Source organism: Aquabacterium sp., assembly GCF_029946005.1.
GTDB lineage: Bacteria > Pseudomonadota > Gammaproteobacteria > Burkholderiales > Burkholderiaceae_C > Aquabacterium.
The window spans coordinates 56,137-111,102 of record NZ_JAQSDR010000030.1; the positions used below are offsets into that span (position 1 = coordinate 56,137).

The following is a 54,966-nucleotide window of genomic DNA, read 5'->3' on the forward strand; positions in this document are numbered from 1 at the left end:
CGAGCAAGGCGCCCGCAAAAGCCACCACGCCAGGCCAGCCGCCTTCGACCCAAAACCAGCCGCCCGCCGACCCCATCACGCTCGAGCCCAGGTAGTACGCCAGCAGGTACAGCGAGGCCGCGTGGCCCTTGTGGCCCTGCGCCAGGCGACCCACCCAGCCACTGGCGACGGCATGCGCGATGAAGAAGCCGATCGTCAGTGCCACGATGCCCCCCATCACACCCCAAAGCGAGTGAGACAGGGTCAGGGCCAGGCCCAGGGCTGCGATCGCGATGCCAGCGGTCATGACTGGACGGCGCCCCAGGCTGTCGGCCAGCGCGCCCGCGGTGGACGAGGCCACGATGCCAAACAGGTAAGCCATGAAGACCAGGCTGATGGCCGTTTGGCTCAAGCCAAAAGGCGCCGCCATCAGGCGAAAACCCACGTAGTTGTAGACCGTGACGAAGGCGCCCATCATCAGGAAACCCACGCAGAAGAGCAGCAGCAGACTGGGGCGGCTGAGGTGCTGGGCCCAGGCCCTGAGGTGGTAGCCCGCGTCAAAACCCGGGCGGCGCACGAAATGCCGAGACGGTGGCAGCAGCCCGATGAACCCCACTGCGGCCAGCAGACCGACCACGCCCATGGTGGCCAGCGCCACCCGCCAGGAGGTCCATTCGGTGAGCACGCCCATGCCCACGCGGCCGATCATGCCGCCAAAGGCGGTGCCACTGACGTACACGCCCATGGCCAGGCCCAGGCCCTTGGGGTGCATTTCTTCGGCCAGGTAGGCCATGGCCACGGCCGGTACCCCGCCCAGCAACAGCCCTTCTAAAGCGCGGGCCAACAGCAAGGCGTGCCAATCGGGCACCAGCGCAGCCACAATGTTCAGGCAGGCTGCGGCGCACATGGACCCGAACATCAGGCCCCGGCGCCCCAGCACCTCGGACACCGCGCTCGCACACAGGATGGCCACGGCCAGAAAGCCGGTGGACAGGGACAAGGCCAAGGAGCTTTGCGCCGGGCTCACCCGGAAGTCCTGCGCAAAGGTCGGCAGCAAAGGCTGCACGCAGTAGAGCAGCGAAAAGGTCGCGAAACCGGCCAAGAAGAGCGCCAGGCTGATCTTGCGGTAGGCCAGCGAGCCGCGCTGGGCGCGCGTGTCCGCCTCGGCGGGGATGGGTTCAGGGCGGTTTGACACCCTCGGCATCATGCCTTGTTCAAACCCGCCCTTGGGCAGGCAGGGCCAGGCGAGCCTGCAAACCACCCCCGGGTCGGTTGTGCAAACTCAAGGTGGCCCCCAGGGCGCCGCTCAAACGGTGCGCGATGGCCAGGCCCAGGCCGCTGCCCCCGGTTTCGCGGTTGCGGGAGCCCTCCACACGGTAAAAAGGCTGCAGGACGGCCAACAACTGGTCCTCGGGCATGCCGGGCCCCCGGTCCAGGACTTCAATGACCACGGCCGCCTCGACCTGACTCACCACCACCTGTGCTTCACCTGCGAATTTCAAGGCGTTGTCCACCAGGTTCATGACGATGCGCTTCAGGGCTTGAGGACGCGTAGTCACGGTGAGGTGGCTGGGGCCGAGCAGGTCGACCTGGCGGGCCCCATCGCGGTAGTCGCACACCAGGCCATCCAGCAAGGCATGCAGGTCAAGGGCTTGCATCTTCTCCAGGCTGGCATGGGCGGTGCGGGCATAGGCCAGGCCATCCTCGACCAGGTGCTGCATGTCGATCAGATCGGCCTGCAACTTGTCCCGCAGGGCCTCGTCGGCCAGCAGGTCCGTGCGCACCCGCATGCGGGTGATGGGGGTCTGCAAATCGTGAGCGATGGCCGCGAGGATCTGCAGGCGCTCGGCCAGGTGCGCCGCGATGCGCCGCTGCATGGTGTTGAAAGCGGCGATGGCGCGGCGCACTTCAGCAGGGCCACGCTCGGGCAACTCGGCCGCCTGGGGATCCTCGCCCAGGCGGGTGGCGGCGCTGGCCAGATCGCGCAAGGGCCGCGTGGCCACGCGCACGCCCCACCAGATGCACGTACCCACCACGGCCAGTTGGAGCGCGAGCATCAGCGCCGTGGTCATGCTCACCATCTTGCGGGGCGTCATCAGGTGCAAGGTCAAAGGCGTGCCATCGGCCAGGCGCAGGCTGAACACCGTGCGCGAGGAGTCTTCTACCCCCACGCCCAACAGGCGGCCGGGGCCCAGTTCAGCGTTCAGGCTGGCGGCCAGCCTGCGCGCCACGCCGACAGCATCGGTCTGTGGGGGCAGGGGCTGGCCATCAAGCGTGAAACGGTAATTGGGCCGCTGGAGTTTGCCCAGCCAGGTGGCGCGCTCCGATGCCGGCAGGCGGTCGAGCATGGCCACCGACGAGGCTACATCGCGGCCCACATAGGCCAGCATCATCGACTCGGCCAGGTCAGCGCGCTCGCGCATCACAGACCAGTACGACAAGGCATAGGCCGCCGTCAAACCGGCCAGCAGGATGGCCGCCACCCGGCCGAACAAGGAGCTAGGCCACAGGCTCATGGCGCGCCTCCCGCGTGATCGCGCACTTCGGCGCAGAACACATAGCCTTCATTGCGCACGGTCTTGATGTAGCGGGGCTCGCGTGAGCCATCGCGCAGCCGCTGGCGCAAGCGGCTGATGAGCAGGTCGATGGAACGGTCAAATGGGTCGGCATCGCGGCCCTGGGTGAGATTCAGGAGTTGGTCACGGTTGAGCACGCGTTGGGCATGCTCCATCAGCACGCGCAGCAGGCGGTATTCGCCGCCGGTGAGCAGGACCAGGGTGCCTTGGTCGTCGACCAGGTGGCGGGCGGTGGTGTCGAGCAGCCAGTCACCAAAGGCCAGCCACCGGGCCTGCTGCACGGGCCGCAAATTGGGCGGCAACAGGCGGGTGCGGCGCAACACCGAGCGGATGCGCGCCAGCAACTCGCGCGTGGCGAAAGGCTTGGTCAGGTAGTCGTCCGCGCCCATCTCCAGGCCCAACACGCGGTCGGCCTCGTCGCTGCGCGCGGTCAGCATCAACACGGGGATCTGCAAGGCATCACGAGACCGCAGGTCGCGGCACAAGGACAATCCATCTTCGCCGGGCAGCATCACGTCCAGCACGATCAGGTCGATGCGGGCTCCGGCCAGGACTTGGCGCATCTCGCGCGCATTGCAGGCCGTGCTGACGCGGTATCCGCTGCCTTGCAGGTAGTCGCTCAGCAGCATGAGCAACTGGCGGTCGTCATCCACCAGCAGCAAGTGATCTTGTTGGTCCATGGGCCACACCATAAGGTCATTTCAGGCGGCCTGGCCCGCCTCGCCGTCAAGAGTTTTGTATCGCAGTTTGTCTGCCGGGGCGCTGGACAAGTCGGCTTGCGAAACAGGCGGGCCCAGACATGCACCCACAACCGGGCCAATCTGTAATGAGGGTGCCATTCACACCACTGGAGTCCCTTCATGCCTTCATTCTCTTTTCAGAACCCACCCTGCCTGCGGGGCCTGCGCCTGATCGCCGCCGCCACGCTGTGCCTGAGCACCTGGGCCGCCCACGCCGCCACGCCCGACCCGCGTGGCCGCTGGATCACGGCCAGCGGCAACCTGGAGGTGGCCGTGGCGCCCTGCGGCCAAGCCTTGTGCGGCACCGCCACCCGCGTGCTGGCCAACCGGTCGATGAGTCCCGGTGTGGAGACGATGGAACCCGTGGACACGCGGCCCGCGCTGGGCATGACGATCCTGATCGACTTCCGACCCGATGAGGACGACGCCTCGCGATGGCAGGGCCAGATCTACAACCGCGAGAACGGCAAGACCTACCGTTGCCAGATGTCGGTGGGACCACAAGGTGAGCTGGTGCTGCGCCCTTACATCGGCCTGCCGCTCTTCGGCAAGACGCAGATCTGGCAACGGGTGCAACCATGATGGACGTTTCGTCATGGCCCTTGGCCTTCGCGGGGCTGGCCGGGGTGGCCACCGTCGCCAGCCCGTGTGTGCTGCCGGTGTTGCCCTTGCTGCTGGGGGTATCCGCCGAGCATTCGGGGCGCGCCCGCCCTGTGTTCATCATCATCGGCTTCGTGCTGAGCTTTGTCGCGGTGGCCTTGCTGTTTGGTGCTTCCACCCGCGTGTTGGGCCTCACGCCCGAGTCGGTTCGCCTGGCCGCCGCCTGCGGCATGCTGCTGGCCGGTGTGCTGATGGTCTGGCCATCGCTCGGCGAGCGCGTCATGGCCCCGCTGGGTCGCCTCTCCAACCTGGCGCAGGGCTGGGGTGGACAGGCCACCATGAAGCACACCCCCGTGGGCGGACTGCTGCTGGGCGCCACGCTGGGGGCCTTGTGGACACCCTGCGCAGGCCCGGTGCTGGCGTCTGTCCTGGCCCTGGTGGCCAGCCAGGCCGACACCCAGCAGACCGCCCCCTTGCTGCTGTCCTACGCTGCGGGGGCCGGGCTGCCGATGCTGGCCATCGCCTATGGAGGCCAGGCAATGACGGGCAAGGTGCGCGGCTTCAGCAAACACGCGGCCCGCTTCAGACAAGGCTGCGGCGTGCTGGTGGTCTTTTCGGCCATGGCCATGGCCAACCAACTGGACGCCCAAGCCAGCGCCTGGGTGAGCAGGGCGTGGTCATCAAAGGCGAGCCACCCACCGAGCAGCACCGCCCTCAGCGCCAACGCCCAGCGCAGCCAGCCGCTGGCCCCCGAATTCACCGGCATCGAACAATGGCTCAACAGCCCACCAATCACCATGAAGGCGCTGCGCGGTCGGGTGGTGCTGGTGGACTTCTGGACCCATGCCTGCGTGAACTGCGTGCGCACCCTGCCCCACATTCAGCGCTGGCATGAGCGCTATGCCGAGCAAGGCTTGGTGGTGGTGGGCGTTCACACGCCGGAGTTCGCGTTCGAGCGGTCCACTGAAAGCGTGCGCCAGGCCATCCGCCGCCATGGCCTGAGCTACCCCGTGGCGCAAGACAACCGCTACCAGACCTGGAGCGCCTATGCCAACCAGTACTGGCCCGCCGTCTACCTGGTGGATCGGCAAGGCCGCATCGTGTTCACCCACTTTGGCGAAGGCGATGAGGCCGACATTGAACAGCGCATCCAGCAACTGCTGGCTGCCCCATGAGGCAGCATCAAGGCCTCAATGCTTGCTGGTGGTGGATGCCCACGGTGTCGTTGGCAATGACCTGCTCTTCGTCGGTGGGCAGAACCAGCACGGTGACCCGACTGCCTGGCGCACTGATCACGGCATCGTGACGGGCGTTGGCTTGCGGATCCAGCTGCAAACCCAGCCAGGCCAGGCGCTCACTCACCGCCCCCCGCACCTCGGGCTGGTGCTCGCCAATGCCGGCCGTGAACACCAGGGCGTCCAAGCCACCCAACGAGGTCGCCAAACGGGCCACCTCACCGGCGATGCGCAAGGCGAACAAGTCCAGCGCCTCGCGCGCTTCGGGCCGGTCGCTGGCCTGCAGCGCGCGGGCGTCGGCACTGAGGCCCGACACGCCCAGCAAGCCCGACTGGTGGTAAAGCAGATCCTCCACCTCGTCCAGGCTCAGGCCGCCTGGGCCCATCAGGTGCAGCACCACGCCGGGGTCGAGCGCCCCGCAACGCGTCGCCATGGGGATGCCATCCAGCGTGGAGAACCCCATGCTGGTGTCCTGGCTGATGCCACCGTGCAGCGCGCACAGGCTGGCACCGCTGCCCAGGTGGGCCACCACCACCTTGCCGTTCTTCAAGGCCGGAAAGCGGCGGGCCAGCTCGCCCGCCACGTACTGGTACGACAAGCCATGGAAGCCATAGCGTTTGACGCCTTGCTCAAAGTACCGGCGCGGGATCGCGAAGCGGCGCACGAGGTCGGATTGAGAACGGTGAAACGCGGTGTCGAACGATGCCGTCTGCAACAGGCGCGGCCGCAAGGCCCGGATGGCCTGGATCAGGCGCACGCCCTGCGGTTGGTGCAAAGGCGCCAGCGGCACCAGCTCGGTGATGGCGGCGAGCGTGTCGTCGTCAATGGCCACGGGCCCGTCGAAACGATCCCCACCATGCACCACGCGGTGGCCCACCGACATCAGGTCATCCAGCTTGAAATGCGAGGCGAACCAGCCCAGGGTTTCATCCAGCACCTCGTGCAGGTCCTCGGTGAGCTTGGCGTTCAGGGTGATGTCTTGCGACGTGCCGGAGCCGGAGACCTGAAGCCGCAGGGGGTGAGCGCGCAGGTCGATCGCGCCCTTGCCCACCTGGGTGGTTTGCCCATTCACGACACTGAACAGGCCCATCTTGATGGACGACGACCCGGCGTTGAAGGTGAGGACCAAAGGGGTGCCGCTCATGCTCACACCACCTTGGCTTTTTTGCGCTCGGACACCAGCTTGGCCAGCGCGGCCGAGGCCAGCCGCACGCGCAGGCTGTCGGAGCGGCTGGTCAGGATGATGGGCAGGCGCGCGCCCAGCACCAGCCCTGCGGCATCGGCACCCGCGAAGTACATCAACTGCTTGGCCAGCATGTTGCCCGCTTCCAGGTCAGGCACCAGCAGGATGTCGGCCTGGCCCGCCACCGGCGAGCTGATGCCCTTGGTGCGGGCGGCCGCCAGGCTGATGGCGTTGTCGAAGGCCAGCGGGCCATCCACCAAAGCGCCCGTGATCTGCCCGCGCGAGGCCATGACGGTCAGGGCGGCGGCGTCCAGGGTGGTGGGCATCTTGGGGTTGACGGTTTCCACCGCCGCCAGCACGGCCACGCGGGGTTGCTCAATGCCCAGCAGGTGCAGCAGGTCGATGGCGTTCTGACAGATGTCGCGCTTTTGCTCCAGCGTCGGCGCGATGTTGATGGCCGCATCGGTCAGGATCAAAGGCTTGTCGTAGGCGGGCACATCCATGGCGTAGACGTGGCTGATGCGCCGGTCGGTGCGCAGGTTCGAGTTGACCCCGACCACGGCACTCAGCAGTTCATCGGTGTGCAGGCTGCCTTTCATCAAGGCCGCGACCTTGCCGGCCGCACCCCATTCCACCGCCAACGCCGCAGCGGCATGGCTGTGCTCGACCGACTGGATCTCAATGCCCTCCAGGCTGACCTGGGCCGCCTCGGCCACCGCACGGATCTTGGCCTCGGGGCCGAACAGCACCGGGTCCAGCAAACCTTCGTCGCGCGCCTCGATCGCCGCCTTGATGGCGTCTGGCGAACAGGGGTGCACGATGGCCGTGCGCAGGGCTGGCAAGGCCTGCGCCTGCTTGATGAACGCCTCGTAACGGTCATGGCGACGCACCGAGACCTCGGGCGGCGTCGTGGCGGGCCAGACGATGGGAGCGGCCGGTGCGATCACGGTCGCGGTGCCCATCAACACTTCGTCGCCGTGCTGGTTGACGCAACGGGTGTCCAACACCACCACACGCTTGGCCTCGTGCTTCTCCTTGACGGTGACGGAGGCGGTGATGGTGTCGCCCGGCACCACCGGGTGGCGAAACTGCAGGTCCTGGCCCAGGTAGATGGTGCCCGGCCCCGGCAAGCGGGTGCCCAGCAAGGCGGAGATCAAGGACCCCGTCCACATGCCATGGATGACCACGTGCCCGAACGGGTCGCTGGAGGCAAACGCCGCGTCCATGTGCGCCGGGTTCACATCACCCGACATCGCCGCGAACAAGTCGATGTCGCTTTGACCCGCGATGCGCACCAGCGAGGCGGTCTCGCCGATGCTCAGTTCTTCGAAGGTCCGGTTGCGCAAAACAACGCCATCATTCATGGATCCGCCTTATGCTTGAAACAGGGACCAGTGTAAGCACAGGCACACCACCCGGCCCGGCATGGCCTTTGCACGCAGTCTCGCCTGTGACCCGATCTGGGGCGCAATCATTGAGAGAGGCAACCATGATCAGTAAACAGGTGATGACCAGCGAAGACGCGTTCAAAGCCCTGCACGCCGCGCAGCAGGAGGCCCTGGCCCACCAATGGGCCGTGTCGATCGCCGTGTGTGACGACGGCGGGCACCTGCTGGGTTTTGTGCGCATGCCAGGGGCCAACATCGCCTCGGCCACCATTTCGCAATCCAAGGCGGCCACCGCTGCCCAAATGAAGCGCGAGACCAAAGGCATCGAAGAGATGATCAATGGCGGTCGCTTCGCGTTCCTGTCCGCACCCAAGCTGGAGGGCTTGCTGGAAGGCGGCGTGCCAGTGCTGGTGAATGGGCAGTGCGTGGGCGCCGTGGGGGTCAGCGGGGTCAAGCCGGGTGAGGACGCCCAGATTGCCAAGGCGGCGGCAGACGCGGTGACGGGCGGCATGACCTAGCGGCCCAAGGTCGCGGGCACGCCGATTGCCCTGTGTGATGATTCCGCACCCGGATTCACAGGAGCCTCGCATGACCGCACGATTTCAAAAAAAACCATGGATTGCTGCACTTTCAGTGTGGGCGCTGCTATTTTCCACCGCCCACGCCTGTGAAGGGCCGCGCGCCGCTTTACCGGCCGAAAAGACCAGCATGGGTGTCAGCTACGTGAGCGGGGGGGTCGGCCTGGACGAGTCCACCGCCTTGAAGGGGGCCAGAAAAGATTACTCGCTCGACATTGAAACTTTTCAATTGGCCAACGGCAAGAACGAGTACATCGCCGCGGTGCCACTGACCATCACGCGCCCCAATGGTGAAGTGGTGTTCCAGGCGCCCAGCGATGGGCCGTTCACGCTGCTGCGGTTGCCGCCCGGCACCTATGTCGTCCAGGCCAGCCACCAAGGGCAGACCCTGCAGCGCCAGGTGCTGGTGGGCACGGGGCTGGGGGCCAAGGCTTCCTTTGTCTTCAAGCCAAGCTGAGCAGTCTTTTCAGGGCCTGAGCAATTTGCTGGTCATCGGCCCCAGGTTGCCGGGGTAGCGCTCCCCGTCGTAATGCAAAGTGGTCACGGTCTTCTTGCGGGACGGCCGCTGGCCATTGTCTTGCTGGCCCGGCCCCCGCGATTGAATGCGGGCGGTCACGTTCAGGTCGCGCCAGCCATGGCTGCTGCTCGGCCCCAATGTCAGGATCAGATCGGCCTCGGTGACCGTGTCGATGGAGCACGCATCGATGTTGTCCGTCAGGTTCCACTTGGCCACAGTCCACACACGCAGAGGCTGACGTTTCAACACGGGCCGCAAACCCAGGCCATCCGGCACCAACAACGTGAGGTACCGGCTGGTGCCACCGTCCGCGCACTTGGGGCTGTGGCCAATGTCCATGCGCACCCCGAAAGCGCGCACGTCCGGGGCCAGGTCATAGCGCGCGGTGTCGATGGACAGGCTGGTGTCGGTGATGCGGATGCCGGGGTTCAACTCCACAGTTTCCTGGTAAAGCTGCTTGATGATCGCCCGGCGGGTGTCCACCACCGCCACCGCCAAACCTTTCTGGTCGCCCACCTCGGTGCCGTCTTCCATCTTCAGGTAGTGGAACAAGGCCACGATGGCCCATTGCTTGTTCTCGGGGTGGATCTTGCACACCACACCCGGACTTGCAACCGCGATGGCCAGGCGCTTTTCAAGCACCCGAGCCACAGTCGGCACGTCACAGCCAGGCGCCTCTCGGGCCCAGCTGGGAGAGGACATCAGCAGCCCTCCGATGCACATGAGGGCGAACAAGGCGCGTGTGATGCTCATGGCGCATCGTAGCGCCAACCCACACCCGGCACTAGATCGTGGCTTGGTTCACCCGCCGGCTCAAGGCCTCTGCCGATTCGCGCCGCTCGCTGTAGCGATCGACCAGGTGGCCGGCCACATCCCGCGTCAGCAAGGTGAACTTGACCAGCTCTTCCATCACATCGACCACCCGCTCGTAGTAGGCGGAGGGCTTCATGCGCCCCGCCTCGTCGAACTCCAGGAAGGCCTTGGCCACCGACGACTGATTCGGGATGGTGATCATGCGCATCCAGCGCCCCAGGATGCGCATCTGGTTGACGGCGTTGAACGACTGCGAGCCACCCGACACCTCCATGACCGCCAGAGTCTTGCCCTGCGTTGGCCGGACCGCGCCCATGCTCAAAGGGATCCAGTCGATCTGGGCTTTCATGATGCCAGTCATGGCGCCATGCCGCTCGGGCGAACACCACACCATGCCCTCGGCCCACTGCGCCAGTTCGCGCAACTCCTGCACCTTGGGATGAGTGTCCGGCACCGAGTCCGGCAAGGGCAAATCGGTGGGGTCAAACACCCGAACCTCGCCGCCCATGGCCTCCAGCAAACGTGCTGCTTCCAGCGTCAGCAGCTTGCTGTAGGAGCGCTCGCGCAATGAGCCATACAGCAAGAGGAAGCGCGGCGAATGCATGGACCGGGCCGCGCCCTGCAAGGCCTCGTTGCTCGGCGCCTTGAACAGCAAGGTGTCAACGTTGGGCAGATCAGGATGCACGGTGGACACGGCGACCCTCCGCGTCAATCACGACCTCGCCATCCTCTTTGGTGAATGGCCCTTGCTGAGACGCCGGCAGGATGTCCAGCACGACCTCGGACGGGCGGCAAAGCTTGGCCCCCAATGGCGTCACCACGACCGGGCGGTTCATCAGGATGGGATGCGCCACCACGAAGTCGAGCAGTTGCTCATCGGTCCAATGGGGTGCGTCCAGCCCCAGCTCGTCATACGGTGTGCCCTTGCGGCGCAGCAACTCGCGAACGGGGATGGCCAAAGCGGCCAACAGCCCTTGCAAGTCTTCGCGACTTGGCGGTGTCTTCAGGTATTCGATCACCTGGGGCTCGACCCCGGTGTGGCGGATCAGGGCCAGGGTGTTGCGGGACGTGCCGCAAGCCGGGTTGTGGTAAATCTTGATCGTGCTCATGTGCTGTGTGCTCGTGTTGTTCCAGACTTCGGCTGCTTGACGCAAGGCTGCCCCTGACAACAGTTGTCGCTCAGGTAGGACAGCAAACCGTTCATGCGGTCGAAGGCTGCGCGGTAAATCAAATGGCGGCCATCGCGCTCCTGGGTGACCAGTTCAGCATGCAACAACTCCTTGAGGTGGAAGGACAAGGCCGAGCCCGGCACGCCGAGCGATTCGCTCAAGGCCGAAGGCGTCAACCCAGCCGGGCCCGCCACCACCAAGGCACGGAACACCTGCAGGCGAACAGATTGGGCCAAGGCCGCCAGGGATTTCACAACGTCTTGTTCTTTCATATTTCAATTATCAATGAAATGTTAATCAGTGGCAAGCCGCATCCGCGGTTCAAGCAGGCTCATCCGGCACCAGCACGGTGAGCTTCAGATCGGGATGCTGCGCCACGCGCAAGGTGAACTGCTGGTACTCGTGCCGTCCTGAACGGGCATGCTCGAAAGCCCGCAGCCCGCCTTCTCGGCTCAGCACTTTTTGAGACTGCCAGGCCGCGTCGAAAGCCCGACTGGCGGAACGCAATTCATCGACCAAGGCCTGGCGCACCGGGTCATCCCGCCAGGCCGCCGTGTCCGAGCGGTACTCGGCCACCAGGCGCTGCGCCCGCTCCGGCCAGTTGACGATGAAACTGGGCGCCTGCGGGTGCAGGAACACATAGCGCAGCAGATTGCGCACCCCTCGCCCCTTGAGCCAATCTTCGAACAACAGGGCTGCAGGCCTGTTCCAGGCGATGGCATCCCAATGGCGATCCAGGATGTAGGCGGGCGTGCGGATCACCTTGACCAGGTCGGCCAATTGATGCGTTTCGGAGCCATTCTCTGGCGAGTGCTCGGGGTCGGCCCGTGCCGCCAGTTGGAACAGGTAGGCGCGCTCGGCATTCGACAAATGCAGTCCGGTCGCGATCGCGCCCAAAGTGTCGGTGGACACGGCCTGCGTGCGACCCTGCTCGATCCAGGTGTACCAGGTGGGGCTGATGTGGCAAAGCGTGGCCACCTCTTCACGGCGCAGGCCTGGCGCGCGCCGCCTGAAGCCGGGCGGCAAGTCCACGTCCTCGGGGCGCAGCTGATCCCGCTTGGCGCGCAGGAACTCGCCCAACTGGTTCTGGGGCACGGGGGTGGTGTGGGGCACCGAAGTTGGGCGATTCCGCATGCTCTCAGGGGCCTCAGCCTGTTGATTCCAGTTATAGGATAAGCACTGATCTTGTACCAGGATCATGACACGCCTAAGGTGAAGGCTCGATCAGTCAAAACGGAGCCCGCGATGCGAACCCACCTTCAGACCAACCTCGACCAGTACGGCACGCAGGCCCAGGCTTACCTGGACAGCCCGGTCCATGCCCAAGGCCCGGACTTGGCTCAAGCGCAAGCTTTGGTCGGGCAGGCCATCCCCGCCAGCGGTCAAGCGCTGGACGTGGGCTGTGGCGCCGGTCACCTCAGCTTCGCGCTGGCCCCCCACGTGGCCCGCATCGTCGCGCTCGACCCCTCGCCCCAGATGCTGGCCACCGTCCAGCAAGCCGCTCAGGCGCGAGGCCTCCGCCACATCGAGACCCTGCAGTCCAGCGCGGAGAGCCTGCCGTTGCCCAATGCCAGCTTCGACCTCGTCTGCTCACGCTACAGCGCCCACCACTGGACCCAACTGGAACAAGCCTTGAAAGAAATGCGCCGCGTGCTCAAGCCGGGCGGCCACTTGCTGCTGATTGACGTGCAAGGCGAAGAAGACGCCCTGGTCGACAGCCATTTGCAAGCCATCGAGTTGCTCAGGGACCGCTCGCATGTGCGCAACCGCGCCGTCTCGCAATGGCGCGCCTTGCTGGCCGATGCGGGCTTCGCCAACGTGGCACATGACAGCTGGCCCGTGCACATCGACTTCCCATCGTGGGTGGCCCGCATGCGAACACCTGCGTCGCGCGTGGCCATGATCCGCGAAGTGCAGACCGATGCACCTCAGGAAGTGCACGAGGCGCTGGCCATCGAGCCGGACGGTTCATTCACCTTCACGACCGGGCTGTTCTGGGCGCGGGCCAGCAAGGATGGGCAAGGCAGGGCTACACTGGGCTGAAACATCCTGAGGAAAGAAGGCCCCATGCAAGTCTTGCTGAACACCGATACCCACGTTGATGGCCGCCACGGCATGGCCGAGTTCCTCGAAACCGAGGTGAAGGAAGCCCTGAGCCGCTTTGGCGACCACGTCACCCGCGTCGAAGCCCACGTCACCGACGCGGTCAGCCACACCAAGGCCCACCCGGACGACATCCACTGCACGCTGGAGGCCCGGCTGATCGGGTTGGAGCCCGTGATCGTCAAGGACCACGGACCATCCGCCCACCAGGCCATTCAAGGCGCGGTGGGCAAGCTCAAACGCGCGGTGGGCACGGCCGTTGAAAAGCACGCGCCTCGCCGCGGCCCCAGCCTGTCCGACATCGCCGCATCTGACACGGCCAGCACCGACCAGGACTGAGCCGCAAGGCCCCATCCTTGATCAAGCGGGGATGACTTCCTCGATCTGGGCCTGGGCCGAGGCCAAGGCCTCTTGCTCGGCCTGTGGACCCAGGGCGATGCCTTCGACATAAACAAACTGCACATCGGTCATGCCCAAGAAGGCCAGCACGGTCTTGAGGTAGGGCACTTGCGTGTCGGCCGGGGTGTTGCGGTACAGGCCGCCACGGGTCAGCGCCACATAGACCTTCTTGCCGGTCAGCAGGCCGACAGGGCCCTTCTCGGTGTACGCGAAGGTGACCTTGGCACGGGCGATGGCGTCGATCCAGTTCTTGAGCTGGGCGGGCACGCCAAAGTTGTACATGGGCACGCCCAGCACCAGCACATCGGCGGCCTGGATTTCGGCGATCACGGCGTCGTCCGCGGCCACGCGGGCGGCTTGCTCGGCGGTGCGTTGCTCAGCAGGGGTGAACAGGGCTTGCAGCGCGGGTTCGTCCAATTCACCCAGCGGCGCGCGGCCCAGGTCACGCACGGTGACGGTGGCATCCAGCTGCTGGGTGCGCAGGCGCTCGACGATGGTGGCGGCCAGGCGGCTGGAGTGCGAAGCGTCAGGGCGCGAGCTGGAATTGATTTGCAAGATGTTCATGGTGAGTCCTTGGCAGAAAGTGTTGAAGCGATGGACTCACTGTAATTATCCCCACAGACTTGCGGAAGACCTTGAATTGGATAACATTGTTCCACTGGCAGAACAATGGTGGCGGCAATGAACGTGGAAGCGAACGATCTTTTGCTCTTCGCCCGGGTGGTGGACGAGCACAGTTTCACACGCGCAGCCGAGCGCCTGGGCTTGCCCAAATCGACCGTGTCGCGCCGCGTGTCCGCCCTGGAAGCGCAACTGGGCGAACGACTGCTGCTGCGCACCACCCGCCAGCTCACCCTCACGGATTTTGGCCACAGCGTGCTGGAACACGCGCACCAGATCGCTTCAGAGGTGGATGCAGCTTCACTGCTGGCGCAGCACCGCCAGGTCGAGCCCAGCGGGCGGCTGCGGGTGTCGATGCCGGCAGACTTCGCCACCAATGTACTGGCCCCGATGCTGGCCACCTTCGTGCAGAAGTACCCCGCCATCTCGCTGGAGCTGGACCTCACGCCACGCCGCGTTGACCTGATCGGCGAGAACTTCGACGTGGCCATCCGCATGGGCGACCTGCCTGACGACAGCACCCTGGCGGCACGGCGGCTCGCCACCTTCACCGCGGGTCTGTATGCCTCACCCAGGTACCTGGCGCGGCGCGGCCAGCCTTCGGAGCCCGAAGCCTTGATGGAACACGACGCCCTGCGCCTGCTAGGCCGCAGCGGCGACCCCGTGCCCTGGGTGTTGCACCGCGACCAGGCGCGCTGGGAGGGCATCCCACCCGGCCGCGCCACCGCCAACTCGCCCGAGGTGCTGATGCGCATGGCCCTGTCGGACGCGGGCATTGCGCTGGTCGGCGATCATTTCGTCGAGCCGCACCTGCGCAGTGGCGCGCTGGCACCCGTGTTGCCCGATTGGCGCCCGCCCGCCACCGATGCCTGGGCCGTGTTCCCTGGCCGCCGCCTCATGCCAGCGCGCACCCGGGTGCTGCTGGACGACATGCAAACCGTCTTGTCGGGGCCCCAGTGCCAGGCCGAGGAAGCACGGATCGAAAAAACCCTGCGTCTTGCCAAGCTCACTGCACCGGGTAGTTGGCCCTCACGAAAGGAATGACCTGGTTGGCGATGGTCTGGGCGGCCTTGGTCGTGGGGTGCAGCAAATCCCAGAACAGGTAGGTGTCGGCATTGGTGCAGCCCGGGCGGATGCCTTGGGTCTGCGCATAGTTCATCGAGTTATCGTCGTTGATGTCCAGGCAGGACTGCGTGGTGTTGGTGACGCCATAAGCCACCGGGTTGTTGAGCATGTCATCGACCAACGTGCGGGTGTCGAACAAGCGGATGTTCACCGTCGGGTTCTGCGCCTTCAGCGTGGCCACCAGGGACGCCACATTGGTGTTGAGCTGGTTCACATTGGCGAACAGCGCATCGCGCTCAGCCTGCGTCTTGAAGCCCATCGCGGCCGACATCTTCGGCGACTTGGACAGGTCAGGCACGTTCAGTACCAGGATCTGCTTGGCGCCAGAGTTGATCAGGCTTTGCAGGGCCGACTGCTGATTGCCCACGATCGACTCCACCGTGCGGCCATAGTTGATCAGGTCGTTGGCGCCGATCAGCATGGTGAACAGGGTGTTGGCCGGTTTGTAGTTCTTCGCGGCCACCATGTAGTCCCGGTATGACTGGACCTGAGAGACCACGCCGGGGATCACGTAGTAGTCGTCAGCGGCTGCACCACCCACGGCCCAGTTGTAGTTGGGCACGCCCAGGTTGTCGGTCAAGTATTCGTTCCAGACCTTGCCGTTGGTGAAGCGGCCCGACACATAGCTGTGCGGGCTGGGCACTTCCCAGTGGGTGGCGTTGTACACGTTATGGTTGTCCGAGACGCTGTCGCCAAACACCACAACCTTGCTGATCTTCGCGGGCTGCGTGACGGGGTCGTGGGTCCAGATGGTGTAGTTCAAGCCGACCGGCGTGTCAGCCGCGGCGATCATCAACAGGGGCTGGCTCACGCCCATCAAGGTGAAGGTGTTCTGGCACACCGACTTCAAGGTGGCTTGCGAGGTGCTGGTGTAGAACATGTTCTTGATGCTCGTCACGCCATCCTTGAACCAGTTGCCACTGACCTTGTAGACCGACAGGATCGAGCCGTTGCGGGCCCACACGTAGTTGGACTCGGGGTCGGTGGTGGTGGGGTTGGCCTTGTAGAAGCACTTCATCTGAGTCGTGGTGTTCACGCCCAAGGCCATGGCTTGGCCAGCGGCCAGCAGGGCCAGTGCGCCCAGCACAGGGCGCAGTGTTGATGTGTTCATGAGGTGGTCCTTGATTGAATGGATTTGGTGGCGCCATTGTTCAAGGCCACCTCTCAATCAACCACCCCCCGTTCAAGGCTGCCCTGGCGGGTTAGGCGCACTAACCCGAGCGGGTAGTGCTCTGGTGCAAGGCCTGCAGCAATTGCTCACGGTCCAGCGGCTTGTGCATCAAGCGGATGCCCTGCTCTGCGGCCCGGGCCTGGATCTGCGGATCGAGGTCGCCGGTCACCAGGATCGCGGGGAACTCGTCGCCCAGTTCATGGCGCAGCTCGGCGATCGCATCGAAGCCGCTGTAGGAATGGCTCAGGCGGTAGTCGCAGATGACGACGCAAGGCCCAAGCTCCTGCTCGGCGGCTTGCTGCACCAGCGCCATCGCGTTCTCGCCACCCAGGGTGCGGTAGCCACTGTGCTGGAGCACCGTCACCACGGCGTCCAGCACAGTGGCCTGATCTTCGATGACGAGCACGCAGTCGTGATCACCCAGCGTCGTGGCCGCATCGACCTGCGAAACGGGGACCTGGGGTGGCTGCGCTTGCCCTGGCTCAAACGCGATGTCAAAGCAGGAGCCCCGGCCCAGCCTGGAATGCAGCGCCACGCGGGTGCCTGTCAAGGCCACGAGCCTGCGCACCACGCCCAGGCCCAAACCCAAGCCATCCTGCGCACGCCGCGCGGTGTTCTGCACCTGGAAGTAATCGTTGAAGACCTTGGGCCGATCGGCCCGCGAGATCCCCATGCCCGTGTCCCACACCTGGCAGTGGACCAGGCCACCCCGGCGGCGCGCCCGCAAGCGCACCTCGCCATGCTGGGTGTAGCGCACCGCGTTCTCCAGCAGATTGCGCAGCATGCGTTGGGCCAGCACGGCGTCGGTCCAGAGCCAGTCGTCCGTGGGGTGCACGGACCAGCGCAAGCCCTTCTCGCTGCAAGCCAGCGCGAACTCCTGGTCCAGTGAGGTGAACAGGTCGCGCACCGACACGTTTTGCGGCTGGCACGCCACCTTCTGCGCTTCGATGCGGGCCACGTCGAACATGCGCTCGAACAAATGCCGCATGGAGGTCAGCGCGCCGCCCAGCTTGTCGGCCACCTCCATCTGATAAAGCGAGGTGAGCTGCTTGCGCAGGTGGTCGCTCAGCAGTTGCAGGCTGTACAGGGGTTGTCGCAGGTCATGGCTGGCGGCGGCGAAGAACTCGCTCTTCTCGCGGTTGGCCTGGTCGGCCTGGGCCTTGGCGCGCGTCACTTCGTCCACCTCGCGGGCCAACTCTTCAACCAGCACCGCATTGCGCTGGCGCGTGCGCGCAGCCTCGAACAAGCGGATCGAAATAGCACGGCCTGCCAACCAGCCATTGATGCAGGCCGCCACCAGCAACACGGCGATGTAGTGGTCGGCCGAGCTGCCGTGCCACATCAAGGCCACCAGCAAGCTGAGCACGACGGGCGCGGTGCCCACCATGGCCAAGCCAAAATCTTCGATCGCGTAGAACGTCAGGCCGTAGGTGAACACCACCACGGTGATCAGCAGGGGCAGTTGCCACTCAGGCGTCAAGCCGCCATACAGCAGTGCGCACAGCACGCCGCCAGACACCCCGTGCACAGCGCGCCACCCCAGCAGCAAGGCGCGCCAGCGTCCGTAGTTGCCGGCGTGCAATTGAATCTGCCTGAAGCGAACCGCCAGCAGCGTCACTGCGGCGCACACCAGAATCATGCAAGCCCAGGGCAGCAGCCACTGCGCCATGGGCAGGTTTGACTTGGTGATCAGCAAGCCCATCAGCAGCAAGCCCACGATCTGCATGGGCAGGGCTTTGGGATGGTTGCGCCAGCCGTTGCCCAAGATGTCGATCCAGATGGCGGCCTCTTGCTGGGGCAAGCCCCGCAGCGACAGGCACAGCAACCGACTGTCCTGGCGCGAAGGCTCAGGCGACATGCGGGCTTGGGTTCGCACAGGCCAGGATCAAATGCACCCGGCTGCTGACCTTGTGGGCCCGCAACAAGGCACTGACGTGCAGCTTGACCGTCTCCGAGCTGATGCCCAGCTCGTTGGAGATGACCTGGTTGGAGAAGCCCTTGAGCAGCAGGCGCAGCACTTCACCCTGGCGCGGTGTCAAGCGCACCAAGGATGCACTGAGGGCAGCAGGCTTGTCCACCACCGACAAGCGGCCCGAGACCTGCCAGAGCAATTCACGCGGGAAGTAGATGCCACCACTGGCCATGGCCGAGATGCCCTGCACGAACTGATCAAGGTCGCCATGCTTGGGCACAAAAGCGGCGGCGCCTTGTTGCAGGCATTGCATGGCCAGTTGGTCGTCGTCGGTGCCCGAGACCACGCCCACCACCACGTTGGGCGCCACGGCCTTGATCCTTTGCAGCGTCTCCAGACCGCGGCTGTCGGGCAAGTGCAAATCGAGCAACACGGTGTCGATGGAGGGCCCGTGCTCGCCCTGCAAGGTTTCAATGGCCTGCTGCAGGCTGCTGGCCTCGAACAGGCGGGCCTGGGGACGGGTGTCGCTGAAAACGCGCACGATGCCCTCGCGGATCAAGGCGTGGTCGTCCACGATCAGATAGGCGTCGCCCCGCACAGCGGAAGGCTGCGTGCTCATGATGTCCCAATTTCCATGGACTCAAGTGTACGGGCCCAGGCGGGGCGGGCAAAGGCATGCTGGCATGATGCCCGGCAAATCCACCCCCTCATTTGAGTAGAACCGGAACCGGGAGTCCCATGAAAAAACGCTTCAGCACATTGGCCATCGCCTCCGCCGTCGCCCTGTCGGGCTGCACCCGCATCGAAACCGGGGAGGTGGGCTTGCGCATCAACTTCGACAAGACCACCGACCCGGTGGAGCGCCTGCCGGGCTCGTTCAACCAAACACTGGTCGGCCGCATCCTCACCTTCAAGATCCAGGACGTGGCCGTGGGCGTGGACAACATGACGCCGCTGGCCTCGGACAACTCCACGGTCAAGGACTTCGACATGACGGTGGTCTACAACGTCAACCCCTCGGCCGTGTCCGAGCTGTGGACCACCAAGAACCGCACTTTTCACGGCATGGCGGAGCACAACGACGACATCCTGCTGATGCAGAACTACGTGGCACTGAGCGCCCGCAATGCCGCCTACAAGGTGGCCCGCGCCTACGAGTCGCTCAAGATGTCGGACAACCGCCCGCTGATCGAACAGCAGATCCGCGAGAACATCATCAAGACGCTGACCGAAGAAAAGCTGGCCGACAAGATCACGGTCTCGCAGGTGCAGGTGCGCGCGATCACGCCGGCCGATGTCATCGTCAACAGCGCCAACGAACTGGTCCGCGCGCAGAACGAGCTCAAGACCAAGGAAGTGGAAGTGCAGACCGCCAAGAAAGAGGCCGAGCGCATCGCGGCCTTGAACGCCAACGCAGGCGCCATCGGCTACATGAATGCGATGGCCAACCTGAAGATCGCCGAAGGCGTCGCCTCCGGCAAGGTTCACACCATCGTCGTGCCCTACGACTTCAAGGGCATCGTCAACGCGAAGTGACCGTGGTCCATCAATACCCCAGCGAGGCCAGGATGGGGTTGATCAAGCTGCCCCAGAAGCCGGGGAAGGCCTCTTGCTTGACCTGTGCCACCTCCACCACGCGCAAGGGCGTGCCGGTGCCATCGAGCAGGTTGTCGATGAAGTTGCTCACGTTCTTCAGGTTCGATTCCTTGATCGCCGTGCCCCCGAAGGTGAGCGTGGTCAGGCAGTGCGAGTTGATGATGTCGCGGGCGTAGGGCACGTAGTAGCCCACGTTCTGGTGCGGCTGGATGGCACCGATCCAGTGGCCAATGTCCTGCCGCCACTTGACGTTCAGCAACTGGGCCTTGGCATCCCCCGTGGCCGCCGCGATCTCGGGGTTGAACTTGGTGTACGAAAAATCCGAGTACACACCGTCCTGCTGGAACAACGCGTAGCCCAGGCGATCCTGAGGGAAGATCTTGGCCAGGCCCGTGGTCATCGAGCCCAGGTTGTTGGCATCGCCCGCGTCCGGGTACTGCGTCAGCAGCTTGGTGACCAAACCATTGGGGCCATCCAGGCCCCAGGCCACGCGGATCTTGTTTTGCAAAGGCAGCGAAGGGTACTGCGCGGCGGTGCCGGCACGGGGCGCCGGGTAGAGCGGGCCCGAGTCGGCCAGCATGGCGGACTTCTTGGGATTCAGCGCATTGCGGATCACGCCATAGTTGGCGGTGGCCCCTGCCCCACCGGCCGAAAATCCAGCCACCAGCAGTTGGTCAGGACGTGGCATGTTGGCCTTGAGCCAGGCGGCCACGCCCTCGCTGTTGATTGAGCCCCGGTGCAGGTAGGCCAGGGGCTTGGTCGGGTCGGCATCGGCGTACACGGCCGTGGCGTTGCCGGTGTGGACATCACCAGTGCAATACGGCACGAACACGATGTTCCAGCCTTGCGTGCGCACGGTTTGCAGCGGGTTCACGCGCGAGGTGAAGGGCGTGGACAACTGGTGTGGCAGCTCCGCCATGTAGTTGCTGGGAACGCCATCGGGGTTGGAGGCCGACAGCAGGTCGCCGCCCAGGCAGGACTTCTGATCCCAACAAGCGCCACCACCCTCGTAGACCACGATGGTGCGGTTGGTCAGGGGCGTGCGGTTCACGAAGAAGCGGTAAGGGGTGCCATTGCCGCACGAAGCGCCCGAGGCCACGGGCAGCTCGACGGTCTGCCAGGAAAAATAAGTGACCGCGTGGGCGGCGAAGGCCGTGCCGGCCAAAGCCAGGGTGGTCAGGCTCCGCGCCACTGACTGCTTGCTGATCATGGGTGTGCTCCGTTGTGACAACTTCACGGATTGGATCAGGAACACCCGTGCCAGCGTCTGCGGGTTTCTGCGGAATGGCGGCGATCCGCCCCTCCTCAACGCCTGCGCTTGGACGCCTTGGCCAGCGGCTTGAGCGGCAACCCCATGGCCGCACGCGCCAAGGCATCTGCTTCCACATTGCGGTGCCGAGGTATCCAGCGCAAGCTGGCCTGCTCAAACGCCGCCAGCAGCGCCCGGGCTTCGTCAAACAGGGCGGCCAGCCGCGCAATGGGCTTGCTGCGCGCATCGGTGAGCTGCTCCACCAGCACGCTGTTGTCGCTGTAGGCACAGAGCTTGGTCACCCCGCGCGACTTCAAGGCCTCAAGCGCCGCCATCAGGGCCCGCAATTCCGCCTCGTTGTTGCAACCAATCGCGTGAGTGGCCTGAGAAAAGCGGTGGCTCACGCCATCAGGGTCGGTCATCACCACGCCCAGGCCCATGCGGCCGGGGTTGGGCACCGCGCTGCCGTCGCAGTGAACGGTCCAGAAGTCAAGGGCGGGCAAAGCAAGGTGGGTCATGTCGGCACGCTATCAGAAAAGGGGATCACCGCTAGGATGTCGCCATGAACCCCGCCCCTGCTTCGCGCCTGATCCGTTTCAATAAGCCTTATGGCGTCCTCAGCCAGTTCACCGACGAAGGACGCTGGCGCGGCCTGAAGGAGTTCATCGACTTGCCTGGCGTTTACGTGGCCGGGCGGCTGGATGCCGACAGCGAAGGCCTGCTGCTGCTCACCAGCGATGGCCAGCTGCAGGCGCGCATCGCCGACCCGCGTTTCAAGATGGAGAAAACCTATTGGGTGCAGGTTGAAGGGGTACCCGACGAAGCCGCCCTGGCGGCCCTTCGGCAAGGCGTGGCGCTGAAAGACGGCCTCACCCTGCCGGCCCTGGCCCGCTTGCTGGACGAGCCACCGGCCATCTGGGACCGAGCCCCCCCCATCCGCGTGCGCCAGGCCATCCCCACGGCATGGGTGGAGCTGGTGATCCGAGAGGGCCGCAACCGTCAGGTGCGTCGCATGACGGCCGCCGTGGGCTTTCCCACGCTGCGGCTGATCCGCGCGGCCATCGGCCCCTACGCCCTGGATGGGTTGAAGCCGGGGACCTGGCTGGACGCCGCCCCCATCGCCTGAGTGGCATAGGCCCCGGGTATCCTCCTTGTTCAAACACAAATCAAGGTGAGTCCCCCATGCCCGAGATTGCTGCTTCTCTGGAAAACCTGGCCGCCGCCTGCACGGCCATGGCCACCAACCTGGCCTTCGAGCGTGGCGCACATGCCGTGACCTTGCAGGCCTCGCACATGGGAGAAGCCATCTACCGGCGCCTGGGTTACCGCGAATACGGGCGCACCGCGCGGTGGAGCCGCTGATGCCGTCGAGCCACTCAGCCGCCGAAGACCCGCGCGCCAAGCCACTTCGGCGCATGCAGGCCCTCGCCCTGGGTTTGCTGCTGCTGGCCATCGCCGGCCTGGCGCTCAGCCAGTGGATGGGGGGCCAAGGCGCCTGGGCGTGGACCAAGGCCTTTTGCGAAGCCGCCGCCGTGGGTGCCCTGGCCGACTGGTTCGCGGTGGTCGCCCTGTTCAGGCGGCCACTGGGCCTGCCCATTCCCCACACGGCCATCATCCCCGCCAGCAAAGGCCGCATCGCCGACAGCCTGGCCGTGTTCGTGCGCGACCATTTCCTGGATCCGCAAACCCTGCTGTCCAAGCTGTCGGTGTTCGACCCCGCCGCTCGCCTGGGCCAGTGGGTCAGCGAGCCGGACAATGTGAAGCAACTCAGCGCTTCGGCCCGGGCCATTGCGCTGGAGGCGCTCGACTTGCTGGACGAAACCGCCGTTCGGCAAGCGATCCACCAGTTCGTGGTGGCCAAGGTGCGCACCTGGAACGCGGCCTCTTTGGGCGGCGATGTGCTGGGCCTGCTCACCAAGGATGGTCGGCACCACGAAATGCTGGACGCAGCGTTGCTGAACCTGGGCAACTACCTCGACAACCCGGAGACCCGGCAAAAGCTGTCAGGCCTGATGGTCAAGCACGCCCGCAGCGAGTGGCCCAAGATCATCAAGGCCGTCAACATCATCAAGTCCGTCGACGACCTGGGCGACAACCTGGCCGACCGGCTGGCGGTGGCGATCATCAGCGAGATGCGAGAGGTGATGTCCGATCCTCAGCACCCGGTTCGGGTGCAATACGAAGACTGGTTGCAAAGCTTCATCGAGCGCCTGAAAAACGAGCCCGCGCTGATTGACCGCGTCAACGAGATCAAGATGACGATCATCGACCACCCCGCCCTGCATGACTACGTCAACGGCTTGTGGGCAGAGATCCACGCTGCACTCAAGCGAGACCTGGCCAAGGAAACGTCATCCATGGGCCGCTACCTGGAGCAAGGCCTGCTGCGCATGGGGCAAAAATTGGCCGAAGACGGTCACTTGCGCGAGGCCATCAACACGCACGTGCTGTCCGCCGCCGAGAAACTGGCCGGCACCTTGCGCACCACCCTGACCACCCACATCGCCACCACCGTCAAGGGTTGGGACGAGCGCCAACTGGTGGACCAGATCGAGTTGAGCGTGGGCCGAGACCTGCAGTTCATCCGCATCAATGGCACCTTGGTCGGTGGGCTGGTGGGGCTGGCCTTGCACGCGCTGACGACGCTCCTGCTGCCCTTGACCTGAAAGAACAAATGCTGGACCAACTTTCAAACCACGCCCACCAGGCCGCACCGGCAGGGGTCGATCATTGGGCAGTGCGAGGCGTGAGCGAGCGCAGCCAGCGCCTGTTGGTGAGGCAGGACATCGCGCAGCCACCCGCCGTGCTGCGCGACGACGGTGCCATGGTGACCGTGATCGCAGGCGGCGGGCTGGGCTATGCCGCCACCAGCGACACCTCGGTGGCTGGGCTGAAGGCCGCCTTTGCCCGAGCCCAAGAGTTGGCCCAAGCCACTGCGGGCATCACCGTGTTCGACCCCAGCCAACTGCGCATGCCCCAGCCGACAGGCCGCTACGACAGCGTGGTGGCGCGCGACAGTGCGCACATGAGCCTGGCCGACAAGTTCGAGCTGCTGCGCGCTGTCAGCACTGCCACGCGGGTGGACGAGCGCATCGTTGATTGGCAAGCGAGCTTGTGGACCGTGCAGGTGGATCAACTTCACCTCACCAGCGATGGCGCCCAGGCCGAGCAACACTGGCAGATGCTGACCCCGTCCATCCAGGCCACGGCGCAGGTCAAGGGCGTGACGCAAACCCGCTCGTCGGCGGGACAGTACAACGGCTTTTGCCAGCAAGGCGGCCTGGAAGTGATTGAGCGCTCGGGTTTTCGCACCGACGGGCCCCGCGTGGCGCAGCAAGCCATCGAGATGGCCACGGCCCCCACGTGCCCCACCGGCCTCATGGACCTGGTCCTCATGCCCGATCAGATGATGCTGCAGATCCACGAATCCATTGGCCACCCGCTGGAGTTGGACCGCATCCTGGGCGACGAGCGCAACTTCGCAGGCACCAGCTTCGTCACCCTCGACATGTTCGGCCACTACCGCTATGGCAGCGACCTGCTCAATGTGTCGCACGACCCGCAGCAAGCCCACGAGTTCGCGGGCTTCGCCTTCGACGACGACGGCACCAGCGCGCAAAGCCAGCGCATCATCGAAGGCGGCATCTTGAAGCAAGCGCTGGGCGGGGCCATCTCGCAGTCGCGCGCACAGGCCCTCGGCTTCAAGCTGGGCGGCCTCGCCACCACGCGGGCGTCATCTTGGAACCGCGCCCCCATCGACCGCATGAGCAACCTCAACGTCGAACCCGGCGATGCCAGCCTGGCGCAGATCATCGCCTCGGTCGACCATGGCGTGCTCATGCACACCAACTGCTCCTGGAGCATCGATGACTCGCGCAACAAGTTCCAGTTTGGCTGTGAATACGGGCAAATGGTCCGCCACGGCCAGTTGGCCGAGGTGGTGCGCAACCCCAACTACCGCGGCGTGTCGGCCACCTTCTGGCGGTCGCTGGCCATGGTGGGCGATGCCAGCACCTTCCAGGTGATGGGCACCCCGTATTGCGGCAAAGGCGAGCCCTCTCAGATCGTCCGGGTGGGCCACGCCGCCCCGGTGTGCAAGTTCACCGACGTGTCGGTTTTTGGCGGAGCCTGAAGAAGACCATGTCCATGAACCTGACCGATCGCCACTACCTCGACACGCTGGCCGATGCCGTGCTCGATGCCACCCCGGCAAGCTTGCACTGCAGCCTGCACATCGCCGCTGAAGACAGCACCTTCATCCGCTTCAACCACGCGAAAGTGCGCCAGGCCACGCAAGTCAGCCAGGCCTACGCCACCTTGACCTTGACCCAAGGCGCGCGCTGCGCCGAAAGCACCCTGACCTTGGCCGGTGATTTGAAGCGCGACACCGCCTTGCTGTTGGCCGCGCAAACGGCGCTGAACCACGATCTGCCCTTCCTGCCGGAAGACCCTCACCTGCTGCGGCCCGACGGCGCAGCCACGACCTGCCGCGATGAGCCGGGCACACTGCCCAGTGCCCGCACCGTGATCGACGCGGTGGCCTCACATGCCCAAGGCCTGGACCTGGTGGGCTTCATGGCCAGTGGCCCCCTGGTGCGCGCCTATGCCGACAGCCGTGGGCAACGCCATTGGCACCGCGTGGACACCTTCAGCTTCGACTGGTGCCTCTACCATGCCACCGACAAGGCCATCAAAGCCGTGCAGGCCGGTCAGCACTGGTCGAGCGATGCGTGGGCAAGGCAACTTCAGCAAGGTGCCGCGCATCTGCCACTGCTGGGCCTGCCGCCCAAGGCCTTGCCCCCCGGCCGCTACCGAGCTTACTTCGCCCCTGCGGCCGTGTCCGACCTGCTGGGCACGCTGGCCTGGGGCGGTTTCAGCCAGAAGGAACAAGCCGTGGGCACCTCTCCGCTGATGCGCTTGGTGCGCGGTGAAGCCAGCTTGCATGCCAGCGTGCACCTGACCGAAGACACCGGCCGCAGCATCGCCCCGGCCTTCACGCCCGAGGGCTTCACCGGCCCCGGCCCCGTGCCGCTGGTAAGCCATGGGCAACACACCGGCAGCCTGTGCTCGCCACGCTCGGCCCTTGAGTTCGGCTTGCCCACCAACGGCGCACTGGCTGGCGAGAACCCGCAGGCGCTGAGCCTGGCCCCCGGCACCCTGCCCGAGGCCGATGTGCTCCAAGCCCTGGGCACGGGCCTGTACATCAGCAACTTGCACTACCTGAACTACAGCGACCGCCAGCATTGCCGCGTCACCGGCATGACCCGCTTCGCCTGCTTCTGGGTAGAGAACGGCGAGCTGGTGGCACCGCTGCAGGTGATGCGCTTCGACGACGACCTGCTGAACCTGCTTGGCCCCCGCCTGATCGCGTTGACCGATCGGGCCGAGGTGCACCAAGACACCAACACCTATGGGCAACGGCAACTCGCGTCCATCACCACACCCGGCGTTCTGGTCGAGGGCTTTGAGTTGACCTTGTGATTCCTGTTGCCATAATCATTGACCACCACGCCACTGATCGGACCCTATGAAGCTCATGGACTACGGCCGCAAGGCCATCGATTTTCGCAATCCCCCGGCTGCCACGCCTGAATCCAACGGCTTCTCGCGTCGGGGTTTCGTGGTGACCTCGCTGGCCACCGGCTTTGCCTTGGCCTCAGAGCCCCTGCTTGCCCAAGCCATCAGCACCGACACCAAAGGCCTGGTCGTCAGTGAGGTGCAAGTGCCCAGCGCCGATGGCAAGGTGCCCGCTTATGTGGCCCGCCCCGCCAAAGCGGGCAAGCACCCCGTGATCCTGGTGGTTCAGGAAATCTTTGGCGTGCACGAGCACATCAAGGACATGTGCCGCCGTTTCGCCAAGCTGGGTTACTACGCGATCGCGCCCGAGATGTTCGCGCGCCAGGGCGATGTCTCCAAGATGACCGACATCGGGGCCATCCTGAGTGAGGTCGTGTCCAAGGTGCCTGATGCCCAGGTGTGCGCCGACCTCGACGCCGCCGTGGCCTTCGCCAAAGCCAGCGGCCACGCCAATGCCGACCACGTGGGCCTGGTGGGTTACTGCTGGGGCGGCCGCACAGCCTGGGTCTATGCCTTGCACAACCCCAAGCTCAAGGCGGCCGTGGCCTATTACGGTTTGCTCGAAGGCATGAAGTCGCCCATCAAGCCACGCGATCCCATCGAGTTCGGGGCCGAGGTCAAAGCGCCCGTGCTGGGCTTGTACGCGGGCAAAGACGCTTACGTGAAACCCGAGGCCGTTGCCAAGATGCGCGAAGGCGTCGCCAAGTCAGGCAGCGGCTCCGAGATCGTGGTGTTTCCCAACGTGGACCACGGCTTCAATGCCGACTACCGGCCCACGTACGACAAGGCCGCCGCCACCTATGCCTGGAAGCTGACCCGTGACTGGTTGAAAGACCACGGTGTTTGACCCCGGCGCCTGACATCCAGGCGTCACATTGGACTGGGATGCTCAAGTGGCGAGAACAACGCTCGTCTGCCTGACGCTCATCGGGGTGGCCTCCAGCAGCAGCGCGCAGGCGCTGTTTGTGGAGCCCGTCCGTTTCCAGGTGACCAAGTCTTGCAAAGCCAGCGAGGGCATCAGCAAGGGTAAAGGCGCCTTGCATGTCCGCGCAGGCCAGACATTCCAGGCCTACGGCGAGAACGCCACAACCCAGGGCACCCATGCCTACATCGCGACCCCGGGCAGTCGCCGCTGGCTGCCGCTGAGCTGCGGAAAATACAACGCGGACCGGCCGCCTTTCACCTCCGCCCCCGGGGGCAGTGGCCCCGGCGAACCTGGCCCCCAGACCTGCCTGCCGTTTTTTGACCACGAAGACAACCCGGTGAGGGTGAAGAACAACCCCAGCGCCGACATCACACCGCCGCCACCAGCAATCGACGCCTTTGGCGAGGCCGTGAACCAAATGTGCGGCCCTTCCGGCAAGGTCACGGGCCGCGTCGAGTTCGTCAAGCTCATGAAGGCCCACCCCGAAGTGCTCACCGACCTGATGAGCTTCACCAGTGGCAAGGTGTTCGGCGACACGGCCCCCACCCAGGATCAGGATGCGTACCTGCAAGACCTGGTCAAGGCCTGGTATGACGTGCACGCCTTCGACCACATCTTCTGCGGCGAGACCGAGATCGACCCAAAAATCGGCGGCCTGCACTACCAGGGCCGCTACCAGCAACTGCAGAAGACCGGCGAAGCCTGTCGCCAGCCCAATTTCTCGATGAACGAAGTCACGCCCGGCAGCATCTACTCGATGGGCGTGAAGATGAAGAAAGCCAACGGTCGGTGGATCTCGCATGAGATCAAAGGCTATGCCCTCACCTTCAGCGCCGCCGACATCCTCAAGGCCGCCACGCGGGCCTTCTCGGAGAACCCGACGCCCAGCAGCGACAGCGTGGCCTGCCTTCAGCAGGTGGCGGATGGCCCAGAGAACTACGCGACCGTCTTCGTGCGGCGCAAGCAGGGCATTCGCACCTTCTACCCTGATGCCACACCCGACACCTCGGGCACCCAGCAGTGCAAAAGAGGGTGGGCGCTGAACTGAACCGGCGCGGGCACGCCAGTTCGCAGGGAGGGAACGCCCATGACCGATTTCGAAAGCAAGGCATTGGCGAACGGACTCACGGTCAAGGGGTCTGCTACCCCGGGTCAGACCACTGTCTCGCTGGCCCCCACCACCCGTCAACGCAGGCTTCACGCGGGGCTTTGCCTCCTCTGTGCGGTGGAGGCCCATGTCAAGGCGCGCGATCGGGCCTGGTTCATCCCATGAGGTCTTGACCTGTCACCAAGCTGACGCCAATTTCTGGTTTGATGGGATGACAGTGCCCATGCATCAGCATCAACCAGACCCACAGTGACATGACCAAAGCAATGATCTTGGCCGCAGGCCAGGGAACACGCATCCGGCCCTTGACCAAGCGAACACCCAAACCCATGATCCCCATCCTGGGCAAACCGGTCCTGGAGTACCTCATCGAGCTGCTGGCCCGCTATGGCGTCAAGGAAATCATGGTGAACGTGGCTTCCAACCATTGGAAGATTGAAAACTATTTCGGTGATGGGCACCGCTGGGGCGTCGAAATCGGCTACTCCTACGAAGGGGTGCGTGAGCATGGCGAGATCATGCCCAAACCCCTGGGCTCGGCGGGCGGTATGCGCAAAATCCAGGACTTCAGTGGCTTCTTTGACGAGACCACCATCGTGCTGTGTGGCGATGCCATCATCGATCTGGACATCCATGCGGCGCTGATCGAGCATCACGCCAAAAAGGCGATGGCCAGCGTGGTGACCTTGGAGGTCGCTGAGGATCAAGTCAGTAACTACGGCATCGTGGTAGCCGATCGTGAAGGCAAGGTCACCTCCTTTCAAGAAAAGCCCAAGGCCAGCAAAGCCAAATCGAACCTGGCCAGCACCGGCATCTACATTTTCGAGCCCGCCATTCTGGAGATCGTGCCACCTGGCGTGGAGTTCGACATTGGCAGCCAATTGTTTCCCTTGATGGCTGAACAAGGGTTGCCGTTTTACGCGCAGCGTCAAACCTTCAACTGGATCGACATCGGCCGCGTCAGTGACTACTGGTCGGTGTGCCAGCGGGTGCTGCGCGGAGAAATGGCAGACATGCGCATGCCAGGCACAGAGGTCAGGCCGGGCGTGTGGGTGGGTCTGAACACGCGCATCGACTGGAACACCGTCAACATCACCGGGCCGGTGTACATCGGCGCCGGGTCTTGCATTGAATCAGGTGTGACCATCGAGGGGCCAAGCTGGATTGGGCACGGCTGCACCTTGCGCAAGAACAGCACCGTGGTCAGAAGCACCTTGTTTGAGTACACGCGTTTGAGTGAAGGCGCCACACTCAACGAGGTCATTGCCTCGCCGCAGTACTGTGTGGACCGCCATGGCCACACCACCTACCACGGCGATGAAAGCACCACCTTGCGTTGGGGAGACGCGCGCGCTTAAAGCAGCTTCGAGGCGCTAGGCCCAGAACCTGTCTGAGTTGCTGATCTGCTTCAAGGCGTGGCGACAAATTTCCGCCGTGTGGACCTGGTTGGCCGACAGCCAGCCCACCGCAAACCATGCCCCCGCATCCGTGGGCGGATGTCGTTGCCAGGCCTCCAGGACGACCGCATCGTCGTTGTGCGCCCCCAGGGCATCCTGGGCAGGGCGAAGGCGTTGAAGATAACGCTCGACCTTGCCTTGCTTGAACAGCGGTTTGGCGAACTCTGCGAGATAGCGAAGCCTCTTCAAAAGCTTTCGCACGCGGTGCTGCTGCTCGATGGGCAATTGGGTGAAGCACCGACCGTCGGACATCACCTTGACGTGAAGCTTGTTGAGCTTCTTCGCGAACACCCTACGGGATGAAGGGCACTTTCCAAGCGGATCCACCTTCCGCCGAAGGCTGAAAGCCAACACACCCAGCAGCGCGGTTTGAAAGCCTGGGTCACGAACCGCCAGGCTGGGCGCCACGGCCACCGTCATCGGTGGCGGCCAGGAGGCCACTTCGGGTGCCCCGGCGGCCAGCAAGCGTGGCTGCAGGTTCTTGGCCATGGACTCCTGATCTCGACACACCCCCAACTGGCGGAAGGTGCCCGACAAAGGCGTTTCCCACGAGGGATCCACATCTGGCGCCAAGCCACCCACCTCTCGCAGCACGGTGCGCAGGCGCCGCAAGCCCACGCGCAACTGGTGCACCTGCTCCGAGTCCTCACTCCCTGCGGCCACTTTGCTGGCGTTCGGCAAAATCTGCCAAAGGCAGTGACGGACCATCGCCCGCAACTGCTGATCGCCCTCATCATCAGGATCAAAATTGACCTTCAACGCTTTGGTGACGGGCGTGGACTCAAGGCTCAGCCAAAGATGGTGCTCGTGGACCAAGCGCTTCGCCAATTCGAACATGTGCTCGGAACTGCCGCCCGATTGGAGCTTGATCGCCAGCTCGCAGATCGGAAGCTTTTTTCCGGCCGCCTCCATGGTGCCCACGTCGAAAGCGATTTCCAGGTGTTCATCGGCCAACTCGATGTGTCGTGCGCGGCGCGAAACCTTCACCAGAAAGCGCTCCACCAGCACGGGCCATTGCGGCGAATCGGGGGATGTGAGCGCGCGCTCCAAGGCTTCACGCGCCCCGGGCGAGCCGTGCCTGTCAAGGTCAACGGAGGGGATGCCTTTGGGGGCACGTACCGCGACGCTGTCTTCCAGGCGATGCACCGGGCTGTCCCCGCTGGCCTTCAAGGTCTGAACCCATCGCCGGCCTTCGCGGCGCAATCGCAACGCCAGGCCACTGGCTGACAAACGCCCGTCCTCCGTGTCGAAGTAATGAGCCGAACGGCTCACGGCCGGTGCCCGCGTCAGCTCCAACGCACCCAGCACTTCAGCTTTTCGGACGGGCGGCACTTCCAGCTTGAGTTCAAATTCAACCATGTCAATATCTTGACACAAGCACTTGCAGACTGCTCTTCATCGCGCGCTCGTACAACTCGTCAGCCGCGAGTGGGGATGGTCGCGGCTCCACCGCCTGGGCGCCAAAGCGCTCGCCGAACCGGTGGCGCAAGGCACCCGCCAAAATCATGCGGTCAAAACCCTGCCCCAGTGCCAGTCCGACCAGGCGCCCACCCTGGTCATACACCGGGCCGCCGCGCGGGCCACTGCCGGGCAACTCGACACCAAGGCGCCGCAAGCCCGCCACCGCCCCCGGCACGGGCGTGCCCAGAAAACCCGGCCGCATCACAGGCCAGGCAGGCAAGCCACTGGCATCGATCGGGTAGTCGATGGCGAAGGCGGGCGAGCCGGGGAATGCGTCTCGCGGCGGCACGAGCTCCCCACCAGCCACAGGCAGTGGCTGCGACAAGGTCAGCAGCACCAGCCCCAAAGATTCGTCCTGTTGATCCACCAAGGCCGCCACTGTCTGCCCCAAGCCATTGCGCAACCAGATCGATCCAGCAGGCGGCAAGGCGGCACGCGGTGCCAGCGCGTGCCGCCCATCGGCCAGCAGCAAGGCCGTGCCCGCCGCCCTGGCATCACGGCCCACCGTCACGCCCGTGGCGAAAGGCGCCAACCGGGCTGGCAGGGACAGCAAGGCGCCCTCTGCCAACAACGCACCGGTGTCAAAGCGTTGGCGCGCCGCCTTCACCATCGGGTGATCAGGCGCGCTGGCTTCGGCTTGCTGGAGGGTTTGCTCGGCCATGGCCACCTGGCCACCCAGGTTCAACAGCCAGGCGTAGAACACCCTGCCCTCCACCTCATCAGCATGAACGCCTGCGGTGTGGGCCGCAAAGGCCAGTGCTGGCCGGTACTCCCCCGCTTGCATGTGGGTGCGCAGGATGCCCAACTCGATGTGGGCGGCATGGGCCTGAAGCGCAGCCTGCTCGAAGGCCTGCCGCGCACCTTCCACGTCACCGGTGTGAAGGCTGCTCTCGCCCTTGACCAGCAGGCGCTCACGCTCGGCCAGTGACTGTGGCGTGCTGCCCGCCTCCTCATCATGGTGATGAAGATGCGGAGGGTGCTGGGCAGAGGGTGCCCCGGTTGGCGCGGGGCCAGCCACCCCCAAGGATGACGCCACGCTCAGCGCGACGGCCCACCCCACGGGCCAGCGGCGAGCGATGATCACTGCCGCGTGATCCGAGGCTTGGCCAGCACGGCGCTCAAGGGGTTGTAGGCCGGGTTGGGGCTCTTGAAGGCGGCCAGATACGCCGTCAGCGCATCAATGTCTTGTGCGCCGCCCAACTGGGCCGCACCACCCAGGAAGACGCCGTAGCCGTCACCGCCGGTGGCCATGAAGTTGTTCACGGTCACGCGGTAGGTCTTGGTGGGGCTGTGCACCACGCCCCCCAGAACCAGGACCTCGGTGGGGCCAGTCACCACCGGCGGTGTCACCGTCACATCCGTCGGGGTGAGCGTCACCTCGGTGATGCGGGTGCCGCAGGTGCCGGCCGAGTTCCAGGTGTACTTCAGGCCATTGGAGACTTGCATGATGCGGTTGGCCGTCTGGCCATTGCAGCCACTGAACTGCTGCTCCAGCACATCCTTGAGCTGCTGGGCCGTCAGCGTCAACGTCACCAGGCTGTTGCCGAAGGGCTGGGTGGTGAAGGCATTGCCGTAGGTCAGGTCGTAGGGATAGGTGCCTGCGGCGTTGACGAAGCCGGGGTTGCGCACGCCACCGGCGTTCATGAAGGCGATGACGGCACCGCCCAGGCTGGCCGGCTGCGTTGCGGCCAGTTGGGCATCCGCGATCAGGTCACCCGCCTCCATCTCACCGGCGGTGTTCGCGCCGTTGCTCATGGGGCCTGTGATGGTGGCGATGACCGCATTGGCCAGCGGTGAGGCGGCGGCCTTGTAGGCGCTCACCACGTCCTTGACCTCAGGGTGGGCGGCAATGGCGTTGTTGATCGCGGCATCGGTGCGGTCCACCAACACATTGCGCGGGCTCACGGCCACGATGTCGCGTGTGGCGGGATGGATGGTCACGTCCACCTCGGTCAGCACGCGGCCAAAGGCGCTGGAGCTGGTTACCGGCACCAGACGGCCAACCTTGTTGGGCAGGCCGGCAGCACGGGCCGTCGTCACGGCATTGCTCAGCGAGGTCCCACGCACATCCATGGTGTTGGCCGAGCAGTTGTAGGCCGTGTGCGTGTGGCCGCTGATCACCAGGTCCACCGCATTGTCCAGCCGCTTGACGATGGCGCGCAGGTCGGAATCGGTGCCGTCGGCATTTTTCAGATCGCCGGTGCAGCCGTTGATGTCGCTGGTGATGGCTTGGTTTGACAGGCCCGTGACCTGGTTCTGAAAACCACCCTGGTGCAACAGCACCACGATGGATTCAATGCCCTGGGCGCGCAGGCGAGGAACCAGGGCGTTGACCGTGTCCGCTTCATCCTGAAAGCTCAGCCCGGCCACACCCGTGGGCGTGACGATGCCGGGGGTGCCCTTGAGGGTCATGCCGATGAAGGCCACCTTCACGCCGTTGAACGTCTTCACGCCATAAGCCGGCAGCAAGGGCTTGCCAGTGGCCGAGTCCAACACATTGGCCGACAGCCACTTGTACTTGGCCCCATCGAAGCTGCCCGCCACAGCAGAGCCGAAGCCCTTGCAGCTGTTGGGCTCTTGCACGCTGCCATTGAACTTGCAGCCACCGCTTTGCAGTCGCTTGAGTTCGTCCTTGCCCTTGTCGAACTCGTGGTTGCCAACCGCGTTGAACTCCACGCCGATCTTGTTGAGCGTTTCCACGGCAGGCTCATCAAAGAACAAGGCAGAAATCAGCGGTGTGGCGCCGATGAAGTCACCCGCGCCCACCACCACGTTCAAGGGATTGGTCGACTTCATGCGCGCCACGTAGGCCGCCATGTACTCGGCACCCCCAACGGCCGGACGGCTAGCCGTCGGCACCAGCGTGTTGACACCGAAGGTGCCCGGCGTTTCCAGGTTGCCGTGGTAGTCATTGAAGCCAATGATCTTGACGGTAAAGGAGGGCTTGGGGGCGGTGGTCTGGGCGGTGACACCGGCCGAGCAGGCCAGCGCCAGGCTGGCGCACAAGGTACGAACGATCATGTGGAAACTCCCGGATGGATGTGGATCAGCGCGAAGGGGTCAGCGCAACGAGGTGCGGCGCGAGGAGACCAACCAGGCCAGGCCCAGCACGGCGAACACCAGCGTCGATGGTTCGGGAACGGCGCTCACGCTCAGCTTCAGCGCACCTGAGGTGGCATTGATCGGGCTGAGGCCACCGGCGCCGTCGTCCAGCATCAGGGACTGCGCCAGCACACCGCTGATGCTGTAGTGGCCCGCACCCAGGGTGAACACGCCATGACTGAACGCGCTGTTCAGCAAAGCGGCGTCATGGTCATCGCCGATGTCGGGGGCGCTGCCATACAGCTGAACAGGCACGCTGCTGGTGGCGCCCAGCAGGCTGCCATGGTTGAACACATTGAAGACATCACCTGCCAGGCTGGCATCCACCACGGTCAACTGGCCCACAAAGCCCGCGTCGATGGTGAAGGTGAAATCCAACGCCGTGCCGTAGCCGGAGGCGTTGGTGTCATCGTTGACGATCCACTCTGTGCCACCGGACACGGCGGCAAAGCTATCAACACCGAATGACTGCCATTGGCCATCAGCGGCCAAGGGTGTGGAGGTGGCATGGGCGGCCAGGGCCAAAGTGCTCAGTGCTGCCAGCAAGGCGGATTTGAGGGACGACATGACACGCTCCAGGTTGGGTGAAAGACTTGCTGTACATCAGACCAAGGCGGGATGACGCCTTGATGGATGACGCATGATCCGATCGAGGCACCTTGGGTCAGGACTTCGCCTCGCCAGGGGCACGGCGCTGGCGCTTCATGCCTGCGGCCACGGCCAAGCCCGCCAAACACAGCAGGGCGACCCCCGGCTCAGGCACGGCTGAGCGCGCGGCCACGCCGGTGGCGGTGAAGTCCGTGAACACGCCGTCCACGCCCAGCTTCAGGTAAGTCGCGATCTCCAGGGCAGGATCGGTGACGCCGTACTTTCCGGCATCGTCCCGGAACGTGTAGGCATGCACCAACAAGCCAGCCTCATGGGCCGCTTCGATCACGCCCGTGCTGCCATCAATGCGCCGGTCAGAAGCGGTGATCACGCCATCACCATCGCGGTCCACCCCATCGTCCACCGTCTTCAGCAAGTAAGGCTTCCACGGGCCAATGCCATCCGCGTACGTGGCAATCTCCGCCAGGCCTGCCTTGGTGAGCAGATCCGCGAAGGTCCTGGGGTCACCCCCCAGCACGAAGTCGTAAGGCTGGGCGTAGGGCGCCACCAGGCTCAGTGAGCCATCCGGCTTGACGTCATCGGCGTCGACCAACTGCACCAGGCGGAGGTTGGTTTGGCCATTGAGGTACTTCAGGTTGCTGACCTCGAACGACTGGATGAACACCGGCGCGGCGGCACTGTTGCCATAGGCGGCATGCAAGGTGCTCACCAGCTTGTCTTCCAGAACCCTGGCACCAAAGATGGCCGAATGGAAGGCCGAATGCTTGACCTCCGGGTAGATGCCGATGGAGCGCCCTGTCTGCACTGACTTGGCCTTGGCCAGGTTCACCACTTCTTGCAAGGTCGGGATCTCGTACAAACCGTTGAAGCTTTGGTCTCGCGAAGCGCGAGGCTGAATGGTGCGCAGGGTCTTGATCTCGGCCAAGGTGAAATCGCTGGCGAAATACGCTTTGGTCGACACGCCGTCCAGCACCCGGGTGGTTTGGCGATCCGCGCCAAACTTGCTCGCCACGTCGGTGGTGCCATCCAGAACGGGTTCATGGCGCGCGATCATGACGCCGTCCTTGGTCAGCACCACGTCAGGCTCGATGAAGTCCGCGCCTTGCTCGATGGCTTTGGCGTAGGCCGCCAGCGTGTGCTCAGGCAGCAGACCACTGGCGCCCCGGTGCGCAATGATGATGGGCGCTGCACCGCCCAGGGTGTTCCAGGTCTGCGCCTGGGCTTGGCCCATCAACCCCGCCGTGGCCAATGCGGCGATGACTGCTGTTTGCTTGACGATGTTCATGCGGGTGGTTCCATAAAAGCCAGCGCCGAATGGCGTGATCTGGCTTTTATAGAGACGCGACATGTCAAACCTTTGACATTGACTGCAGCAAGGTCAAGCAGCCAAACCCATCAATACTTTTCCGGCACCTCCCGCAAGCGCATCAGGCCTTCCTGCGCCACGGTGGCGACCAGCGCGCCACCCTGCGTGAAGATGCGCCCGAAGTTCATGCCCCGCGAGGCCGATGCGTTGGGCGCGTCCATGTCGTAGAGCAGCCATTCATCGACCCGGAAATCGCGGTGGAACCACATGGCATGGTCCAGGCTGGCCGATTGCATGTTCGACTGAACGTAAGAGACCCCGTGCGGCAGCATGGCCGTGCTCATCAACACAAAATCAGAGGCGAATGCCAGGATGCACATGTGCAGCAGCGGATCGTCTGGCAAGCGGCTTTGCGCCTTCATCCAGTGGCAGCGCTGCGGCGCCTTCTTCACGGGCGCGAAGGGATTGACCGGGTCGATGGGCCGGATCTCGATGGGCCGCTCGCGCTCGAACACCGCGCGGATCTTCTCCGGGATCATGGGGGCGATCACCTTGCGCAATTCAAACTCGCTGGGGATGCCTTCCGGCCCTTCCACCTGCGGCATGGGCATCTGGTGCTCCAGCCCATCCTCATGCACCGCGAAAGACGCTGACATCAGGAAGATGTTCTCGCCGTGCTGGATGCCCTTCACATTGCGCGTGCAAAAACTCTTGCCATCGCGGATGTTCTCCACCTGGTAGACGATGGGCGCGGTGACATCGCCTGCGCGCAAAAAGTAACCATGCATGGAATGGGGCAGCCGGCCTTCCACGGTGCGCCCAGCGGCCATCAGGGCTTGGCCCAGCACCTGGCCACCAAAGACGTTCTTGCCAAAGAAGTTGCGGCTGGTGCCGCGGTAAATGCCTCGTTCGATGGTTTCCAGATCAAGCAGATCCAGCACTTCTTGCATCACATTGCTCATCATTCCTCCGGACAACAGGACTCGACTGTCATGGCCAACGATCTTGCCATGTTCCTCGGCAACGTCAATGCACATGCTCAGCGTTGCACCACCACCCTGACGCTACCGGTCGATGCCTCGCATGGCACCTGGTTCGTATTTTCCGAATTTCGACTCATGAAAGTTCTGCTTTTTCTTCTGGCTCATCAAGTCCACATTCGCCCATCCTTCTCACCATCACGAAAGACGCCCGCCATGCGCTCCTACCCTGTCGACATCCTCGCGGTCATTCAGACGTATCCCAATGGAAACGCGGAACGGTTTGCCACCCACGTTGCCGCGACTGCTCGGCATCTCAACGCCGAAGTTCATGCGCTCATTCTGCAGGCCGACTTCCCGCCCATCTCCAGCGCTCTTGGCAACCTGCTCATTGATGTGCCGTCGCTGATCGGCGGCGCGAAGGCCCAGTGCAGGGAGCGTGGCGAAGCGGTCGCCCAAGTTTTGTCAGCAGAACTGGCCTCACATGAAATCCCCTTGCGTCAAACCAATGTCGAGTGTCGGCCCGGTGCAGAGGGCGACACCGCGGCAAGCCTCGCGCGCTGCCACGACCTGGCGATGCTTGGCATCAATCCAGGCGATGTCACACAGCAGGCCACCGCAGAGGCGGTGGTCTTTGGCTCAGGCAGGCCAACCTTGCTCGTTCCCGAGAACTCGGCGCCCGCGACCTATGGGCACGTCATGATTGCTTGGGATGGCAGTCGCGTGGCGGCACGAGCGGTGTTTGACGCGCGTGAATTCCTTCAGCGTGCGCAAGCGGTCACGATCGTTTGCGTCACCGATGAGAAGGCCCTGCCGGATCCATCTACTGCGAGCCAACTGGCGCAATATCTGGCGCGTTGTGATGTTCAAGCAGAAGTCGCTTTGGTGAAGAGCCAAGGCCGACCCATCTCGGAAACCCTTCAGGAACATGCTCTTCAGATCGGAGCGGATCTGCTCGTGATGGGTGGGTTCGCCCATTCTCGTGTGAGGGACTTCGTCCTTGGGGGTGCCACGAGTGGCATCTTGAAGGATCTCCGCCTTGCGGTATTGCTATCCCACTAACCACGGGCTGGCAGCCGGAGCATCCAACGGTGCAAGCCCCAATGCTCGACGGCCGCCGTCAACACGATCGATTCACCCTCGGCCACCTGCGCATCGGCCTCGGCGATGTCAATGCACAGGCTCAGCAGCCTTCGGCGCAGCGTCGGATCTTCGATTTCGCCCATCAACCTGGCCAGCGTGCCCTCATCCACCGGGCAAGCGTCCGACCACTGCAGCTGCCCGCTCGACAAGAGGTCTTCGCAAAGGCTGTCGAGCACGGCGTGGAACTCCTGCCGGTCAACCCCCAACTGCTCGTGAATGGCCAGGCGGTCAAGGAGGTCGATCTCAGGCTGGCCGATGTCCCCGTCGGCCAAAACGGTCAGTGCGAGGATGCGGGCTGCGGCCTGCGGGCTGTCAATGGGATAGGTGCGCATGTGGCCTCCTTGGAGAAGTGACGCAGTCGGGGCCGAAGTCAATCGAAAATGTCGCTCAACCATGACTTCCTCCGGACGTTGCCTCGATTTCGCCCGTGCTGGTAGTCAGAATCCACGAACTCGGGCTGGCGCCCGTTGGTCGATGCGGTGGATCTGGAGGGCGTTGGCGAAGCCGAGCGTTCAATCAGCTTGTCGAGTTCGCCGCGGTCGAGCCAGACGCCCCGGCAAGTGGGGCAATAGTCGATCTCGACCCCCTGTCGATCGGTCATCACCAGCGCGGAGTCAGGGCAGGTAGGGCATTTCATGGTCTTGTCCTTGAGTTGGGGCATTCAGCTGGGCGACTGTTCTTCGTGGCGCAAGGGGATGGCGCGTTGCCGCAACCGCCTTGTTTCAGTGTTGCGCCGCCACTGGCGCATCAGGAAGCGCGCCGCCCGCGTCAAGGCCTTGTCCAAGGCCGTGCGCCAGTCGCGCGCCACCGAGGCCACCACCACGGTGCCCGCGATATCGCTCTTGATCTCAATCTGGCAGCGCTTGTCGATGCCGCCGCGCGGGCCATTGACATCTGACAAGCGCACGGTGGCCGTGGGTATCAGCCAGTCGAAACGGCGAAACACAAAGCGCAGACGGCGTTGCGCCACGTCTCTCAGTTCGTCGGCTTGCGGATCGCGGGACTTGAACAAAACCTGCATCACAGATCTCCATCAGTTGGGGTGCAGACGGAAGGTAGGGTGCATCGGCGCTTCGAAAAAGCAGGTAATCAGTGACCCCAACGTCGTAAAAACCGATCCGGGCAGCTTCGCTTTTTCCGAAGTCGAGTTCTTTGAAACCGTGCTTCTTCCTGGCCCAGATCCCGCCGATATTCGCTGCTGTCCGAACACTCGCCAGGAAAGCAAAGCCGCCATGCGCACCTACCCCAGCAACAGCCCCGAAGCCGCCGCGCGCCTCGTTGCGCTCGTTCTCATCTCCGACGGTCATGTGTGCCGATCCGAGCTGGATGCCCTCGACCGCTTGGAGGCTGCGCATGAACTTGGACTGCAGCCTGATGCCATGTCGGGCATCGTTCAGACACTGTGTGAGGATCTTCTGCTCGGCGCCTACGCCAGTGGCTCGCTAGTGGCCAACGTTGACGAAGCTGCCCTGACTTCGCTGGTGGCCGAAGTGACCGACCCGGTGCTTCGGGGCAGGGTGCTGCGCTTGGCGGTCGCGGTCGCCAACGCGGACCGACACCTCGCCGAAGGCGAGTTGCTGGTGATCGAAGCCGCTTACCGCCGTTGGGCTGGCGCTGAAGCTGCCCTTGTTGGCGACCGAACGCCGCCCGCCTGGCAGGTCAACTGATTGCGCTCGTCAGGTTCGCACTGCGGCCAGAATCTGCATCACCAGGGGGTGATGCTGCCCCCGGCGCGACCGAATCGCGTGGATCTCTTCTGACACGTCTCCGCAGCGGCCGAGCAGCCTCAGACCGCGCATCAGCGCAGCATCTGCGGCGCCAAGTCGGCTCACCGGGAACACGCCCATCCCACGCGCTGCAAAGACCGCCATCAAGGCACTGTCCTCGAATTCCCCCACGACCCGTGGCCGCAAGCCCTGCGCTTCGAACCAGCGATCAAGGCTGAAGCGCAGTGCCGAATGGCCGGTCGGCAGGAGCACCGGCAGCCGGTCCAGTGACTGGGGAAAATCCGCCACGTCGGCTTTGCGAACGATGGCCGCGGGTCCGTACCATTCCACCGGTGACTGGGACACGCGTTCACTGGTGAGTCGCAGGTTTGGATTGTTGGGCGCCGCCTGCCCGGCGAGTACCAGGTCCAGGTGGTGCAAGGCCAGTTCGGCCAGCAATTGATCGACCTCGCCCTCGTGGCACACCAAGCGCAGCGACGGCGTGGCCAGGATCGGCGCAAGCAGTGCGTGCACGGCCAGCTTGGAGATGCCATCCGAGAAGCCGACCGCCAAGCGCGCGACCTGGCCACTGGCCGCCTCGCGCACCTCTTCCGGGATCGCCTGCCCGATCTGAAAGACCTCTTCTGCCCGGGCAAAGGCGGCCTGCCCTGCCTCGGTCAACGCGACACCCCGGCCGGCAGGCTTGAGCAGTTGGTGCCCCAGCGCCTTCTCCAATTCCCGCACTTGGGCGCTGATGGTCTGCACGGCCATGTCGAGCCGTTCGGCCGCGCGGGCGAAGCCGCCTTCTTTCGTCACGACCCAGAAGTAGTACAGGTGGCGGAAATTCAGCATGGAAACCTCACTTCGGAAAAACCGAATCTGCACTCACTTTAGCGCTGATTCCTTCGAAGCCATGAACCGAAGAACATGCCCGTCATCTCATCACCATTTTTGCGGTACCGGCACCTTCGCCGCCGCCATTCTTCAAGGACCATCGATGGACAACTTGACTGCGCTCCTGGCAATCGATTTCTTGCAAAAACCGGCTTGGATGTGGCTGGTCTTCGCGGGCGTCGTGGTCACGCTGCTGGCGTTTGACCTGGGCGTGTTGCACAAGGACGATCACGAGATCGGTGTGCGCGAAAGCCTGCTGCTCTCTTCGGGCTACATCAGCGTAGCGCTGATGTTCGGCGCCTGGATCTGGTGGTACCTGGGCGCGCAGAGCGGCATGGACTTCTACACAGGCTTCATGATCGAGAAGTCGCTGTCGATGGACAACGTTTTCGTCATTGCGCTGATTTTCACATTCTTCGCGATTCCGCGGCAGTACCAACACCGGGTGCTGTTCTGGGGCATCCTGGGCGTGCTTGTGCTGCGCGCTCTGATGATCGGACTGGGTGCCACACTGGTCAGTGAGTTCAGTTGGGTGCTGTACCTGTTCGGCGCTTTCCTGGTGATCACGGGCATCAAGATGTGGCTGATGGTTGACCACGTGCCCGACATCGCCAACAACCTGCTGCTGAAGTTTCTCAAGAAGCACATGCGCGTGACTGAAAAGCTGCACGGCAATGCGTTCTGGGTACGCCAGGCCGATCCGGTCTCAGGCAAGTGGGTTCGCACTGCAACACCCCTGCTGCTGGCTTTGGTCATGATCGAGTTTGTCGATCTGGTTTTCGCGGTCGACTCTGTCCCTGCAATCTTCGCGATCACGACCGATCCCTTCATCGTCTACACCAGCAACATCTTCGCCATCCTGGGTCTGCGGGCGCTGTACTTCGCACTGGCAGCGATGATTCACCGGTTCAAGTACCTCAAGTACGCGCTGGCCCTGGTCCTGGTCTTCATCGGCACGAAGATCTTCCTGGTCGGCTTCATCGGCAAGTTCCCACCTGCCGTCTCACTGGGCGTGACCTTTGGCCTCATTGCAGGTGGGGTGGTGGTGTCAATGTGGAAGACGCGCGCAGCCCGCACCCCTGTTCAGGCGTCTGGGTTTCCCTAATCGATCAGGTCAACACTTGGCCGCCACGGCCATTGAGCCGGAGGCGTCATCCGGCAAGAATGGCTGAGCGCTAGTAACGCACCAACATTGAAGGATCAAGAATGGACGGATTGAATCGGCGGAAGTTTCTGGGCGGTGCCGCAGCCGCGGTGGCGGGCGCTTCGTTGCCGAGTGCTGCCAACGCAGCCATTCCCACCACAACCTCGCAAGAACGTGTCGTCGTGATCGGCTCGGGCTTTGGCGGCGGTGTCTCGGCGCTGCGCCTGGGCCAGGCGGGCATCAAGGTGTTGGTGCTGGAGCGCGGCCGTTGGTGGAAAACCGGCCCCAACGCTGAAACCTTCCCCCATGCCACCACCCTGGACAAGCGCGATCTGTTCTACACCGCCTGGCCGGAAATCAATGGCAAGCGCATCGGCTGGAACCCCTACGCGGGCCTGCTGGAACCGTTCGTCGGGCAAGGCATCATCGCCGTCACCCCGGCTGGGGTCGGGGGTGGTTCGCTGATGTACCAGGGCATGACGCTGCAGCCCTCGGAGCGCCTGTTCAAGGCCTGCTTCCCGCAGATCGACTATGCGGAGATGGCGTCCATCTACTACCCACGGGTGGCCCAGATGCTGCAAGTTCAGACGGCACCCGATGCCTTGGTCAACAGCCCGAACTACCAGGCGGCGCGCCTGTTCGCCACGAAGGTGACCGCAGCAGGCTACGACCTGCAGAAGATCCCCATGCCCATCGACTGGAACTACGCCTTGGCCGAACTGCGGGGCGAAATGAAGCCCTCGTACACCAACGGCGATTGCGCGCTCGGCGTCAACAACGGGGGCAAGCACTCGGTCGATGTGACCTACATCGAGCAGGCCATGGCCACGGGCAACGTCACGGTGGAAGCGCTGCACAACGTGACCAGCATTGCCCGTGCGCGCAATGGCTCGTGGGTGATCAAGGTGGATCGCACGGACGAAACCGGCACGGTGCTGGAGCGCAAGGTCATCACGGCCAAGAGCCTGATCCTCTCCGCTGGCACCATCAACACGTCGAAGCTGCTGGTGCGCGCCAAGGCCCGCGGCGACATCACCGGCCTGCCAGAAGGCGTTGGCCAGGGTTATGGCACCAATGCCGATCAAATCTACGTCTGGGCGAACGACAACGAGAACTTCGGCACGGCTCAAGGCGGCCCAGTCGTGTATGGCAGCAAGGAGTGGAACGATTCGAGCCAACCCGCGAACACGGTGATCCAGGCCTCCCTGCCACCGCCCAGCAAAACCAGCACCTCCAGTGCGCTCCCCTCCGCGCTGCTGCCCTCGGCGACGGCCGTGGCGGACACCACTTCTTCGACCAAGTCGACGATGCTCGTGGGCTTCGGCATGAGCAATGGCCGGGGCAAGTTTGTCTACAACTGGCTGACCGACAAGGTGGAGTTGAAGTGGCCCTCTGGCGGCGATGCCGCGGCCGCCAAGCGCATCAAGGAACGGATCACCGCCATCGCGGGCCCCGGCGCCAAGCTGACGAACACCAACGACCTGGTCAACACCACCTGGCACTCGCTGGGGGGCGCCTGCATCGGCGTGGTGTGCGACCAGGAAGGGCGCGTGAAGGGCCAGCGCGGGCTGTATGTGCTGGACGGCGCCCTGATGCCAGGGGCCACGGCTGCCTGCAACCCGTCCATGACGATTGCCGCCGTGGTGGAGCGGGCCCTTGACCTCATCGTGCAGAACGACATCGGCACGATCATTTGACGAGCTTAGGTTTGAGCTGAAAAAAAGGGGCCCTGCTTGGGCCCCTTCTCATTTTCCTGCCTCAGCAGGCTGCCAGCCTCACTGCTTGCTCATGCAACGCTGCTTGAAGTCCGCATCACCCAGCAACTTGCCAGCCAGCACTGGATAGAGCGCCGTGTATTGATTGAACGCGGCAGGCACCGCCACCGCCGCCATGAACGAGGACTCCCACTGTGCCGTGGCCGTCAACGCTTTGTCCAGGCAGACACCATTGGCTCGCGTCACCAGGAATCGGGCGCCCAAGGTGGCGGTCCCGACCGACATCCCGGCTTCCAGTTCACTCTTGGTGAGCTCACCGGTGATGGTGATGGCCGAAGCCTCGTTCAGCTTGTTGCCAGCACGCAGCTCCGTGACCAGCACGTCGCGCAGATAGCTGGAGAAGCTTTGACCGCTGGGCGCGCTCAAAGTGTTGGAGCCACGGACCGAGATGGCCTGGTCAACGCTGGGGCTCAGGCCCGCTGCGAGCTTGAAGCTGCCCACCTTGACGGAATCGGGCAACTGCTTGGCGGCATTCACATTGGCCATGCTGGGCTGCGGAGCAGGCACGGTGATGTTGGCGCAACCCACGGCCGACAGGGCGGCCACGGTGATGAGGGCGATTTTGGTGAACTTCATGGGATGTTTTGGAATTGTGGGTTGTTGGAAAGCTTCACGAGCAAGGTTTTGACGGCTTGCCTGACCATGGTGGTGACCGCCTCATTGATGCTGGCCATCTTGGTCGCGGCGGCCTCGGGGCCACTGCTGGCACCCAGAGACGTGTAGATCGCGTGATTGGCCTTGGCCTCAATTTTCGGACTGTTGTCCGACTGTTTGTATTGAAGGTCGCAGGTATAGCCGTCGCCCACCGTGCTGCCGACCAAGCCCAAGGTCAGGCCCGTCATGACGCCCTTGCTGACGGCGTCATCGCTCAGCGGGACGTTGTTGATCGTCAGCTGTAGCACGCCAGCGCCAGGCTCGGCCGTGTCTTTGATCTCGCTGAAGAGGCCACTTTGCTTGACCAGGTCGGTCACTTGGCCCCTCAGTTGCTGCGTGGCCTGCGCGTTGTTGCTGCCCTTGGTCTGGAAGCTGAAGAACAGCTGCACAGGTTTGGGTGATGCCGGTTTGGTGACCTGGGCCGTGTCTGCTCCGCGCAGGCCATTGTCGACATAAAAGTTCGCACAGCCTGCGAACATGGTGCTGGCGGCCGCGAGCACGGACAAGGCCGCCCAACGCAGCGGCCGATGATTGATTCGAATCACGAAATCCTCCCTGACAACTCGATGTATGCACATGCGATTCATGCGCACGACGGGCGCTGTGGGCATGGCCACAACAAAGAATATTATCGCCCAACACTTGTGACAATTTGTCAGGACAACCGCGCCTCCTTGGCACTCATCGACCAAGGCCCGCAGGCCAAGTGAAGATCTCGACCCCAGTTTCGGTCACACCCACGGTGTGCTCGAACTGCGCGGACAAGGCGTGGTCTTTGGTGACCGTGGTCCAGCCGTCGCCCAGCACCTTCACGTCAGACTTGCCCGCATTGAGCATGGGCTCGATCGTGAAGATCATGCCCGGCTCCAGCAGCACGCCCGTGCCACGCTGCCCGTAATGAAGCACCTGCGGCGCATCGTGGAAGACCAGGCCTGTGCCGTGCCCGCAAAAGTCGCGCACCGATGAGAAGCCGGCCTGTCGCGTCAGCGCTTCGATGGCCGCGCCAACATCGCCCAACCGCGCACCGGGCCTGACCTCGGCGATGCCGGCCATCATGGCCGCGTGGGTGGTGTCGACCAGGCGCTGCGCCAGGATCGAGACCTTGCCCACCGTGAAGGTCCGGCTGGAATCACCATGCCAGCCATCCAGCTTGGGTGTGACGTCGATGTTGACGATGTCGCCCGCCTTGAGCACCTTTTGCTCAGACGGGATGCCATGCGTGACCACGTGGTTCACCGAGATGCAGGTGGCGTGCCGGTAGCCCTTGTAATCAATGGTGGCAGGGATGGCGCCGGCCTCGCGCATGAAGGTTTCGCACAGGCGATCGAGTTCGGCGGTGCTTACACCCGGGCGCACGTGCAAGGCGATGAAATCGAGCGTGTCGGCCGCCACGCGACCAGCACGGCGCATGGCCGCGAACTCGGCTTCGTCGTGCAAAGGGATAGGACGGCCGGCGTCTTTTTGGGTGGAGTGGCGCATGGGAAAAAAAGGCGGTTTGGGGACGGGTCAGTGGGGGGGCAATGCAGCCGCTTCTTGGGCCCACCAGGGGCACAGGGCTTGGTGCGAAGTCCGCAGCAGGGCTTCGGCATTTGCGGGGATGTCACGGCCCTGCAGCAGGGCGGGCCGGACCAGCGCCAGCGGCGCATCGAGCAGCACGAAGCGCAACAGCGTGGCCACCTCCTGCGCCTGGGCAGCGGCATCGGAGGTCTGCGGCCAGGTGCCGCAATGCGGGGCACAAAGCCGCACAGCTTCTTCGAAGGCGTGATCCAGCGCGAGTTGCTCATCTTCCAGGCGCTGGCGCCAGGGCTCGGCCAGGGCCTCGTCGATGGGTGGGTGGTCTTCACACTGCAACAGGAAGCGCGCGTGCAGCGGGTGCTGACGGCACCAAGTCAGCAAGGCCTGCACGGCCAGCCATGTGTGGCCAGCTTGCCAGTGCGCCGCCACGGCCTGGCGCAAGCCAGCCTTGGCCTGCAACCAAGCGCGCGCCAGCACTTCACTGCGCGAACCGAAGCGGTGGTAGACCGAGCCCATGGGCGCGCCCGCCTTGTTGGCGATGGCCGCCATGGACACCGCCGCCACACCGCAGGTGGCGGCCAGCTCAATGGCGGCCTGAACAAAAGTGTCGTCGTTGAATTTAGCGAGTCGAACCATCCAATTAGAATAAACAATCTAATTGGTGACGTCAACCTTGAAGTGCTTTGACCAAGGCCTTGGCAATGGCCTCACTTGAGCGTGGATTCTGGCCCGTCAGCAAGTTCCCATCATGCTCAAGGTGGCTGAGCAGCGGCAGGATTGCCGAGCTGAAAATGGCACCGCTTGATTTCATGGCGTCTTCAAGAAGGAACGGCACTTCATCGGTCAGACCGGCCAGCTTCTCTTCCATGTTGGTGAAACCCGTGGCCTTGCGTCCGGCAAAGAAGGCGGCTCCATCCGCCCGCTTGGCGCCCACCAGCGCGGCGGGGCCATGGCAAACGGCAGCGATCAGCTTGCCTGCGGCATCGTGCCGCGCGACCAGGGCGTGCAAGGTCTCGTCTTGCGCGAGGTCCACCATGGGACCATGCCCACCCGGGATGAAGATGGCATCGAACTCTTCGGCTTGGATGGCATCGAGCCTGACGCTGGTGCGCAAGGCCGCCAAAGCTGAAGACCACGCTGCCTGATCCTTCTCACCGGGAAGGGATGCAGGGTCGAGCGGCACGACGCCGCCTTTGGGCGAGGCCACCGTGACGGCGATGCCCGCTTCAATGGCGGCCAAGTAAGGCACCGCAAACTCTTCCACCCAAAGCCCGGTGGGATGGCCAGAGGCCAGGTGGTTGCTGCTGGTCGTGACAAAAAGTGCGCGCATGTTGCCCTTTCGAGAGGAGTGATCGCCTCTCTTGGCAAATGCCATGCCGATTATCAGGGCGTGTACACCAGCGGCGCCAGCGAGTTGCCGGGTGCGATGCTGGCGCAGTTCGCCGGAGCAGGCTTCCCAGCGAACCGGTCATCGATCCACGACGTGGCGCCCGACAACCAGCTGATCGCGGTGATGAGGTGGCTCGAGCCATATTCCTTGTGCTGAACCTGCACGCCCTGGGCACAGTATTGACGCGCCAGCGCACGAACATCCCCAGCCAGCATCACCCCGTCGCCCTTGCCATAGACCGGCGATGTCTTCGTGCCTTCCCAGATGCCGCCCGTGCCCTGGGCAATTTGAAGCGGGATGGCTGGCGTGCCGCCAGTGCCCATGATGACCTTGTTCACCGAGGCCACATATTCGGGCACCGTGGTGCGGTCCCAGTACTCGGGCTTGACGATGCCCTGCCAGGTAACCTTGGAGTATTGGCCGAGCACGTTGATGATCGACTGGCTCTTCATCTTGTTGTAGATCTCAAGGCCTCGGTCCGAAAGGTATTTGGTGAGGTCGAGCTCGTAGGAGCGCGCGATGCCAATGAAGGCCATCTCGAGAACACCGCCCCAGATGGGCGCGCCTTCGATGTAGCTCAGGTTGTGCTCGGGGCTCACCAGCACGCCGCCGAAGGTGGCGCCAATCAGGTTCTGGCCCAGGTCTGGTGCGTAGCTCGGTGCCAGTTCGGCGGCCCATTCGGTGGCGATGGCACCGCCCGAGTAGCCCATCATCGCGACCTTGGCATTCCTGCTCAGGCCAAGTTCTGGCGAATTGAGCGCGGCGCGAATCGAGTCAAGCGTGTTGTAGCCGTACTCCGGGCCGGCCGCGAAGTTGGCTGCTTGGCCTTCGGTATCAGAGACCACAATGGTGTAGCCCTTTTGCAGATAGGGCGAGAACAAGAGCGCCTCAAAGCCTGGAAGGAGGTCTGGAAGACGCTTGCCACCGGCGTACGCGCGCGAAGGCGAGTCTTCCGGGTTCAACGAGTCGTAGAAAGACTGGTAGGCAATCACCTTGTCTTTGTTCTGGCACGCGGATGTGCACTTTGGCATGATCACGGTCGTGACGTTCACCGAGGGCCGCTGCAAGGCATCGGTTGAGCGGTACACCAGCTGCGTGGCCTGCATTGCGGTCTTGATGCCCAGGATGTAGTACGGAATCGTCCGGGTCTTGAGGACAGTGCCCGGCTCAATGCTGGCCAAAGGGGTGCTGCCCGTGTATTGGTAAAACGGATCCGGCGTGGTGGTGGCGGCGCTCGACAGGCCGGGGACCATGAGGGCGGCGACCGCGGCCTGGACGGCGGTCAGCAGCAGGTGCTTGGTGGTGGGACGGAATGTCATCAGTGGCTCCTAGCGTCGTGGGTTTGGATTCTTTGACACGCCACAGGGCTTGAAGCACCGCAACGCATGCGCTCATCGTGCACGGAAGGGCCCGACCGAAATGCCTGTACATGGACATAGATGGGGTTTGTGATGACAGCGTTTACCCCGAATGGGGTGACACAGTGAAAGAGAAACGCATGAACAAAACAGGCAGCAAACATCGATGGCTTGCCCTTGGCCTGGCTTTTGGCCTTGCTTGGGCAGGCGAACCCAACACGGCGGCGAGATTCAGCCCCACTGAAGATGGCGCCTCGGTCATCGACCTGCAAACCACGCTCGTCTGGTCACGTTGCGTTGAGGGCATGGCGTGGAACGGAAAGTCCTGCAAAGGCAAACCCAAGTTGGCCAACCATGCAGAGGCGATCATGTTGGCAAAGTCCCGCAAGGAGGCCGAAGGTTTGAGTTGGCGCTTGCCACGCGCGCCAGAGCTGCAGAAGCTCGCCAAATGGCGCGCCAGCTCCCCCAGTTTGAGCGCCGAACTTTTCCCGGCAGCGCCTCAGGATTGGTACTGGAGCGTCACGGCCAATGTCCACAGTGCCCCAGTGAACCAGTACAACTACGGCAACATCCAACAAGGCCGAACCGAGGGCAATGCCAACAGAATGGCTTTCTTGCACGGCTGGGCGGTCAACAGCGAAACCGGCTTGGCCCGGGGCGATGTGGCGAAGAGCGCCAGGCTGCCAGTCAGGTTGGTGAGGATGAGCGATTGACTGGGGGCATCGCTGCCTCCTGATGACGTTGCGATCAAGCTCACACCAGATGGAAGGTTTGGGCAGCGGCTGGGAATTTAGCCTCGTACAAATGCCGCTGGAACCCCACGAACACGCGCCTCACTTGTTCCGGCTGCCCCAGCTCGGCCAAGGCATCCGCAATCGCGTTGTTGTACTTGAGCCTGAGCAAGGGCGACAGCTTCTCTTGGTCGAGCTCATCAACGCCCTGCTTCACGTATTGGGCCAACACGAAATCGACGAACGCCTGTTGCTTGTCCGTCAGGCCCTCGGCAGACATCGCTGCGACCCTTGCCATCGCGGCGCGCTCTTCGCGTGAGACGGGCTCAGCCGCAAAGGCCACGTGTGCCAGCACGTCGTAGAGGTCGCTGTTCTCGGCCTCAATGATTCGTTGCATCTCAAGCAAGGGCTCACGGCCAAAGCCTTTGTCGGCCAAACCAGCCAACAGCGCTTTTCTCGTGTCAGGTGAACTCCAGAGCGCCCGAAGCTCGTCCTCATCCTTGAAAAACTCAGGCAGCGCACCGTAAAGCGCTTCCAGAAACTGAGCGGCAGACATCGGTGTGCCGTCCGCGCTCCAGAACGTGGTCGCGGTCATGTGCTGAATCCTTCGGGCCTTGCCATCCGCCAGTTTGACCTTGATCTTCGCGAGCGGCGGATCAAGGTTGGGGGCCGGTGGCTCATGGGCATGCACCACCAAAGGATCGGCCACCGTTGGGGCACCGACGCCCTCGCCCATCTCTGGCGCGATGGGCTCGCCATCCCATTCAGGATCGCTGAAATGGTGGTGCGCCTTCACGAAGTCATAGATCGTGAAGTAGTCCTTGCCGTCGTAAAGGCGCGTGCCTCGGCCGATGATCTGCTTGAACTCGATCATCGAGTTCACGGGCCGCATCAACACGATGTTGCGCACATTGCGGGCATCCACGCCGGTCGAGAGCTTTTGCGAAGTTGTCAGCACCGTGGGGATGCTTCGCTCGTTATCCTGAAAATGGCGCAGGTGCTCTTCGCCCAAGGCCCCATCGTTGGCCGTCACGCGCACGCAGTAGTTGGGGTCCGTGCTGGTCTTCAGCTGGTTGATCAGGTCGCGCACCGCCAAGGCGTGGACCTGCGTGGCACAAAAGACGATGGACTTCTCGCGCTGGTCGATCATGTCCATGAACAACTTGACCCGGTAAGCCTCGCGCTCCTTGATCTCGATGACCCGGTTGAAGTCTTTCTCTTCGTAGCGCTTGCCCGCCTGGATGTCGCCCTCCACCACCTCGTCGTCGGCGGTGTAGACGTACTCGTCCAGCGTGGTTGCGATCTGGCGCACCTTGAAAGGCGTCAGGAAACCATCGTTGATGCCTTCCTTCAGCGAGTACTGGTAGACCGGCTCGCCAAAGTAGGCATAGGTGTCGGTGTTGAGCGTGCGCTTGGGCGTGGCCGTCAGGCCAAGCTGCACGGCAGGCGCGAAGTAGGCCAGGATCGCGCGCCACGAGCTTTCATCTTTGGCGCCACCGCGGTGGCATTCGTCGATGACGATGAAGTCAAAGAAATCAGCGGGGTAGTCACCAAAGTACGGCGACTCGCCGGGGCCACTCATGAAGGTCTGAAAGATGGTGAAGAAGATGCTGCCGTTCTTCGGCACGCGCCCCTTCTTGCGGATGTCCGCCGGGTCGATGCGCACCAAGGCATCGTCCGGGAAGGCCGAGAACGCGTTGTAAGCCTGGTCGGCCAGGATGTTGCGATCGGCCAGGAACAGGATGCGCGGCCTGCGCTTGGGCGCCTCACCAGTTTGCCAGTCAGTCAGATTCCAACGGCTTTGAAACAGCTTCCAAGCCAGTTGAAAGGCCACGAAGGTTTTGCCCGTGCCCGTGGCCAGCGTCAGCAAGATGCGGTCGCGCCCGTGGGCGATGGCATCGAGCACCCGGTTGACGGCGATGTCTTGGTAGTAGCGCCCCTGCCAGGTGCCGCCCTTGTCTTCAAAGGGGATGGCGGCGAAGCGATCGCGCCAGGCGTTGGCATCGGCGAAGGTCTGCGCCCACAGCTCATCGGGGCTGGGGTAGGCTGCCAGATCGCCTTCCAGGCCCTTGTCCATGTCGATGCCGTAGATGGCTTGGCCGTTGGTGGCGTAGGTGAAGCGCACGGCCAATTTGGCCGCGTAGCTTTTGGCTTGCCCAACGCCTTCGGTGTGCGGCTTGGCCCAGGCCTTGGCCTCGACCACGGCCAGCTTGGTGTTGCGGTAGACCAGCACGTAATCGGCAATCTCGGCCCGCGCCCGCTTGCCCCCACCTTGCAGCCGCCCCTGGGTGATGGCGTGCTCGCGCAAGATGCGGCTGCCGTCCACCACGCCCCAGCCTGCGGCCCTGAGGGCGGGGTCGATGTGCTCGGCGCGGGTTTCGGCTTCGTTCATGGCTTGGGCGGCTTCTTCAAAACCTTGGTGCGCGATGGTGGCAGGTAGTTGTCGCCCGTGACCACGGACTTGCCCGTCTGGTCTTCCAACGCCTGGCGTGCGCTGCGCGCAATGCGCCCGCCGGCCTTGGCTGCGGCCTTGTTCTCAGGCAAGCCCGTGGCGTCGTCTTTCTCAGCGATCTGCCGTGTGGACAGTTCGGCCAGTGCCGTGAAAATCAGCTCGGCCTCACTCATGTGGTCGCGCAGGTTCTGGCTTTGCAGGCCCTTGATGGCCTTGTGGTCCTGAACCTTCAAGCCAGACCATTCCTGGTGAATGATGTTGGTGAGGATGGCGAATTCCTCGCCTGCTTTGATGTCATGCTCGCGCCAATAGTCGGTGAGCTTGTTGCGCGTTTCCTGGCCCGTCATGCGCTGCGCAATCCACTTGTCGCTGCGGCCATGCTGCTGCCAGGTTTGGCGGGCACGGTCGAGCGACAGGCTTGGGTCGGCCATTTCCTGCATGCGCTCGTAACCCACCTTGGCCAGCCAGAGCTTGATGGGCTCGGCTTTGGGGCTGGGGATGGATTGCACGATGCGCAGGAGTGTCTCGGCGGTGGCAGCGTCGGTCAGGCGTTGTTTGCCATCTGGCGTGGCCATTTTCAACTGTACGATTTTCTCGTACGGTTGCTCGGACCCCGCCTCTTGCGCCAGCTTGCGCTTCAGGTCCGACCAATACCGCCGGGCGTTGGTGCTGTCGGTCAGCACCTGCACCACATCCACCACCGAGAACCACCAGAGGTCGGCGGCTTCGTCATACACGCGGCGGATGGACTGGCCGTCGAATTCGGTGGGCAGGATCTTCATGGCTCCCTTGGTGGCTGCAATCAAGACACCATCAAGAAATAATTTGAGGCGCGATCAAATGCAAGTATTTGATTTTCAATGATTTTCACGCCAACTCACTACGCCACGAATGCGGGGAATCAAAACCCGATCAAGAACTGCCCCCGGCGTCAGAATAGTTGTCGCACGCACGGCACCAATATCTAGGCAAAATCAGCCCGCCAAACATGTGCCGCACGGGTAGCCATGCGGCTCTGGCGTTCACCCAAAGTGGCCGGATTCCACTCGACAACACCCGATTCGGCCAGGCCTTTTGTCAAGCCATAAGCACTGCTTGCATACAAGGTCAGCTTCTGAGCGAACTCAGCGTTCTGGCAGCTTCGGTTGATCGATGACTCCAGCAGCAAGAAGTTGCCCAGCCGGTACACAAAATCTTTCTGGCGCTCGGGGCTGAACGCTTCATCCCAACCACTGGAAGGGTTCTCTGGCAAGACGTGCTCGATGGTGCCTGGGTCGGTTTCCCATTCGCGCGCCACGCCAAAGGCATCGGTCTCCAAATGGCACAGCACATACTTCACCAGCTTCTTGCGGCGCCCGCTGGTGTCCATCTCCTTGTTGGAGAAATCACGCACGAACTTATCGTCGTCCACGTAAATGCTGCGCAGGGCATTGAAGACGGCAGCAGGCGTTGCCAACTCACCGTCCAACAATCCCTTGGCCGCCCGGTGGTAGACCGGCTCCAGCTCATTGGTGTTCAACCCCCCAACCGCCGTGTAACGGAACGAGACGACACACAACAACTTGAGCACACGCACAAAGTCATCGGGACTCAAGCACGTCCACGCGGCAAACACCAAGGGGGTGTGCTGGCGCACGCCAAACAGCTGCAAGTCTCGAATATATGGCCGTGCTGCAGGTCGCTCCTGCCAAAACTCGTGAGCGGTGTCATCCATGGCAGCAAACAAGTCGGCACGCTGCTCCAGGGCATCCATCAGGGCGAACACATCGGCCGATGACCGAACCTCGTCGCGCACGGTCTTGAACAGCCGCTGCTTGCGCACCTGCGGGAAGCGGCACAAAAGGTGGTAGCGCAAGAACTCAGGGAAACGCTCATGCTTGACCGTGCCAATCATCTGGCGCCAGCGACGCTGCAAGGCAGTCAGGTCAGATTTGGCGGCCACCCTTGAGAACAGGTAGTTCTTCAAAAGGTCGGTGGACGACAACTCCAGACCTCGGGCATTGAGCGTCTCGAACACGGTGTAAGCGCTGATGTCGTCCTCCACCGTGATCAAGATGAACAAGAGCTGGCGCGCCACCGTGTCAGACAGCAAGCGGGCCAGGGCTTCACCCTGCGCACCCAGGTCAGTCAAACGCTTGTCAAACCAGCCAAAGCATTGCCACAGCAGCCGGTTGGATTTCGGCAAGCCCCGTGGGTTCAAAGGCTGGCGCAACTGCACGAGGTAATCTTGATAAAAGCCGTCGTCCGTGTCGTTGAGGAACAGCTTGCTGCTCTCCAACAAAGAAGCAGGGTCTTTTTCACCGATGAAGCGACTGCGCAGTTGCGCTGCACGGTCTGCGTTGGCTGCCATTGTGGCCTCGTCACCCGGCATGGCTTTGAGGCGGTGAATGACCGCCAAGGCCAGCACGCTCAGCGTGGCCACGCGCTGCTGGCCATCGATGATCTGGAATTCGCGGTCTGACGATGCCTCGACCACCAAGGCGCCCATGTAGTGGAAACTGCCCGGCACATCACGCAACTCGATGATGTCGTTCCAGAGGTCTTCCCACTGTTCCTCCTCCCAGGCGTAGTCACGCTGGAATGAAGGCACACGGTATTTTTTGCCGTTGCCGATGAGGTCCAGGAACGTGACGTCCTGGGTTTTCAGCAGATTGCTCTTGGCCATGTTGCGTTTCCTAGCTTGTCCGGTTTCAGGCCCGGCGCGGTTCACCGAACTTTATGCCAT

57 protein-coding genes (1 of these 57 only partly in view) are annotated in these 54,966 nt (G+C 63.7%); 22 read left to right on the forward strand and 35 right to left on the reverse strand.

Annotation, left to right across the window (positions count from 1 at the left end; all coding sequences use genetic code 11):
• The 3 genes in view from PSV38_RS14415 to PSV38_RS14425 are tightly spaced (at most 40 nt apart) and all read right to left on the reverse strand, a layout consistent with a single transcriptional unit that may run on beyond the window.
• Positions 1–1,153, reverse strand: partial view of an MFS transporter gene (locus tag PSV38_RS14415; protein WP_300548773.1) — the 5' portion only. Its footprint begins 41 nt before the window's first position; 1,153 of the gene's 1,194 nt are visible here — the first part of the coding sequence; the start codon lies at positions 1,151–1,153; its stop codon lies beyond the left edge, outside the window.
• Between the two features lie 40 nt (positions 1,154–1,193).
• Positions 1,194–2,495, reverse strand: coding sequence for an ATP-binding protein (locus PSV38_RS14420; protein ID WP_300548554.1), 1,302 nt, complete (start codon positions 2,493–2,495; stop codon positions 1,194–1,196).
• The gene (locus PSV38_RS14425; RefSeq protein WP_300548556.1) at positions 2,492–3,235 is read right to left on the reverse strand and encodes a response regulator; all 744 of its coding nucleotides are present in this window, start codon (positions 3,233–3,235) and stop codon (positions 2,492–2,494) included. Before PSV38_RS14425 ends, PSV38_RS14420 begins: the two co-directional genes overlap by 4 nt.
• A gap of 180 nt (positions 3,236–3,415) precedes the next feature.
• On the opposite strand from PSV38_RS14425, the gene PSV38_RS14430 reads away from it, so the two are divergent.
• Entirely contained in the window at positions 3,416–3,877 is a 462-nt protein-coding gene (locus PSV38_RS14430; protein WP_300548558.1) for a DUF2147 domain-containing protein, read from the forward strand.
• Positions 3,877–5,070 (forward strand): cytochrome c biogenesis protein DipZ, encoded by a 1,194-nt coding sequence (locus PSV38_RS14435; RefSeq protein WP_300548560.1) that lies wholly within the window; start codon positions 3,877–3,879, stop codon positions 5,068–5,070. Before PSV38_RS14430 ends, PSV38_RS14435 begins: the two co-directional genes overlap by 1 nt.
• 7 nt (positions 5,071–5,077) lie before the next feature.
• Here PSV38_RS14435 and PSV38_RS14440 read toward each other — a convergent pair whose 3' ends face one another.
• Both PSV38_RS14440 and PSV38_RS14445 read right to left on the reverse strand, forming a co-directional pair.
• Positions 5,078–6,274, reverse strand: a complete 1,197-nt coding sequence (locus tag PSV38_RS14440) for an acetate/propionate family kinase (RefSeq protein WP_300548562.1) — start codon at positions 6,272–6,274, stop codon at positions 5,078–5,080.
• Between the two features lie 2 nt (positions 6,275–6,276).
• Positions 6,277–7,677 carry a bifunctional enoyl-CoA hydratase/phosphate acetyltransferase gene (locus PSV38_RS14445; protein ID WP_300548564.1) on the reverse strand — a complete coding sequence of 467 codons (1,401 nt, stop codon included), beginning with the start codon at positions 7,675–7,677 and terminating at the stop codon, positions 6,277–6,279.
• Between the two features lie 125 nt (positions 7,678–7,802).
• Here PSV38_RS14445 and PSV38_RS14450 point away from each other — a divergent pair, with 125 nt between their 5' ends.
• On the forward strand, positions 7,803–8,219 hold the full coding sequence (locus PSV38_RS14450; protein WP_300548565.1) for a heme-binding protein: 417 nt from the start codon (positions 7,803–7,805) through the stop codon (positions 8,217–8,219).
• A 70-nt stretch (positions 8,220–8,289) separates the two neighbouring features.
• On the forward strand, positions 8,290–8,736 hold the full coding sequence (locus PSV38_RS14455) for a carboxypeptidase regulatory-like domain-containing protein (protein ID WP_300548567.1): 447 nt from the start codon (positions 8,290–8,292) through the stop codon (positions 8,734–8,736).
• A gap of 9 nt (positions 8,737–8,745) precedes the next feature.
• Here the strand turns inward: PSV38_RS14455 and PSV38_RS14460 are convergent, their stop codons facing one another.
• Genes PSV38_RS14460 through PSV38_RS14480 form a run of 5 tightly spaced genes read right to left on the reverse strand, consistent with a single transcriptional unit; the run spans position 8,746 to position 11,912 of the window.
• Entirely contained in the window at positions 8,746–9,549 is an 804-nt protein-coding gene (locus tag PSV38_RS14460) for a hypothetical protein (protein ID WP_300548568.1), read from the reverse strand.
• A gap of 31 nt (positions 9,550–9,580) precedes the next feature.
• Complete coding sequence (arsH, locus tag PSV38_RS14465) at positions 9,581–10,303, reverse strand: arsenical resistance protein ArsH (RefSeq protein WP_300548570.1); 723 nt, start codon at positions 10,301–10,303, stop codon at positions 9,581–9,583.
• Positions 10,284–10,718 (reverse strand): arsenate reductase (glutaredoxin), encoded by a 435-nt coding sequence (gene arsC / locus PSV38_RS14470; RefSeq protein ID WP_300548572.1) that lies wholly within the window; start codon positions 10,716–10,718, stop codon positions 10,284–10,286. Before arsC ends, arsH begins: the two co-directional genes overlap by 20 nt.
• Positions 10,715–11,050: a metalloregulator ArsR/SmtB family transcription factor gene (locus PSV38_RS14475; protein ID WP_300548574.1), complete on the reverse strand. Its 336-nt coding sequence runs from the start codon at positions 11,048–11,050 to the stop codon at positions 10,715–10,717. The genes arsC and PSV38_RS14475 overlap by 4 nt, the downstream gene beginning before the upstream one ends.
• A gap of 49 nt (positions 11,051–11,099) precedes the next feature.
• Positions 11,100–11,912: a helix-turn-helix transcriptional regulator gene (locus PSV38_RS14480; protein WP_300548576.1), complete on the reverse strand. Its 813-nt coding sequence runs from the start codon at positions 11,910–11,912 to the stop codon at positions 11,100–11,102.
• 111 nt (positions 11,913–12,023) lie between these two features.
• Here PSV38_RS14480 and PSV38_RS14485 point away from each other — a divergent pair, with 111 nt between their 5' ends.
• A complete protein-coding gene (locus PSV38_RS14485) occupies positions 12,024–12,821 on the forward strand; it encodes a class I SAM-dependent methyltransferase (RefSeq protein WP_300548578.1) in 798 nt (265 codons plus the stop codon).
• A 24-nt stretch (positions 12,822–12,845) separates the two neighbouring features.
• Positions 12,846–13,220, forward strand: coding sequence for a hypothetical protein (locus PSV38_RS14490; protein WP_300548580.1), 375 nt, complete (start codon positions 12,846–12,848; stop codon positions 13,218–13,220).
• Positions 13,221–13,241: 21 nt separating this feature from the next.
• On the opposite strand, the gene PSV38_RS14495 is transcribed toward PSV38_RS14490, so the two are convergent.
• Positions 13,242–13,844: an NAD(P)H-dependent oxidoreductase gene (locus PSV38_RS14495; protein WP_300548581.1), complete on the reverse strand. Its 603-nt coding sequence runs from the start codon at positions 13,842–13,844 to the stop codon at positions 13,242–13,244.
• A gap of 117 nt (positions 13,845–13,961) precedes the next feature.
• Between PSV38_RS14495 and PSV38_RS14500 the strand changes: the two genes are divergently transcribed.
• A complete protein-coding gene (locus PSV38_RS14500; RefSeq protein WP_300548583.1) occupies positions 13,962–14,945 on the forward strand; it encodes a LysR family transcriptional regulator in 984 nt (327 codons plus the stop codon).
• On the opposite strand, the gene PSV38_RS14505 is transcribed toward PSV38_RS14500, so the two are convergent.
• The 3 genes from PSV38_RS14505 to PSV38_RS14515 all read right to left on the reverse strand — a co-directional run bounded on the left by PSV38_RS14505 (position 14,908) and on the right by PSV38_RS14515 (position 18,728).
• Positions 14,908–16,137, reverse strand: a complete 1,230-nt coding sequence (locus PSV38_RS14505) for an SGNH/GDSL hydrolase family protein (protein WP_300548585.1) — start codon at positions 16,135–16,137, stop codon at positions 14,908–14,910. The genes PSV38_RS14500 and PSV38_RS14505 overlap by 38 nt on opposite strands.
• Positions 16,138–16,237: 100 nt before the next feature.
• Positions 16,238–18,055, reverse strand: coding sequence for a hybrid sensor histidine kinase/response regulator (locus PSV38_RS14510; RefSeq protein WP_300548587.1), 1,818 nt, complete (start codon positions 18,053–18,055; stop codon positions 16,238–16,240).
• Positions 18,045–18,728 (reverse strand): response regulator transcription factor, encoded by a 684-nt coding sequence (locus tag PSV38_RS14515; protein WP_300548589.1) that lies wholly within the window; start codon positions 18,726–18,728, stop codon positions 18,045–18,047. Before PSV38_RS14515 ends, PSV38_RS14510 begins: the two co-directional genes overlap by 11 nt.
• Before the next feature lie 119 nt (positions 18,729–18,847).
• On the opposite strand from PSV38_RS14515, the gene PSV38_RS14520 reads away from it, so the two are divergent.
• Entirely contained in the window at positions 18,848–19,645 is a 798-nt protein-coding gene (locus tag PSV38_RS14520) for an SPFH domain-containing protein (RefSeq protein WP_300548591.1), read from the forward strand.
• Between the two features lie 10 nt (positions 19,646–19,655).
• On the opposite strand, the gene PSV38_RS14525 is transcribed toward PSV38_RS14520, so the two are convergent.
• Both PSV38_RS14525 and PSV38_RS14530 read right to left on the reverse strand, forming a co-directional pair.
• Positions 19,656–20,915: a pectin acetylesterase-family hydrolase gene (locus PSV38_RS14525; RefSeq protein WP_300548593.1), complete on the reverse strand. Its 1,260-nt coding sequence runs from the start codon at positions 20,913–20,915 to the stop codon at positions 19,656–19,658.
• A gap of 95 nt (positions 20,916–21,010) precedes the next feature.
• Positions 21,011–21,472 carry a ribonuclease HI family protein gene (locus PSV38_RS14530; protein WP_300548595.1) on the reverse strand — a complete coding sequence of 154 codons (462 nt, stop codon included), beginning with the start codon at positions 21,470–21,472 and terminating at the stop codon, positions 21,011–21,013.
• 44 nt (positions 21,473–21,516) lie between these two features.
• Here PSV38_RS14530 and PSV38_RS14535 point away from each other — a divergent pair, with 44 nt between their 5' ends.
• From PSV38_RS14535 to PSV38_RS14575, 9 genes are all read left to right on the forward strand, one after another.
• Positions 21,517–22,080 carry a pseudouridine synthase gene (locus PSV38_RS14535; protein WP_300548596.1) on the forward strand — a complete coding sequence of 188 codons (564 nt, stop codon included), beginning with the start codon at positions 21,517–21,519 and terminating at the stop codon, positions 22,078–22,080.
• Between the two features lie 56 nt (positions 22,081–22,136).
• Positions 22,137–22,316: a hypothetical protein gene (locus tag PSV38_RS14540; RefSeq protein WP_300548598.1), complete on the forward strand. Its 180-nt coding sequence runs from the start codon at positions 22,137–22,139 to the stop codon at positions 22,314–22,316.
• Positions 22,316–23,620, forward strand: coding sequence for a DUF445 domain-containing protein (locus PSV38_RS14545; RefSeq protein WP_300548600.1), 1,305 nt, complete (start codon positions 22,316–22,318; stop codon positions 23,618–23,620). The genes PSV38_RS14540 and PSV38_RS14545 overlap by 1 nt, the downstream gene beginning before the upstream one ends.
• A gap of 8 nt (positions 23,621–23,628) precedes the next feature.
• Positions 23,629–25,086, forward strand: coding sequence for a TldD/PmbA family protein (locus PSV38_RS14550; RefSeq protein ID WP_300548602.1), 1,458 nt, complete (start codon positions 23,629–23,631; stop codon positions 25,084–25,086).
• Between the two features lie 14 nt (positions 25,087–25,100).
• Positions 25,101–26,435: a metallopeptidase TldD-related protein gene (locus PSV38_RS14555; protein WP_300548604.1), complete on the forward strand. Its 1,335-nt coding sequence runs from the start codon at positions 25,101–25,103 to the stop codon at positions 26,433–26,435.
• Positions 26,436–26,481: 46 nt separating this feature from the next.
• Complete coding sequence (locus PSV38_RS14560) at positions 26,482–27,378, forward strand: dienelactone hydrolase family protein (RefSeq protein ID WP_300548606.1); 897 nt, start codon at positions 26,482–26,484, stop codon at positions 27,376–27,378.
• Positions 27,379–27,424: 46 nt separating this feature from the next.
• Positions 27,425–28,504, forward strand: a complete 1,080-nt coding sequence (locus PSV38_RS14565; RefSeq protein ID WP_300548607.1) for an EndoU domain-containing protein — start codon at positions 27,425–27,427, stop codon at positions 28,502–28,504.
• Between the two features lie 39 nt (positions 28,505–28,543).
• Entirely contained in the window at positions 28,544–28,729 is a 186-nt protein-coding gene (locus PSV38_RS14570; RefSeq protein WP_300548608.1) for a hypothetical protein, read from the forward strand.
• A 101-nt stretch (positions 28,730–28,830) separates the two neighbouring features.
• Positions 28,831–29,922 carry an NDP-sugar synthase gene (locus PSV38_RS14575; RefSeq protein ID WP_300548775.1) on the forward strand — a complete coding sequence of 364 codons (1,092 nt, stop codon included), beginning with the start codon at positions 28,831–28,833 and terminating at the stop codon, positions 29,920–29,922.
• A gap of 15 nt (positions 29,923–29,937) precedes the next feature.
• Here the strand turns inward: PSV38_RS14575 and PSV38_RS14580 are convergent, their stop codons facing one another.
• The 6 genes from PSV38_RS14580 to tesB all read right to left on the reverse strand — a co-directional run bounded on the left by PSV38_RS14580 (position 29,938) and on the right by tesB (position 37,461).
• Entirely contained in the window at positions 29,938–31,380 is a 1,443-nt protein-coding gene (locus tag PSV38_RS14580) for a CHAD domain-containing protein (protein WP_300548610.1), read from the reverse strand.
• Between the two features lies 1 nt (position 31,381).
• Positions 31,382–32,566 (reverse strand): hypothetical protein, encoded by a 1,185-nt coding sequence (locus PSV38_RS14585; protein WP_300548612.1) that lies wholly within the window; start codon positions 32,564–32,566, stop codon positions 31,382–31,384.
• On the reverse strand, positions 32,563–34,503 hold the full coding sequence (locus PSV38_RS14590; RefSeq protein WP_300548614.1) for a bifunctional metallophosphatase/5'-nucleotidase: 1,941 nt from the start codon (positions 34,501–34,503) through the stop codon (positions 32,563–32,565). The genes PSV38_RS14585 and PSV38_RS14590 overlap by 4 nt, the downstream gene beginning before the upstream one ends.
• A gap of 39 nt (positions 34,504–34,542) precedes the next feature.
• Entirely contained in the window at positions 34,543–35,151 is a 609-nt protein-coding gene (locus PSV38_RS14595; RefSeq protein ID WP_300548615.1) for a hypothetical protein, read from the reverse strand.
• Positions 35,152–35,248: 97 nt separating this feature from the next.
• A complete protein-coding gene (locus PSV38_RS14600) occupies positions 35,249–36,541 on the reverse strand; it encodes a glycerophosphodiester phosphodiesterase (protein WP_300548617.1) in 1,293 nt (430 codons plus the stop codon).
• 47 nt (positions 36,542–36,588) lie between these two features.
• Positions 36,589–37,461 (reverse strand): acyl-CoA thioesterase II, encoded by an 873-nt coding sequence (gene tesB, locus PSV38_RS14605; RefSeq protein ID WP_300548618.1) that lies wholly within the window; start codon positions 37,459–37,461, stop codon positions 36,589–36,591.
• 30 nt (positions 37,462–37,491) lie between these two features.
• Here tesB and PSV38_RS14610 point away from each other — a divergent pair, with 30 nt between their 5' ends.
• Entirely contained in the window at positions 37,492–38,541 is a 1,050-nt protein-coding gene (locus PSV38_RS14610; protein WP_300548621.1) for a universal stress protein, read from the forward strand.
• Here the strand turns inward: PSV38_RS14610 and PSV38_RS14615 are convergent.
• From PSV38_RS14615 to PSV38_RS14625, 3 genes are read right to left on the reverse strand one after another with little or no spacing between them, the layout of a single operon-like run.
• Positions 38,538–38,954, reverse strand: a complete 417-nt coding sequence (locus PSV38_RS14615; protein WP_300548624.1) for a TerB family tellurite resistance protein — start codon at positions 38,952–38,954, stop codon at positions 38,538–38,540. The two genes, PSV38_RS14610 and PSV38_RS14615, sit on opposite strands and share 4 nt — an antisense overlap.
• A gap of 38 nt (positions 38,955–38,992) precedes the next feature.
• Positions 38,993–39,259 (reverse strand): zf-TFIIB domain-containing protein, encoded by a 267-nt coding sequence (locus PSV38_RS14620; RefSeq protein ID WP_300548626.1) that lies wholly within the window; start codon positions 39,257–39,259, stop codon positions 38,993–38,995.
• Between the two features lie 24 nt (positions 39,260–39,283).
• A complete protein-coding gene (locus tag PSV38_RS14625; protein WP_300548627.1) occupies positions 39,284–39,643 on the reverse strand; it encodes an HPF/RaiA family ribosome-associated protein in 360 nt (119 codons plus the stop codon).
• Between the two features lie 211 nt (positions 39,644–39,854).
• On the opposite strand from PSV38_RS14625, the gene PSV38_RS14630 reads away from it, so the two are divergent.
• Positions 39,855–40,289, forward strand: coding sequence for a TerB family tellurite resistance protein (locus PSV38_RS14630; RefSeq protein WP_300548629.1), 435 nt, complete (start codon positions 39,855–39,857; stop codon positions 40,287–40,289).
• 9 nt (positions 40,290–40,298) lie between these two features.
• Here the strand turns inward: PSV38_RS14630 and PSV38_RS14635 are convergent, their stop codons facing one another.
• On the reverse strand, positions 40,299–41,180 hold the full coding sequence (locus PSV38_RS14635) for a LysR family transcriptional regulator (protein ID WP_300548631.1): 882 nt from the start codon (positions 41,178–41,180) through the stop codon (positions 40,299–40,301).
• Positions 41,181–41,325: 145 nt separating this feature from the next.
• Between PSV38_RS14635 and PSV38_RS14640 the strand changes: the two genes are divergently transcribed.
• Together PSV38_RS14640 and PSV38_RS14645 are read left to right on the forward strand one after the other, a co-directional pair.
• On the forward strand, positions 41,326–42,327 hold the full coding sequence (locus tag PSV38_RS14640) for a TerC family protein (RefSeq protein ID WP_300548632.1): 1,002 nt from the start codon (positions 41,326–41,328) through the stop codon (positions 42,325–42,327).
• 101 nt (positions 42,328–42,428) lie between these two features.
• The gene (locus PSV38_RS14645; protein WP_300548635.1) at positions 42,429–44,063 is read left to right on the forward strand and encodes a GMC oxidoreductase; all 1,635 of its coding nucleotides are present in this window, start codon (positions 42,429–42,431) and stop codon (positions 44,061–44,063) included.
• A 78-nt stretch (positions 44,064–44,141) separates the two neighbouring features.
• Here the strand turns inward: PSV38_RS14645 and PSV38_RS14650 are convergent, their stop codons facing one another.
• The 6 genes from PSV38_RS14650 to PSV38_RS14675 all read right to left on the reverse strand — a co-directional run bounded on the left by PSV38_RS14650 (position 44,142) and on the right by PSV38_RS14675 (position 49,019).
• A complete protein-coding gene (locus PSV38_RS14650; RefSeq protein WP_300548636.1) occupies positions 44,142–44,717 on the reverse strand; it encodes a hypothetical protein in 576 nt (191 codons plus the stop codon).
• Positions 44,714–45,340: a hypothetical protein gene (locus PSV38_RS14655; protein WP_300548638.1), complete on the reverse strand. Its 627-nt coding sequence runs from the start codon at positions 45,338–45,340 to the stop codon at positions 44,714–44,716. The genes PSV38_RS14650 and PSV38_RS14655 overlap by 4 nt, the downstream gene beginning before the upstream one ends.
• 136 nt (positions 45,341–45,476) lie before the next feature.
• Positions 45,477–46,274 carry a type I methionyl aminopeptidase gene (gene map / locus PSV38_RS14660; RefSeq protein ID WP_300548640.1) on the reverse strand — a complete coding sequence of 266 codons (798 nt, stop codon included), beginning with the start codon at positions 46,272–46,274 and terminating at the stop codon, positions 45,477–45,479.
• Positions 46,275–46,301: 27 nt separating this feature from the next.
• Positions 46,302–46,946 carry a TetR/AcrR family transcriptional regulator gene (locus PSV38_RS14665; protein ID WP_300548642.1) on the reverse strand — a complete coding sequence of 215 codons (645 nt, stop codon included), beginning with the start codon at positions 46,944–46,946 and terminating at the stop codon, positions 46,302–46,304.
• Positions 46,947–46,977: 31 nt separating this feature from the next.
• A complete protein-coding gene (locus PSV38_RS14670) occupies positions 46,978–47,640 on the reverse strand; it encodes a type 1 glutamine amidotransferase domain-containing protein (protein ID WP_300548644.1) in 663 nt (220 codons plus the stop codon).
• Positions 47,641–47,693: 53 nt separating this feature from the next.
• Positions 47,694–49,019 carry a lipase family protein gene (locus PSV38_RS14675; RefSeq protein ID WP_300548646.1) on the reverse strand — a complete coding sequence of 442 codons (1,326 nt, stop codon included), beginning with the start codon at positions 49,017–49,019 and terminating at the stop codon, positions 47,694–47,696.
• A gap of 179 nt (positions 49,020–49,198) precedes the next feature.
• On the opposite strand from PSV38_RS14675, the gene PSV38_RS14680 reads away from it, so the two are divergent.
• Positions 49,199–49,771, forward strand: a complete 573-nt coding sequence (locus PSV38_RS14680) for a DUF1566 domain-containing protein (protein ID WP_300548648.1) — start codon at positions 49,199–49,201, stop codon at positions 49,769–49,771.
• A 40-nt stretch (positions 49,772–49,811) separates the two neighbouring features.
• Here the strand turns inward: PSV38_RS14680 and hsdR are convergent, their stop codons facing one another.
• The 3 genes from hsdR to PSV38_RS14695 form a co-directional block, all read right to left on the reverse strand.
• Entirely contained in the window at positions 49,812–52,181 is a 2,370-nt protein-coding gene (hsdR, locus tag PSV38_RS14685; protein ID WP_300548650.1) for an EcoAI/FtnUII family type I restriction enzme subunit R, read from the reverse strand.
• Complete coding sequence (locus PSV38_RS14690; RefSeq protein ID WP_300548652.1) at positions 52,178–53,023, reverse strand: Bro-N domain-containing protein; 846 nt, start codon at positions 53,021–53,023, stop codon at positions 52,178–52,180. The genes hsdR and PSV38_RS14690 overlap by 4 nt, the downstream gene beginning before the upstream one ends.
• Before the next feature lie 182 nt (positions 53,024–53,205).
• Positions 53,206–54,906 (reverse strand): DUF262 domain-containing HNH endonuclease family protein, encoded by a 1,701-nt coding sequence (locus tag PSV38_RS14695; RefSeq protein WP_300548654.1) that lies wholly within the window; start codon positions 54,904–54,906, stop codon positions 53,206–53,208.
• Positions 54,907–54,966 lie beyond the last annotated feature (60 nt).

Bases quoted from the DNA above. Each gene is read 5' to 3' on its own strand.
- PSV38_RS14545 (WP_300548600.1), top strand. From the start codon at position 22,316: ATGCCGTCGAGCCACTCAGCCGCCGAAGACCCGCGCGCCAAGCCACTT.
- PSV38_RS14435 (WP_300548560.1), top strand. From the start codon at position 3,877: ATGGACGTTTCGTCATGGCCCTTGGCCTTCGCGGGGCTGGCCGGGGTG.
- PSV38_RS14625 (WP_300548627.1), bottom strand. From the start codon at position 39,643: ATGCAGGTTTTGTTCAAGTCCCGCGATCCGCAAGCCGACGAACTGAGA.
- PSV38_RS14670 (WP_300548644.1), bottom strand. From the start codon at position 47,640: ATGCGCGCACTTTTTGTCACGACCAGCAGCAACCACCTGGCCTCTGGC.
- PSV38_RS14520 (WP_300548591.1), top strand. From the start codon at position 18,848: ATGAAAAAACGCTTCAGCACATTGGCCATCGCCTCCGCCGTCGCCCTG.
- PSV38_RS14590 (WP_300548614.1), bottom strand. From the start codon at position 34,503: ATGATCGTTCGTACCTTGTGCGCCAGCCTGGCGCTGGCCTGCTCGGCC.
- PSV38_RS14645 (WP_300548635.1), top strand. From the start codon at position 42,429: ATGGACGGATTGAATCGGCGGAAGTTTCTGGGCGGTGCCGCAGCCGCG.
- PSV38_RS14665 (WP_300548642.1), bottom strand. From the start codon at position 46,946: ATGGTTCGACTCGCTAAATTCAACGACGACACTTTTGTTCAGGCCGCC.
- PSV38_RS14575 (WP_300548775.1), top strand. From the start codon at position 28,831: ATGATCTTGGCCGCAGGCCAGGGAACACGCATCCGGCCCTTGACCAAG.
- PSV38_RS14555 (WP_300548604.1), top strand. From the start codon at position 25,101: ATGAACCTGACCGATCGCCACTACCTCGACACGCTGGCCGATGCCGTG.
- PSV38_RS14675 (WP_300548646.1), bottom strand. From the start codon at position 49,019: ATGACATTCCGTCCCACCACCAAGCACCTGCTGCTGACCGCCGTCCAG.
- PSV38_RS14420 (WP_300548554.1), bottom strand. From the start codon at position 2,495: ATGAGCCTGTGGCCTAGCTCCTTGTTCGGCCGGGTGGCGGCCATCCTG.
- PSV38_RS14570 (WP_300548608.1), top strand. From the start codon at position 28,544: ATGACCGATTTCGAAAGCAAGGCATTGGCGAACGGACTCACGGTCAAG.
- PSV38_RS14425 (WP_300548556.1), bottom strand. From the start codon at position 3,235: ATGGACCAACAAGATCACTTGCTGCTGGTGGATGACGACCGCCAGTTG.
- PSV38_RS14445 (WP_300548564.1), bottom strand. From the start codon at position 7,677: ATGAATGATGGCGTTGTTTTGCGCAACCGGACCTTCGAAGAACTGAGC.
- PSV38_RS14460 (WP_300548568.1), bottom strand. From the start codon at position 9,549: ATGAGCATCACACGCGCCTTGTTCGCCCTCATGTGCATCGGAGGGCTG.
- PSV38_RS14495 (WP_300548581.1), bottom strand. From the start codon at position 13,844: ATGAACATCTTGCAAATCAATTCCAGCTCGCGCCCTGACGCTTCGCAC.
- PSV38_RS14480 (WP_300548576.1), bottom strand. From the start codon at position 11,912: ATGCGGAATCGCCCAACTTCGGTGCCCCACACCACCCCCGTGCCCCAG.
- PSV38_RS14515 (WP_300548589.1), bottom strand. From the start codon at position 18,728: ATGAGCACGCAGCCTTCCGCTGTGCGGGGCGACGCCTATCTGATCGTG.
- PSV38_RS14595 (WP_300548615.1), bottom strand. From the start codon at position 35,151: ATGTCGTCCCTCAAATCCGCCTTGCTGGCAGCACTGAGCACTTTGGCC.
- PSV38_RS14450 (WP_300548565.1), top strand. From the start codon at position 7,803: ATGATCAGTAAACAGGTGATGACCAGCGAAGACGCGTTCAAAGCCCTG.
- tesB (WP_300548618.1), bottom strand. From the start codon at position 37,461: ATGAGCAATGTGATGCAAGAAGTGCTGGATCTGCTTGATCTGGAAACC.
- PSV38_RS14600 (WP_300548617.1), bottom strand. From the start codon at position 36,541: ATGTCGCGTCTCTATAAAAGCCAGATCACGCCATTCGGCGCTGGCTTT.
- PSV38_RS14550 (WP_300548602.1), top strand. From the start codon at position 23,629: ATGCTGGACCAACTTTCAAACCACGCCCACCAGGCCGCACCGGCAGGG.
- PSV38_RS14630 (WP_300548629.1), top strand. From the start codon at position 39,855: ATGCGCACCTACCCCAGCAACAGCCCCGAAGCCGCCGCGCGCCTCGTT.
- hsdR (WP_300548650.1), bottom strand. From the start codon at position 52,181: ATGAACGAAGCCGAAACCCGCGCCGAGCACATCGACCCCGCCCTCAGG.
- PSV38_RS14635 (WP_300548631.1), bottom strand. From the start codon at position 41,180: ATGCTGAATTTCCGCCACCTGTACTACTTCTGGGTCGTGACGAAAGAA.
- PSV38_RS14560 (WP_300548606.1), top strand. From the start codon at position 26,482: ATGAAGCTCATGGACTACGGCCGCAAGGCCATCGATTTTCGCAATCCC.
- map (WP_300548640.1), bottom strand. From the start codon at position 46,274: ATGCGCCACTCCACCCAAAAAGACGCCGGCCGTCCTATCCCTTTGCAC.
- PSV38_RS14485 (WP_300548578.1), top strand. From the start codon at position 12,024: ATGCGAACCCACCTTCAGACCAACCTCGACCAGTACGGCACGCAGGCC.
- PSV38_RS14650 (WP_300548636.1), bottom strand. From the start codon at position 44,717: ATGAAGTTCACCAAAATCGCCCTCATCACCGTGGCCGCCCTGTCGGCC.
- PSV38_RS14500 (WP_300548583.1), top strand. From the start codon at position 13,962: ATGAACGTGGAAGCGAACGATCTTTTGCTCTTCGCCCGGGTGGTGGAC.
- PSV38_RS14620 (WP_300548626.1), bottom strand. From the start codon at position 39,259: ATGAAATGCCCTACCTGCCCTGACTCCGCGCTGGTGATGACCGATCGA.
- PSV38_RS14475 (WP_300548574.1), bottom strand. From the start codon at position 11,050: ATGAAAGAACAAGACGTTGTGAAATCCCTGGCGGCCTTGGCCCAATCT.
- arsC (WP_300548572.1), bottom strand. From the start codon at position 10,718: ATGAGCACGATCAAGATTTACCACAACCCGGCTTGCGGCACGTCCCGC.
- PSV38_RS14535 (WP_300548596.1), top strand. From the start codon at position 21,517: ATGAACCCCGCCCCTGCTTCGCGCCTGATCCGTTTCAATAAGCCTTAT.
- PSV38_RS14505 (WP_300548585.1), bottom strand. From the start codon at position 16,137: ATGAACACATCAACACTGCGCCCTGTGCTGGGCGCACTGGCCCTGCTG.
- PSV38_RS14690 (WP_300548652.1), bottom strand. From the start codon at position 53,023: ATGAAGATCCTGCCCACCGAATTCGACGGCCAGTCCATCCGCCGCGTG.
- PSV38_RS14430 (WP_300548558.1), top strand. From the start codon at position 3,416: ATGCCTTCATTCTCTTTTCAGAACCCACCCTGCCTGCGGGGCCTGCGC.
- PSV38_RS14525 (WP_300548593.1), bottom strand. From the start codon at position 20,915: ATGATCAGCAAGCAGTCAGTGGCGCGGAGCCTGACCACCCTGGCTTTG.
- PSV38_RS14440 (WP_300548562.1), bottom strand. From the start codon at position 6,274: ATGAGCGGCACCCCTTTGGTCCTCACCTTCAACGCCGGGTCGTCGTCC.
- PSV38_RS14540 (WP_300548598.1), top strand. From the start codon at position 22,137: ATGCCCGAGATTGCTGCTTCTCTGGAAAACCTGGCCGCCGCCTGCACG.
- PSV38_RS14615 (WP_300548624.1), bottom strand. From the start codon at position 38,954: ATGCGCACCTATCCCATTGACAGCCCGCAGGCCGCAGCCCGCATCCTC.
- PSV38_RS14510 (WP_300548587.1), bottom strand. From the start codon at position 18,055: ATGTCGCCTGAGCCTTCGCGCCAGGACAGTCGGTTGCTGTGCCTGTCG.
- PSV38_RS14695 (WP_300548654.1), bottom strand. From the start codon at position 54,906: ATGGCCAAGAGCAATCTGCTGAAAACCCAGGACGTCACGTTCCTGGAC.
- PSV38_RS14455 (WP_300548567.1), top strand. From the start codon at position 8,290: ATGACCGCACGATTTCAAAAAAAACCATGGATTGCTGCACTTTCAGTG.
- PSV38_RS14640 (WP_300548632.1), top strand. From the start codon at position 41,326: ATGGACAACTTGACTGCGCTCCTGGCAATCGATTTCTTGCAAAAACCG.
- PSV38_RS14580 (WP_300548610.1), bottom strand. From the start codon at position 31,380: ATGGTTGAATTTGAACTCAAGCTGGAAGTGCCGCCCGTCCGAAAAGCT.
- PSV38_RS14610 (WP_300548621.1), top strand. From the start codon at position 37,492: ATGGCCAACGATCTTGCCATGTTCCTCGGCAACGTCAATGCACATGCT.
- PSV38_RS14680 (WP_300548648.1), top strand. From the start codon at position 49,199: ATGAACAAAACAGGCAGCAAACATCGATGGCTTGCCCTTGGCCTGGCT.
- PSV38_RS14490 (WP_300548580.1), top strand. From the start codon at position 12,846: ATGCAAGTCTTGCTGAACACCGATACCCACGTTGATGGCCGCCACGGC.
- PSV38_RS14530 (WP_300548595.1), bottom strand. From the start codon at position 21,472: ATGACCCACCTTGCTTTGCCCGCCCTTGACTTCTGGACCGTTCACTGC.